Source organism: Pseudomonas sp. S04 (genome assembly GCF_009834545.1).
GTDB lineage: Bacteria > Pseudomonadota > Gammaproteobacteria > Pseudomonadales > Pseudomonadaceae > Aquipseudomonas.
Genome location: NZ_CP019427.1, coordinates 1,284,045 through 1,338,902 on the forward strand (window position 1 = coordinate 1,284,045; position 54,858 = coordinate 1,338,902).

The 54,858-nt window shown below is 60.7% G+C and carries 55 protein-coding genes, 2 tRNA genes and 1 pseudogene (2 of these 58 running past the window's edge); 26 read left to right on the forward strand and 32 right to left on the reverse strand.

Annotated elements, in window-relative coordinates:
• On the forward strand, positions 1-32 hold the 3' end of the coding sequence (locus PspS04_RS05515) for a hypothetical protein (protein ID WP_095166855.1). Its footprint begins 163 nt before the window's first position; only the last 32 of its 195 coding nucleotides appear in the window; the start codon falls outside the window, past its left edge; its stop codon occupies positions 30-32.
• Here PspS04_RS05515 and PspS04_RS05520 read toward each other — a convergent pair whose 3' ends face one another.
• Complete coding sequence (locus PspS04_RS05520; protein ID WP_095166869.1) at positions 33-458, reverse strand: PA3611 family quorum-sensing-regulated virulence factor; 426 nt, start codon at positions 456-458, stop codon at positions 33-35.
• 190 nt (positions 459-648) lie between these two features.
• Here PspS04_RS05520 and PspS04_RS05525 point away from each other — a divergent pair, with 190 nt between their 5' ends.
• Entirely contained in the window at positions 649-1,359 is a 711-nt protein-coding gene (locus PspS04_RS05525) for a tRNA-uridine aminocarboxypropyltransferase (RefSeq protein ID WP_095166871.1), read from the forward strand.
• On the opposite strand, the gene PspS04_RS05530 is transcribed toward PspS04_RS05525, so the two are convergent.
• Positions 1,356-2,255, reverse strand: a complete 900-nt coding sequence (locus PspS04_RS05530) for a DMT family transporter (RefSeq protein WP_159994065.1) — start codon at positions 2,253-2,255, stop codon at positions 1,356-1,358. The genes PspS04_RS05525 and PspS04_RS05530 overlap by 4 nt on opposite strands.
• A gap of 237 nt (positions 2,256-2,492) precedes the next feature.
• On the opposite strand from PspS04_RS05530, the gene erdR reads away from it, so the two are divergent.
• Together erdR and PspS04_RS05540 are read left to right on the forward strand one after the other, a co-directional pair.
• Positions 2,493-3,143, forward strand: a complete 651-nt coding sequence (gene erdR / locus PspS04_RS05535) for a response regulator transcription factor ErdR (protein WP_159994067.1) — start codon at positions 2,493-2,495, stop codon at positions 3,141-3,143.
• 73 nt (positions 3,144-3,216) lie between these two features.
• Entirely contained in the window at positions 3,217-3,579 is a 363-nt protein-coding gene (locus PspS04_RS05540) for a diacylglycerol kinase (protein WP_095166877.1), read from the forward strand.
• A 4-nt stretch (positions 3,580-3,583) separates the two neighbouring features.
• Here PspS04_RS05540 and PspS04_RS05545 read toward each other — a convergent pair whose 3' ends face one another.
• Entirely contained in the window at positions 3,584-4,510 is a 927-nt protein-coding gene (locus PspS04_RS05545) for a LysR family transcriptional regulator (protein WP_095166878.1), read from the reverse strand.
• Between the two features lie 119 nt (positions 4,511-4,629).
• Between PspS04_RS05545 and fpr the strand changes: the two genes are divergently transcribed.
• The gene (fpr, locus tag PspS04_RS05550; RefSeq protein ID WP_003443014.1) at positions 4,630-5,409 is read left to right on the forward strand and encodes a ferredoxin-NADP reductase; all 780 of its coding nucleotides are present in this window, start codon (positions 4,630-4,632) and stop codon (positions 5,407-5,409) included.
• A gap of 165 nt (positions 5,410-5,574) precedes the next feature.
• On the opposite strand, the gene tsaA is transcribed toward fpr, so the two are convergent.
• From tsaA to rimO, 6 genes and pseudogenes are all read right to left on the reverse strand, one after another.
• Entirely contained in the window at positions 5,575-6,273 is a 699-nt protein-coding gene (tsaA, locus tag PspS04_RS05555) for a tRNA (N6-threonylcarbamoyladenosine(37)-N6)-methyltransferase TrmO (RefSeq protein ID WP_159998742.1), read from the reverse strand.
• 165 nt (positions 6,274-6,438) lie between these two features.
• Positions 6,439-7,209, reverse strand: coding sequence for an SDR family oxidoreductase (locus PspS04_RS05560; protein WP_159994069.1), 771 nt, complete (start codon positions 7,207-7,209; stop codon positions 6,439-6,441).
• 150 nt (positions 7,210-7,359) lie between these two features.
• Complete coding sequence (locus PspS04_RS05565) at positions 7,360-7,824, reverse strand: DUF1456 family protein (RefSeq protein WP_095166883.1); 465 nt, start codon at positions 7,822-7,824, stop codon at positions 7,360-7,362.
• A gap of 67 nt (positions 7,825-7,891) precedes the next feature.
• A complete protein-coding gene (locus PspS04_RS05570) occupies positions 7,892-8,602 on the reverse strand; it encodes an rRNA pseudouridine synthase (RefSeq protein WP_159994071.1) in 711 nt (236 codons plus the stop codon).
• A gap of 82 nt (positions 8,603-8,684) precedes the next feature.
• Positions 8,685-9,158: pseudogene (locus tag PspS04_RS05575) on the reverse strand (GNAT family N-acetyltransferase).
• A gap of 115 nt (positions 9,159-9,273) precedes the next feature.
• Entirely contained in the window at positions 9,274-10,611 is a 1,338-nt protein-coding gene (rimO, locus tag PspS04_RS05580) for a 30S ribosomal protein S12 methylthiotransferase RimO (RefSeq protein ID WP_095166890.1), read from the reverse strand.
• 288 nt (positions 10,612-10,899) lie between these two features.
• On the opposite strand from rimO, the gene PspS04_RS05585 reads away from it, so the two are divergent.
• The 4 genes from PspS04_RS05585 (at position 10,900) to PspS04_RS05600 (ending at position 15,186) form a co-directional block, all read left to right on the forward strand.
• The gene (locus PspS04_RS05585; RefSeq protein ID WP_095166894.1) at positions 10,900-12,801 is read left to right on the forward strand and encodes a potassium transporter Kup; all 1,902 of its coding nucleotides are present in this window, start codon (positions 10,900-10,902) and stop codon (positions 12,799-12,801) included.
• Between the two features lie 249 nt (positions 12,802-13,050).
• Positions 13,051-13,818 carry a MarR family transcriptional regulator gene (locus PspS04_RS05590; protein ID WP_159994073.1) on the forward strand — a complete coding sequence of 256 codons (768 nt, stop codon included), beginning with the start codon at positions 13,051-13,053 and terminating at the stop codon, positions 13,816-13,818.
• Position 13,819: 1 nt separating this feature from the next.
• Complete coding sequence (locus PspS04_RS05595; RefSeq protein WP_159994075.1) at positions 13,820-14,518, forward strand: hypothetical protein; 699 nt, start codon at positions 13,820-13,822, stop codon at positions 14,516-14,518.
• Positions 14,515-15,186 (forward strand): PP2C family protein-serine/threonine phosphatase, encoded by a 672-nt coding sequence (locus PspS04_RS05600; RefSeq protein WP_159994077.1) that lies wholly within the window; start codon positions 14,515-14,517, stop codon positions 15,184-15,186. Before PspS04_RS05595 ends, PspS04_RS05600 begins: the two co-directional genes overlap by 4 nt.
• Before the next feature lie 119 nt (positions 15,187-15,305).
• Here PspS04_RS05600 and PspS04_RS05605 read toward each other — a convergent pair whose 3' ends face one another.
• From PspS04_RS05605 to PspS04_RS05620, 4 genes are all read right to left on the reverse strand, one after another.
• Positions 15,306-16,601 (reverse strand): virulence factor family protein, encoded by a 1,296-nt coding sequence (locus tag PspS04_RS05605; RefSeq protein ID WP_095166896.1) that lies wholly within the window; start codon positions 16,599-16,601, stop codon positions 15,306-15,308.
• On the reverse strand, positions 16,601-19,243 hold the full coding sequence (gene mprF, locus PspS04_RS05610) for a bifunctional lysylphosphatidylglycerol flippase/synthetase MprF (protein WP_095166898.1): 2,643 nt from the start codon (positions 19,241-19,243) through the stop codon (positions 16,601-16,603). The genes PspS04_RS05605 and mprF overlap by 1 nt, the downstream gene beginning before the upstream one ends.
• Positions 19,244-19,517: 274 nt before the next feature.
• A tRNA-Met gene (locus tag PspS04_RS05615) sits at positions 19,518-19,594 on the reverse strand.
• Positions 19,595-19,814: 220 nt separating this feature from the next.
• A tRNA-Met gene (locus PspS04_RS05620) sits at positions 19,815-19,891 on the reverse strand.
• Positions 19,892-20,189: 298 nt separating this feature from the next.
• Here PspS04_RS05620 and dinB point away from each other — a divergent pair.
• The gene (gene dinB, locus PspS04_RS05625) at positions 20,190-21,251 is read left to right on the forward strand and encodes a DNA polymerase IV (protein ID WP_095166900.1); all 1,062 of its coding nucleotides are present in this window, start codon (positions 20,190-20,192) and stop codon (positions 21,249-21,251) included.
• A gap of 42 nt (positions 21,252-21,293) precedes the next feature.
• Here dinB and PspS04_RS05630 read toward each other — a convergent pair whose 3' ends face one another.
• From PspS04_RS05630 to PspS04_RS05645, 4 genes are all read right to left on the reverse strand, one after another.
• Entirely contained in the window at positions 21,294-22,247 is a 954-nt protein-coding gene (locus PspS04_RS05630) for a hypothetical protein (protein WP_095166902.1), read from the reverse strand.
• A gap of 17 nt (positions 22,248-22,264) precedes the next feature.
• Positions 22,265-23,980: a proline--tRNA ligase gene (locus tag PspS04_RS05635; protein ID WP_095166915.1), complete on the reverse strand. Its 1,716-nt coding sequence runs from the start codon at positions 23,978-23,980 to the stop codon at positions 22,265-22,267.
• A gap of 129 nt (positions 23,981-24,109) precedes the next feature.
• Positions 24,110-25,672 (reverse strand): AmpG family muropeptide MFS transporter, encoded by a 1,563-nt coding sequence (locus PspS04_RS05640; protein WP_095166917.1) that lies wholly within the window; start codon positions 25,670-25,672, stop codon positions 24,110-24,112.
• 43 nt (positions 25,673-25,715) lie between these two features.
• A complete protein-coding gene (locus tag PspS04_RS05645; RefSeq protein WP_095166919.1) occupies positions 25,716-26,069 on the reverse strand; it encodes an MGMT family protein in 354 nt (117 codons plus the stop codon).
• A 166-nt stretch (positions 26,070-26,235) separates the two neighbouring features.
• Here PspS04_RS05645 and PspS04_RS05650 point away from each other — a divergent pair, with 166 nt between their 5' ends.
• Positions 26,236-27,243 (forward strand): DUF481 domain-containing protein, encoded by a 1,008-nt coding sequence (locus PspS04_RS05650; RefSeq protein ID WP_159994079.1) that lies wholly within the window; start codon positions 26,236-26,238, stop codon positions 27,241-27,243.
• 182 nt (positions 27,244-27,425) lie between these two features.
• Here PspS04_RS05650 and PspS04_RS05655 read toward each other — a convergent pair whose 3' ends face one another.
• Positions 27,426-27,635 carry a cold-shock protein gene (locus PspS04_RS05655; RefSeq protein ID WP_002554837.1) on the reverse strand — a complete coding sequence of 70 codons (210 nt, stop codon included), beginning with the start codon at positions 27,633-27,635 and terminating at the stop codon, positions 27,426-27,428.
• A 354-nt stretch (positions 27,636-27,989) separates the two neighbouring features.
• Between PspS04_RS05655 and dcd the strand changes: the two genes are divergently transcribed.
• The 3 genes from dcd (at position 27,990) to PspS04_RS05670 (ending at position 29,451) form a co-directional block, all read left to right on the forward strand.
• A complete protein-coding gene (gene dcd, locus PspS04_RS05660) occupies positions 27,990-28,556 on the forward strand; it encodes a dCTP deaminase (protein WP_003219273.1) in 567 nt (188 codons plus the stop codon).
• Between the two features lie 108 nt (positions 28,557-28,664).
• Positions 28,665-28,874 (forward strand): hypothetical protein, encoded by a 210-nt coding sequence (locus PspS04_RS05665; protein WP_095166923.1) that lies wholly within the window; start codon positions 28,665-28,667, stop codon positions 28,872-28,874.
• 205 nt (positions 28,875-29,079) lie between these two features.
• Positions 29,080-29,451, forward strand: a complete 372-nt coding sequence (locus PspS04_RS05670) for a hypothetical protein (RefSeq protein WP_159994081.1) — start codon at positions 29,080-29,082, stop codon at positions 29,449-29,451.
• Between the two features lie 45 nt (positions 29,452-29,496).
• Here the strand turns inward: PspS04_RS05670 and PspS04_RS05675 are convergent, their stop codons facing one another.
• From PspS04_RS05675 to PspS04_RS05700, 6 genes are all read right to left on the reverse strand, one after another.
• A complete protein-coding gene (locus PspS04_RS05675; protein WP_159994083.1) occupies positions 29,497-30,261 on the reverse strand; it encodes an ABC transporter ATP-binding protein in 765 nt (254 codons plus the stop codon).
• A 13-nt stretch (positions 30,262-30,274) separates the two neighbouring features.
• Positions 30,275-31,393, reverse strand: coding sequence for a succinylglutamate desuccinylase/aspartoacylase family protein (locus tag PspS04_RS05680; RefSeq protein ID WP_095166929.1), 1,119 nt, complete (start codon positions 31,391-31,393; stop codon positions 30,275-30,277).
• 27 nt (positions 31,394-31,420) lie between these two features.
• Complete coding sequence (locus PspS04_RS05685; RefSeq protein ID WP_159994085.1) at positions 31,421-32,131, reverse strand: ABC transporter permease; 711 nt, start codon at positions 32,129-32,131, stop codon at positions 31,421-31,423.
• Entirely contained in the window at positions 32,128-32,856 is a 729-nt protein-coding gene (locus tag PspS04_RS05690) for an ABC transporter permease (protein WP_159994087.1), read from the reverse strand. Before PspS04_RS05690 ends, PspS04_RS05685 begins: the two co-directional genes overlap by 4 nt.
• Positions 32,857-32,914: 58 nt before the next feature.
• Positions 32,915-33,697 (reverse strand): transporter substrate-binding domain-containing protein, encoded by a 783-nt coding sequence (locus PspS04_RS05695; RefSeq protein ID WP_095166935.1) that lies wholly within the window; start codon positions 33,695-33,697, stop codon positions 32,915-32,917.
• Positions 33,698-33,937: 240 nt separating this feature from the next.
• Positions 33,938-36,388, reverse strand: coding sequence for a penicillin acylase family protein (locus tag PspS04_RS05700; RefSeq protein WP_159994089.1), 2,451 nt, complete (start codon positions 36,386-36,388; stop codon positions 33,938-33,940).
• A 185-nt stretch (positions 36,389-36,573) separates the two neighbouring features.
• Between PspS04_RS05700 and PspS04_RS05705 the strand changes: the two genes are divergently transcribed.
• Positions 36,574-37,140 carry a cysteine hydrolase family protein gene (locus tag PspS04_RS05705; RefSeq protein ID WP_095166939.1) on the forward strand — a complete coding sequence of 189 codons (567 nt, stop codon included), beginning with the start codon at positions 36,574-36,576 and terminating at the stop codon, positions 37,138-37,140.
• Between the two features lie 49 nt (positions 37,141-37,189).
• Here PspS04_RS05705 and PspS04_RS05710 read toward each other — a convergent pair whose 3' ends face one another.
• The 4 genes from PspS04_RS05710 to PspS04_RS05725 are packed head-to-tail and all read right to left on the reverse strand — an operon-like array spanning position 37,190 to position 38,904.
• A complete protein-coding gene (locus PspS04_RS05710) occupies positions 37,190-37,399 on the reverse strand; it encodes an SEC-C metal-binding domain-containing protein (protein WP_064676164.1) in 210 nt (69 codons plus the stop codon).
• 5 nt (positions 37,400-37,404) lie between these two features.
• Entirely contained in the window at positions 37,405-37,890 is a 486-nt protein-coding gene (locus PspS04_RS05715) for an LEA type 2 family protein (RefSeq protein WP_159994091.1), read from the reverse strand.
• 38 nt (positions 37,891-37,928) lie between these two features.
• On the reverse strand, positions 37,929-38,402 hold the full coding sequence (locus PspS04_RS05720; protein ID WP_159994093.1) for a YchJ family protein: 474 nt from the start codon (positions 38,400-38,402) through the stop codon (positions 37,929-37,931).
• Positions 38,403-38,406: 4 nt separating this feature from the next.
• Positions 38,407-38,904: a DUF6231 family protein gene (locus tag PspS04_RS05725; protein WP_095166945.1), complete on the reverse strand. Its 498-nt coding sequence runs from the start codon at positions 38,902-38,904 to the stop codon at positions 38,407-38,409.
• A 190-nt stretch (positions 38,905-39,094) separates the two neighbouring features.
• Between PspS04_RS05725 and PspS04_RS05730 the strand changes: the two genes are divergently transcribed.
• The 4 genes from PspS04_RS05730 to PspS04_RS05745 all read left to right on the forward strand — a co-directional run bounded on the left by PspS04_RS05730 (position 39,095) and on the right by PspS04_RS05745 (position 41,761).
• Entirely contained in the window at positions 39,095-39,784 is a 690-nt protein-coding gene (locus PspS04_RS05730; RefSeq protein WP_095166947.1) for an OmpA family protein, read from the forward strand.
• A gap of 90 nt (positions 39,785-39,874) precedes the next feature.
• Positions 39,875-40,591: an OmpA family protein gene (locus tag PspS04_RS05735; RefSeq protein WP_095166949.1), complete on the forward strand. Its 717-nt coding sequence runs from the start codon at positions 39,875-39,877 to the stop codon at positions 40,589-40,591.
• A gap of 140 nt (positions 40,592-40,731) precedes the next feature.
• The gene (locus PspS04_RS05740; protein WP_095166951.1) at positions 40,732-41,010 is read left to right on the forward strand and encodes a DUF1145 domain-containing protein; all 279 of its coding nucleotides are present in this window, start codon (positions 40,732-40,734) and stop codon (positions 41,008-41,010) included.
• Positions 41,003-41,761, forward strand: a complete 759-nt coding sequence (locus PspS04_RS05745) for a collagen-like protein (RefSeq protein WP_159994095.1) — start codon at positions 41,003-41,005, stop codon at positions 41,759-41,761. Before PspS04_RS05740 ends, PspS04_RS05745 begins: the two co-directional genes overlap by 8 nt.
• A gap of 252 nt (positions 41,762-42,013) precedes the next feature.
• Here PspS04_RS05745 and PspS04_RS05750 read toward each other — a convergent pair whose 3' ends face one another.
• The gene (locus PspS04_RS05750) at positions 42,014-42,478 is read right to left on the reverse strand and encodes a CopD family protein (protein ID WP_159994097.1); all 465 of its coding nucleotides are present in this window, start codon (positions 42,476-42,478) and stop codon (positions 42,014-42,016) included.
• A 99-nt stretch (positions 42,479-42,577) separates the two neighbouring features.
• On the opposite strand from PspS04_RS05750, the gene dinG reads away from it, so the two are divergent.
• The 5 genes from dinG (at position 42,578) to pdxH (ending at position 50,403) form a co-directional block, all read left to right on the forward strand.
• Positions 42,578-44,722, forward strand: a complete 2,145-nt coding sequence (gene dinG / locus PspS04_RS05755) for an ATP-dependent DNA helicase DinG (RefSeq protein WP_095166957.1) — start codon at positions 42,578-42,580, stop codon at positions 44,720-44,722.
• 82 nt (positions 44,723-44,804) lie between these two features.
• On the forward strand, positions 44,805-47,189 hold the full coding sequence (locus PspS04_RS05760) for a beta-galactosidase (RefSeq protein WP_159994099.1): 2,385 nt from the start codon (positions 44,805-44,807) through the stop codon (positions 47,187-47,189).
• Between the two features lie 114 nt (positions 47,190-47,303).
• Entirely contained in the window at positions 47,304-48,449 is a 1,146-nt protein-coding gene (locus tag PspS04_RS05765; protein WP_159994101.1) for a serine hydrolase domain-containing protein, read from the forward strand.
• Positions 48,450-48,588: 139 nt separating this feature from the next.
• Complete coding sequence (locus PspS04_RS05770) at positions 48,589-49,731, forward strand: OmpA family protein (protein ID WP_159994103.1); 1,143 nt, start codon at positions 48,589-48,591, stop codon at positions 49,729-49,731.
• A gap of 24 nt (positions 49,732-49,755) precedes the next feature.
• Positions 49,756-50,403 (forward strand): pyridoxamine 5'-phosphate oxidase, encoded by a 648-nt coding sequence (pdxH, locus tag PspS04_RS05775; RefSeq protein ID WP_095166962.1) that lies wholly within the window; start codon positions 49,756-49,758, stop codon positions 50,401-50,403.
• A gap of 5 nt (positions 50,404-50,408) precedes the next feature.
• On the opposite strand, the gene PspS04_RS05780 is transcribed toward pdxH, so the two are convergent.
• Positions 50,409-50,645: a hypothetical protein gene (locus PspS04_RS05780; protein WP_159994105.1), complete on the reverse strand. Its 237-nt coding sequence runs from the start codon at positions 50,643-50,645 to the stop codon at positions 50,409-50,411.
• A gap of 167 nt (positions 50,646-50,812) precedes the next feature.
• On the opposite strand from PspS04_RS05780, the gene PspS04_RS05785 reads away from it, so the two are divergent.
• Complete coding sequence (locus tag PspS04_RS05785) at positions 50,813-51,277, forward strand: glycine zipper 2TM domain-containing protein (RefSeq protein ID WP_095166966.1); 465 nt, start codon at positions 50,813-50,815, stop codon at positions 51,275-51,277.
• A gap of 74 nt (positions 51,278-51,351) precedes the next feature.
• Here the strand turns inward: PspS04_RS05785 and nhaA are convergent, their stop codons facing one another.
• Entirely contained in the window at positions 51,352-52,539 is a 1,188-nt protein-coding gene (gene nhaA, locus PspS04_RS05790; protein ID WP_159994107.1) for a Na+/H+ antiporter NhaA, read from the reverse strand.
• A 250-nt stretch (positions 52,540-52,789) separates the two neighbouring features.
• On the opposite strand from nhaA, the gene PspS04_RS05795 reads away from it, so the two are divergent.
• Positions 52,790-53,884 (forward strand): PLP-dependent cysteine synthase family protein, encoded by a 1,095-nt coding sequence (locus PspS04_RS05795; protein WP_159994109.1) that lies wholly within the window; start codon positions 52,790-52,792, stop codon positions 53,882-53,884.
• A gap of 45 nt (positions 53,885-53,929) precedes the next feature.
• Here the strand turns inward: PspS04_RS05795 and PspS04_RS05800 are convergent, their stop codons facing one another.
• Positions 53,930-54,858: the 3' portion of an NAD(P)/FAD-dependent oxidoreductase gene (locus PspS04_RS05800; protein WP_159994111.1), read on the reverse strand. The gene runs 685 nt beyond the window's last position; 929 of the gene's 1,614 nt are visible here — the last part of the coding sequence; its start codon lies off the right edge, out of view; the stop codon is at positions 53,930-53,932.

Here is a 54,858-nt window from a genome sequence, read left to right on the forward strand (position 1 = left end):
ATGAAGAGCAGCGACGCGCGGGTTCGGGCTAGTTACTTGTTCTTTTTCGCAGGCTCTGCCGGGCAGTCCGATTCCTGGAATCGGGCCGAGGCCACCGGGCGGTTGGTTTTGTTCTCGGTGAATTCGTAACGCAAGATCGCGCCCTGGGCCATCAACTTGCGGTAGTTGGGGTTGCGGCAAACGCTGGCACCCAGTTGCAGGTAGACGGCTTTCGGGTTGGCGCGCATTTCTTCGGCGTACACCGATTGCACGCTGAGGTGATCAACCAGCTCCTTGCCTTCGACCGTGTAGCCCTGGTCCAGAATGTTGTCACTGACTTCGCGAGGCAGGCCAACGTTACTTTCCGCGGCCACCTTCTCCAGCATCTTGCTCAGGTTCAAGTCTTTCAGGGACGCGGCCTGGGCGCAGAAAGGCAAAGCCAGCACAAGGGCGGCGGTGGGGACGATTAGGCGCAGCATGAAACTCTCCTGATTCAGTGACTGGTGCTTCGACCCGTCACAGGGCTGAGCGTTCAGTGGCGGCAAATTATAGGGTGCGGGCGGCGGGTGGTACAGGCTTGCGCGGGCTGCTCTGGTAAACTGCCGGCACTTTATTGCCCTGCCGAGCGCTTTTTGTGTCGATTCAATCCCCTTGCCATCGAAACCTGCCATGAGCCACGCCGTTTCCCGTTTGCGCGCCCAGCGCCTGGCCCGTGCCGTCCGCCCCTTTGTTGCGCGGGGTTCGCGAGCTGAGCGGTGCGCCGGCTGCCGGGTGATCCCCAGCCATTGCATGTGTGCCTGGCGGCCGACCGTTGCCGCCAAATCGGCCATGTGCCTGGTGATGCATGATGTCGAGCCGATGAAACCGAGCAATACCGGCTGGCTGATTGCCGACGTGATCGAGCAGACCAGTGCGTTTCCCTGGTCGCGTACCGAAGTCGAGCCGGGTTTGCTGGCCTTGATCGCCGATCCCCAGTGGCAGCCGTACATCGTGTTTCCGGGGGAGTTTGTCGCCCCGCAGCGGGTGGTGAGCGAGGTCCGGCTGGAACCGGGCAAGCGCCCGCTGTTCATTCTGCTGGACGCGACCTGGAGCGAGGCGCGCAAGATGTTCCGCAAGAGCCCTTATCTCGAGCATTTGCCGGTGTTGAGCCTGCAGCCCGAGCAACTGTCGCGCTACAAGTTGCGCCGTTCCAAGCGCGATGATCACTTCTGCACCGCCGAAGTGGCCGCGCTCTGCCTGGAACTGGCCGACGACCTAGCCGCCAGCGAAGTGCTGGACGCCTACCTGGACGTCTTCAGCACCCATTACCTGTCAGCCAAGTTTCAGCAGGCGATCGATCCGCTCGACGCAGTCCACGCTCGCCTCAAGCCCTACCTCTAGGTTGTGCTGCGAGTCAGCGCTGGGCTTTTTGGCCAGAGCTGGGCTGCCAGCATCCCGGCCAGCATCAACCCACAGCCGACATAGCCGCGCGGGCTCAGTTCCTCACCCAGTAACCAGGCCCCGGCAATGGCGGCAAACACCGCCTCCAGGGAAAAAATGATCGCGGCATGGGAGGCGATTGCGTCTTTCTGGGCGATCACCTGCAAGGTGTAGCCGATGCCGACCGCAATCAGGCCACCATAGAGGATGGCCGGGCCGGCGGCGATGATTGCGTTGAGCTCGAAGGTCTCCAGGCACAGGGCCAGGACCAGGCTGACCACCGCGCAGGTAGTGAACTGCAGGAATGCCAGGCGAATCGGGTCGTGGCGGCTGGCGAAAACGCCCACCAGCACCACGTGTCCACCCCAGACAAAGGCGCCGATCAATTGCAACCAGTCGCCGGACGCAACCTGGAACTGATCGCCGACGCTGAGCAGGAACATTCCGACCACCGCCAGAATCGCCCCGAACCAGGTGCCGAGCCCGGTCTTGTGGCCAATCAACAGCCCCAGCAGTGGCACGACGATGACGTAGAGCCCGGTGATGAAACCGGCGTTGGTCACGCTGGTGAACAAGAGGCCGACCTGTTGCAGGTTGATCCCCAGAGCCAGGGCGAGGCCCATCAGGCCGCCACCGATCAACAAGCCACGGGTCAGGAAGGGCTCGTGGTGGCTGTTCTGACGGGAGCCACGCAGGACCAGCGGTAGCAGACACAACGAACCAAGCGCGAAGCGCAGGCCGGAATAGAGGAAAGGACCGATGTGATCCATGCCGCAGGTTTGTGCGACAAATCCTGATCCCCAAATCATCGCGGTGATCAACATCAGGACATCGGCACGCAGGGCTTTGGTCTGCATGATGGCACTCTTATTAGTTAGCCAGCTAAGATGCCGTAAAGGATGCGGCTTGACCACCCCGGCTTCGCTGGGCATCCTTGGCGCCGATTAGGGTGCGGCCGAAGATTGAAACGCCGGTTTTATGGGCTCTTGGCGTTGAACGTACCCTGTTGGTTGCGCCTGCTGGTGCTACCTTGAGTTGTTTTGGTGAGGCTTGAATGCATCAGGCCTGCCATAAAAAACAGGATCATTTGAACAATGGCCACATACGAAATCCTGATTGCCGATGACCACCCTCTCTTTCGTAGCGCACTGCACCAGGCTGTCACCCTGGGGCTGGGCCCGGACGTGCGCCTGGTGGAAGTGGCGAGCATTGCCGAGCTGGAAATCCGTCTGACCGAGAAGGCCGACTGGGACCTGGTGCTACTGGACCTGAACATGCCGGGTGCATACGGATTCTCCGGGCTGGTGCTGTTGCGCGGCCAGTACCCGCAGATTCCGGTGGTGATGGTCTCGGCACAGGAAGAAGCGTCGATCATGGTCAAGTCCCGGGAGTTCGGGGCCAGCGGCTTCATTCCCAAATCCAGCTCGCTGGAAGTGATCCAGCAGGCGGTGCGTGCGGTGCTGGATGGCGACGTGTTCTGGCCACCGCAAGCGTTCGAGGCGGTCAGTGTCTCGCCGGAAGCCAAGGCCGCGAGCGAGGGCCTGGCGAGTTTGACCCCGCAGCAGTTCCGCGTGCTGACCATGGTCTGCGAAGGTTTGCTGAACAAGCAGATTGCCTACGAGCTGAGTGTGTCGGAAGCGACCATCAAGGCCCACGTGACGGCGATTTTCCGCAAGCTGGGGGTACGCACCCGGACTCAGGCGGCGTTGCTCCTGCAACAACTTGAGTCAATTTCGCCGCAGTGAAGCCGGCTCATTCACGCTTTTTTGACTTTTGTTGATCTAGCTTTCCCACTCCTTTTTTCAGTTGCCTACTCATATGTCACCTTTCAAAGGCCAGACCGGCCTCAAACGCATCCTCAACGCTTCGGGCTACTCCCTGGACGGCCTGCGCGCCGCTTTCACCGGCGAAGCGGCTTTTCGGCAACTGGTGTTGCTCAACGTGATTCTGATTCCGCTGACCTTCATTCTGAATGTCAGCCGCGTCGAACAGGCGGTGCTGATTGCCGTCTGTCTGCTGGCGCTGATCGTGGAGTTGCTCAACTCCGCAGTAGAAGCGGCCATTGACCGCATCTCCCTCGACCTGCACCCGCTGTCGAAAAACGCCAAGGACATGGGCAGCGCCGCGCAGTTCGTGGCTTTGAGCATGATTGCCCTGGTGTGGGCGGTGATCCTGATCTGACCCCTCAGGCGATGCTCGGCAGCACGATCTCGTCGCTGCGCTGAACCCCGGCGGTGAAGGCGCGGCACAGTTCGAGGAATTCGCGCATGGCTGAGGTCTGGTATTTCTGTTTGTGCCAGATGAAGTAGAACTGCCGCGCCAGGTCCAGATCCGGGGTTTCCACCGCCACCAGGCTGCCGCGTCGGAAGGCGTCGCGCAGGGCCAGGCGGGAAATGCAGCCAATGCCCAGGCCAGACTCGACCGCACGTTTGATCGCTTCGGTGTGTTCCAGCTCCAGGCGGATGTTCAACGCGCTGCGATGATGACGCATGGCCTGATCGAAGGTCAGGCGAGTCCCGGAACCCTGTTCGCGCAGAATCCACGCCTCATGGCTAAGCTCCTCCATGCTGGCAGTGCCGCGTTGTGCCAGCGGATGCTGGGGCGCGCAGAACACCACCAGCTCATCTTCGACCCAGCTCTGCACTTCGATGTCCGGATGGCTGCAGTCGCCTTCGATTAGACCCAGATCAATTTCATAGTGCGCGACCTGTTGCACGATATTGGCAGTGTTCTGGACGTGCAGCTTCACCTGGCTCTCGGGGTGGCGCTGCATGAAGCTACCGATCAGCAAGGTCGCCAGGTAATTGCCGATGGTCAGTGTGGCGCCGACCGCCAGGGAACCAAAACCGGACTTGCCGTTGAGCAGGTCCTCGATTTCCTTGGCCTGGTCGAGCAGGGCCACCGCTTGCGGCAACAGCTGTTTACCCAGGGCGTTGAGGCTCAGCCGTTTGCCGGCGCGATCGAACAATTGGCAGCTGCACTGGCGCTCCAGCTCGGTGATCGAGGTGCTGGCCGCCGATTGCGAGAGGTTGAGCAGACCCGCAGCACGGGATACGCTTTCCTGCTGGGCAACGGCGACGAAGACTTGAAGTTGACGTAGAGTAAATCGCATATCTATATAACCGATAACCCTTATCTTAATAATCCATTTAACAGATATTGTCGCTGCCATTAGAATGCGATGCAATTGCGCACAGCGGCGCAGGCAAAATCTCCAGGAGTCCCACGTACATGAGCAACATGAACCACGAGCGTGTCCTCAGTGTTCACCACTGGAACGACACTCTGTTCAGCTTCAAGTGCACCCGCGATCCGGGCCTGCGCTTCGAGAACGGTCAGTTCGTGATGATCGGCCTGCAACAGCCCAACGGCCGCCCGCTTATGCGTGCTTACTCGATTGCCAGCCCAAACTGGGAAGAGCATCTGGAGTTCTTCAGCATCAAGGTGCCTGATGGCCCGCTGACTTCCCAGTTGCAGCACCTCAAGGAAGGCGACGAGATCATCATCAGCAAGAAGCCTACGGGCACGCTGGTGCTGGACGACCTCAAACCTGGCAAACATCTGTACCTGCTCAGCACCGGTACCGGCCTGGCGCCTTTCATGAGCGTGATCCAGGATCCGGAAACCTACGAGCGTTTCGAAAAAGTGATCCTGTGCCACGGCGTGCGTTACGTCAACGAAGTCGCTTACCGCGAGTTCATCACCGAGCACCTGCCGCAGAACGAGTTCTTCGGCGAAGCCCTGCGTGACAAGTTGATCTACTACCCGACCGTGACCCGCGAGCCATTCGAAAACGAAGGCCGCCTGACCGACCTGATGCGCAGCGGCAAGCTGTTCAGCGACATCGGCCTGCCCCCGATCAACCCGCAGGACGACCGCGCCATGTTGTGCGGCAGCCCGAGCATGCTCGACGAGACCAGCGAAGTGCTCAACAGCTTCGGCCTGAAAGTGTCGCCGCGTATGCGTGAGCCGGGTGACTACCTGATCGAGCGTGCGTTCGTCGAGAAGTGACCGAAGGTCACCTGTAGGAGCGAGCCTGCTCGCGATGATCGTCAACGATAACGCATGTTTGCCGGGTAAACGCGGTGTCTTCGAGTTCATCGCTGGCAAGCCAGCTCCTACAAAAAAAGCCCGCGCAGCCTGAGAGGGCAGCGCGGGCTTTTTCGTTTTTGGCGTTTATACCTGCGCGGGAATGACTTCCAGCACACGGATCAGCTCCGGTGTCGGGTAATGCCATCGCACATCCAGATCCCAAAACTGCGCGCCATATTCCCGCTCGGATGTAGGAATTTGGTAGGCCGGGCGTGGGTCTTGTGCCAGACATTGCTCGATCAGCTCCACCAGCGGCTCTGCAAGGCGCTGAGCGTGCTCGTGAGCCTGTTGCAGCGCTGCGTCCGTCCACTGCACGGGAATCAGCTGCGGCGCGGCACTGGCGATGCTGTTGGAGGCTGTGTCGATGATGTCGGCGTAGGGGACGTAGGGTTTGATGTCCAGAACCGGCGTGCCATCGAGCAGGTCGATGCCCGAAATCCAAAGGCGATTCGCCTCGACCTTGTCCAGTTTCACCACTGACTGCCCGATGCCATTGGGACGGTGGGTTGCGCGCGTGGCAAACACGCCCATGGATTTGTTGCCGCCCAGGCGCGGTGGGCGCACCTTGAGCCGTGGCTTGTCTTCCAGGGCCTGGTGAAACAGGAACAGCAGCCAGACGTGACTGACCTGCTCCAGGCCCTGTACCGCATCACCCTGGTCGAACGGTGCCACCAGCTCCAGGATGCCCCGCGCGGCCGGGGCCAGTTGGGGCTGGCGGGGAATGGCGAACTTCTCCTTGAAGCAGGAGTGCACAAAACCGATGGGGGAAACGCTGTAGGTCATGGTTTGCGGTCGAGGCGGGATAGAGGCGGGCATGATACCCCGATCAGTCTGGATTCAGTTGTGCCTGTACCGGCCTCTTCGCGAGCAAGCCGCTCCCACAGGTTTTGTGTGCGCTCGAGAACCCTGTGGGAGCGTGGCTTGCCCGCGATGGCCTCACCGCCGATTTCAGAGACTGAATCCGCCATCCAGCGGAATGATGTTCCCGGTCATATACGCTCCAGCAGTGCTCGCCAGACTGATCGCCAGCGCCGCCATCTCTTCCACGCGGCCCCAGCGCTTCATCGGGATCAACGCCGTATCCTCGGCCAGTGCCAGTTCATCATTACCGATGTGCTGGGTCATCTTGCTCGGGAAGCGCCCCGGGGCAATCACGTTGACGTTGATGTGCTGGCTGACCAACTCCCTGGCGAGAATCCGCGACAGTTGGTGCAGGGCGGCCTTGCTCGGGCCGTAGGCGTAGGCCTGTTCACCGAAGGAGGAAATCCCGGCGACCGAGCCGATGTTGATGATCCGGGCCGGATTGGCGGCCGAACCGGCCTTGCGCAGCAGCGGCAGGAATTGCTGGATGCAGTTGAACACCGAGGTCACGTTCAACTGCATGACTTTTTCCCAGCCCTTGACTGGGTAGCTCTCCAGCGGCGCTCCCCAGGTGGTGCCGGCATTGTTCACCAGGATGTCCAGGTGGCTCACGCGTTCGCCGAGACGACTGGCCAATTGGGCGACGCCTTCTTCTGTGGCGAGGTTGGCCGCGATCGCGTGGCAGTGCCCCAGGGCGCCCAGTTCATCGGCTGTCTGTTGGCAGGCCTCGGCGTCGCGCGCGCAGACATACACCGTCGCTCCTGCTTCGACGAAGGCTTTGGCGATCATTTTGCCGATACCACGGGTGCCGCCGGTCACCAGAGCGGTGCGGCCTTGCAGGGAGAAGTAGGGGTGCATGGCGAATCCTGATAACTGAGGGTCACTACACCCTAGTCGTCAGCCGCGGGAAGCGGAGCCACTATTTTTACCGGGAATGTGCCGCCATACGGGCGGGTCGAGCTGCGGGCGATGGCGTTTAGAAGGGCGCCATCGCCGGCTGGCCGGCTCTTACTGCGGACGGACGCGCAGGGTCAGGCCCTTGAGGAAGTTGCGCAGCAACTGGTCGCCACACGGGCGGTAGTTGGTGTGGCCGAACTTGCGAAACAGTGCGCTCAGCTCCGGCTTGGACACCGGGAACTCGGAGGCCTTGAGGATGGCGTGCATGTCGTCTTCCTTCAGTTCGAAGGCCACGCGCAGTTTCTTCAGGATGATGTTGTTGGTCACCGGCGTTTCGATCGGCTGTGGCGGACGGCTTTCGTCCTTGCCACGCTTGAAAATCACCAGGCCATCGAGGAAATGCGCCATGACGTCGTCGGGGCAGAACACGAAACCTTCTTCCTCGTCTTTCTTGAGGTAGGTAACGAGGTCTTCCTTGGTGACGTCCATGCCGCCGAGTTTGATGATCTCGACGACCTTGTTGTCGCTGATGTCGAGCATGTAGCGCACGCTGCGCAGTACGTCGTTATGAATCATGTGTGCAGTCCTGATCATTCAGCTGTGGGCGTTGCCGGTACCGGCGACACCGAAATGAGTGGCAGCCTCAGAATTTCTCTTTGGCGGACAGATAGCGCCATTGGCCCAGCGGAACCTTGCCGATGGAAACTCCGCCGATACGGATGCGGCGGATGGCAATGACCTTGAGGCCGACCGCCTGGCAGAGCAGGGCGATGATTCCCGGTTGCGGGTTCTTCATCGCGAAGCGCAGGCGGTTTTCGTTCTGCCAGCTGGCTTTGACCGCTGGCAATTCCTTGCCCTTGTAGGTCAGGCCGTGGTTCAGGCGGTTGAGGCCGTGGGCGACCATGTCGCCTTCGACTTCGACCACATACTCTTGCTCGATCTTGCTCGCGTCGGCCGTGAGCTTGCGCAGGATCTTCCAGTCCTGGGTGAACACCAGCAGGCCGCTGGCGTTGGCCTGCAGGTCGGCACTGACGGTCAGGCGCAGGAAATGCCCCTTGAGCGGGCGCTTGCTGAAACGGTGCTCTTCGCTCAGGGTGTCGGCGCTGATCAATTGCTGGGCGCTCTCCACGTCCATGCCCGCAGGAGCATGCAGCAGGATGGTCACCGGCTCCGGCGCAGTGGCCTTGGCCTCGGGGTCGAGCGCGACTTTCTGGGTATCGACCTTGAACTGCGGCTCGTCGATGACTTCGCCGTCCACGGTGACCCAGCCGCCTTCAATGAACAGCTCAGCCTCCCGACGGGAACAGCCGACGAGTTCGATGAGGCGTTTGGAAAGACGAATCGGGTCAGTCATGACAGGGCCGTAACAAAAAGGGGGCAGGCATTGTACCTGCCTCGCGCCGGTTAATCGCGGATCCATTTGCCTTGTGTGGCTTTTAGCCGCGCAGGGCTTGCGGCCTGGACTGCTTCAAACGCATGTGCAGCAACGGATAGGGCTGGCCCATGCCGTCGACTGCCGAGCGTCCGATCACTTCAAACCCTTGCTTGTAGTAGAAGCCCAGGGCCTGTGGATTCTGCTCGTTGACGTCCAGTTCATCGGCATTCAGGTGTTGCATGGCGTACTGCAGTAACTGTTTGCCCAGGCCTTCACCACGATGCTGGGGGGCGATGAAGAGCATTTCGATCTTGCCGGCGGCAACCCCGGCGAAGCCGCTGATGTGCTGCTGTTTGTCGCGGGTGCAGATCAGCATCACCGCGTCGAGGTAGCGGGTGAGCACCAGATTGCGTAGCAACTCGATGTAGCTGTCTGGCAGAAAATCGTGGGTCGCACGCACTGATGCCTCCCAGACCTAGGTCAGTTCCTGATAATCGCTGAGTGTCGGTGTGTGGATGACCGAATGCTGACGCATGCCCGCCTGCCTCTTTTTAGTGGATAAGCAAACGATAGCCGTAAAAAAGCCCCGCATCTCATGAAAAAGAGCGGGGCTTTTTGGAGTCAGTGCAATCCGTAGGGGATGCCCTGTCTTAGATCTGTTCAGCCCACAGGTCGTACTCGTCGGCATCAGTCACCTTGCACCAGACTTTATCGCCTGGCTTGAGGTTGCTGCCGTTGTCGATAAATACGTTGCCGTCGATTTCCGGGGCATCGAAGAAGCAGCGGCCGACCGCGCCTTGCTCGTCGACTTCATCGACCAGCACTTCGATTTCCCGGCCGATACGCATTTGCAGGCGTGCCGAACTGATGGCCTGTTGGTGCGCCATGAAACGCTCCCAACGGTCCTGCTTGACGTCGTCCGGGACTACTTCCAGGTCCAGGTCGTTGGCCGGTGCGCCTTCTACCGGCGAGTACTGGAAGCAGCCCACGCGGTCGAGTTGCGCTTCGGTCAGCCAGTTCAACAGGTACTGGAAGTCTTCTTCGGTTTCGCCAGGGAAGCCGACGATGAAGGTCGAGCGGATGATCAGGTCCGGGCAGATTTCGCGCCAGTTCTTGATGCGCGCCAGGGTCTTGTCTTCGAAGGCCGGGCGTTTCATCGACTTGAGGACTTTCGGGCTGGCGTGCTGGAACGGGATGTCCAGGTACGGCAGGATCTTGCCAGCGGCCATCAGCGGGATCAACTCGTCGACGTGCGGGTACGGGTAAACGTAGTGCAGGCGCACCCAGACACCGAGGGTGCTGAGGGCTTCGCAGAGTTCGGTCATGCGGGTTTTCACCGGCGCGCCGTTCCAGAACCCGGTGCGGTACTTGACGTCAACGCCGTAGGCGCTGGTGTCCTGGGAGATAACCAGCAGTTCCTTGACGCCGGATTTGACCAGGCGCTGGGCTTCGTCCAGCACATCGCCCACCGGGCGGCTGACCAGCTTGCCGCGCATCGACGGGATGATGCAGAAGCTGCAGCTGTGGTTGCAGCCTTCGGAAATCTTCAGGTAGGCGTAGTGGCGCGGGGTCAGCTTGATGCCTTGTGGCGGCACCAGGTCGATCAGCGGGTTGTGATCCTGGCGCGGCGGCACGACCTGATGCACGGCATTGACCACTTGCTCGTACTGTTGCGGGCCGGTGACGGCCAGCACGCTTGGGTGCACGTTGCGGATATTGCCTTCTTCGACGCCCATGCAGCCGGTCACGATGACCTTGCCGTTTTCCTTGATGGCTTCGCCGATCACTTCCAGGGATTCGGCCTTGGCCGAGTCGATGAAGCCACAGGTGTTGACCACCACGACGTCCGCGTCCTGATAGGTGGACACGACGTCATAGCCTTCCATACGCAGTTGGGTAAGGATGCGCTCGGAGTCGACCAGCGCTTTTGGGCAGCCCAGGGATACGAAGCCAACCTTGGGGTTGGCCGACGCAGGAGTGGTGGACATGTCTAACCTCGGTATTTGTGACGCCTCCAGCCGGAAACGGCAAGGCGACAGACGGGCGCTTACAGCGCCTCTGATCAAAAAGTGCGCAATTCTAGCGATGGTCGGCCCTCTTGACCAGCTTTATGCAGGGAAATACGACGAGTGCTGCGCTATGCTTCGCGCCGTTGGGCTTTGCCGATTTCTTACAGTCAACAAAACGTCTGTAACGGAAAGTAAAACAGCGCATGCTGCACGATAAAGCGTCGTGCTTTTCCAAGGCAGTCCGGGTCTGGGTAGTAGGGGTGGTGGATGGGGCAGGCAAGTAGTCAGGCGGCAGGTTCCGAGCATTCGGCGGCCAAGCCGATCGGCATGCTGGTGGCGGCAGTTGGGGTGGTTTACGGCGATATCGGCACGAGCCCGCTGTACACCCTCAAGGAGGTCTTCTCCGGGAACTATGGCGTACCGGTCAACCATGACGGCGTCCTGGGGATTCTGGCACTGATCTTCTGGTCGTTGATCTGGGTGGTGTCGATCAAGTACATGATGTTTGTCCTGCGTGCCGACAACCAGGGCGAAGGCGGGATCATGGCCTTGACCGCGTTGGCGCGGCGAGCGGCGGCCGGGCATGCCCGATTGCGCACCTTGCTGGTGGTCTGTGGGCTGATCGGTGCAGCGCTGTTTTATGGCGACAGCATGATTACCCCGGCGATTTCCGTGCTCTCGGCGATTGAAGGCCTGGGACTGGCATTCGACGGCATTGACCACTGGGTGGTGCCACTGTCGCTGGTGGTGCTGGTGGCGCTATTCCTGATCCAACGCCATGGCACTGCGCGTATCGGCATTCTGTTCGGGCCGATCATGGTCACCTGGTTTCTGGTGCTGGGCGCGCTGGGTGTCTACGGCATCCTGCAACATCCGGAAGTGCTGCAGGCGATGAACCCGGTCTGGGGTGTGCGCTTCTTCATTGTCCACCCGGGCATGGGCGTGGCAATCCTCGGTGCGGTGGTGCTGGCATTGACCGGTGCCGAAGCGCTGTACGCCGACATGGGCCACTTCGGCCGCAAGCCGATTGCCCGTGCCTGGTTCATCCTGGTACTGCCGGCGCTGGTGCTGAATTACTTCGGCCAGGGCGCATTGCTGCTCGGCGATCCGAGCGCGGCCCGCAACCCCTTTTATCTGCTGGCGCCAAGCTGGGCCTTGATTCCGTTGGTCGGCCTGTCGACCCTGGCCACGGTGATTGCCTCCCAGGCGGTGATTTCCGGGGCGTTCTCCCTGACCCGCCAGGCGATCCAGCTCGGCTACATTCCGCGCATGCACATCCAGCACACCTCCAGTGCCGAACAGGGCCAGATCTACATTGGCGCGGTGAACTGGTCGCTGATGGTCGGGGTGATCCTGCTGGTGCTCGGGTTTGAATCCTCCGGGGCGTTGGCCTCGGCGTACGGAGTGGCGGTGACGGGCACCATGCTGATGACCACCATCCTGGTGTCGGCGGTCATGCTGTTGCTGTGGAAATGGCCTCCACTGCTCGCCGTCCCGGTGTTGCTGGGCTTCTTGCTGGTGGACGGTCTGTATTTCGCCGCCAACGTGCCGAAAATCGTCCAGGGCGGGGCCTTTCCGGTAATCGCCGGTCTGGCGCTGTTCGTCCTGATGACCACCTGGAAACGCGGTAAACAACTGTTGGTCGAGCGGATGGACGAGGGCGGCCTGCCTTTGCCGATCTTCATCAGCAGCATCCGTGTGCAGCCACCCCATCGGGTCCAGGGTACGGCGGTGTTCCTCACCGCACGCCCGGACGCGGTGCCCCACGCGTTGTTGCACAACCTGCTGCATAACCAGGTGCTGCACGAGCAGGTAGTGCTGCTGACCGTGGTCTACGAAGACATCCCACGGGTACCGCCAGCGCGGCGCTTTGAAGTCGAGGCCCACGGCGAAGGGTTCTTCCGGGTGATCCTGCACTTTGGTTTCGTCGACGAGCCGGACGTGCCGCAGGCGCTGAAGCTGTGTCATCTCGATGAGCTGGACTTCAGCCCGATGCGCACCACCTACTTCCTCAGCCGCGAGACGGTGATCGCCTCCAAGCTCGAAGGCATGGCCCGCTGGCGCGAAGCGTTGTTCGCCTTCATGTTGAAAAACGCCAACGGCAACCTGCGCTTCTTCAATCTGCCACTGAACCGGGTGATTGAGTTGGGGACGCAGGTGGAGATGTAAGCGTTGCTGGATGAAGAAGCCCCTGCCACCTCAAGGTTGCGGGGGCTTTTTCGTCTAAGGGGTTTTAGCGCTACGGTTCGAGGGGGTTCTAAGCTCAGTCACTGTCCCTGCTGTTTGCGAATTGGCAGACGATCTGCAGGTTTGCCCAGTGAAAACTGACAAGTATCGAAAGATCTTGACTGCTCGACATTTCCAATGAGACAAGTGTCCACGTTTTATGGAGCGTGGACACTTGGAGTTTTTAGCTTCATGAAGAGTCAAGATATTTTGCTTTTGTTCAAGATGGCCAGCTTGCATGCCCAGGAAGAAAATCTTTTTGGGAAGATGGAGTCTGAGTCGAATTCGAACACGGTTGAAGAGTTGTTGAAGCCCCAGCAGATCAATCGAATGACGGCAGGGGGGCGAGTAGGGCTGCCGCTGGACAGCTACCCCATTGATGGTGAAGAAACTGTATTCCGCCGCCAGGAGTTCGACTTGCCCTTGGGGGATGAGGATGGGTGGGAAGGGTGGTCGGAGCCTGTGCCTTCTCCACCGCTGGCGAGCTGGAGTGAGGGTTACTCGTTGCGTGCGTTATCTGCGTCTCTTGGGATAAGCAAAAGTGAAGTTTCAAATTCTATGGCTAGGTGCCGTGAGTCCGGAATTCTCACCAATGACTACGACACCGGGTTTGCGAAAGTTAATCGGCGAGAGCTGCTGAAAATTACCGAGCACGCTCTGAAATACTTTTTCCCCGTGAAACCGGGCGCGATGGTTCGCGGTATTCCAACAGGCTTCGCAGCTCCGGCCCTTTCCAAAAGCATCAAGAGCGCTGGCGGGTTGATTCCGGTTTGGCCTGATGCACTCGGAACTGAGCGTGGTCAGGCGATAGTGCCGCTCTACAAGACAGTGCCGGAAGCGGTGAAGAGGGACAGAATCCTTTATCACTATCTTGCGCTTGCTGACGCGATCCGTCTTGGTGGCCCGCGAGAGCGTGGTGTGGCGGTCAACATTCTGAAAGCAGGGATGGGGCTGAAATAACATGTCATCAAACGCGGATCACAACTACGAACTCATAGAGTTTGTGGCAGACGGCTTGGGGCAGGCGTTTCTCGCTGAAGTTGCCTTTGTCGGCGGTTGCACCACGGCCATGCTGGTCACTGATGCTGCTGTGCTGGACGACATCCGGTTCACCGATGATGTCGACTTGGTGATCGAGCTGGCAGGCATTAGCGCCTGGCAACACCTCATAGAGCGGCTGGCGACCAAGCACTTCAAGATCACCGGTGAGGATGAAGTCAACTGTCGTTTCCGTTTCAACGACGTCGTCGTTGACGTGATGCCTTCTGACCCTGAAGTTCTCGGATATGCCAACCGTTGGTTCGTGGAGGGACTGGCGAGGGCCGATAAATTTACGTTGCCCAGCGGTACCGTAATCCAGATATTTAAACCGACCTACTTTCTTGCGACGAAACTAGAGGCTTTTAGCGGTCGTGGCGAGGGTGATCCCTACCATAAAGACGTCGAAGACATAATCATCTTGATTGATGGTCGTACAGAGCTTTTGGAGGAGGTTCGCCACGCTGAGTCTGAGCTCAAAGCGTTCATCACGACTGGAATTCGAGAGCTCACGGTGCTCAGTGGTATCGACTACGTGATTGAAAGCTCGGGTTCGGTGCAGGCTAATCCGGGTAGGGGGCGAATCATTCACGAGCGTATGAAGGACCTGGGCAACGCATGAGATACGGCACCAGATCAGTAATAGGGCGGACCAGGAAAGCCAATCATGATTGTGCTGGAGCTCTCTGCGATGGCGACAGAGGGCTATTCGTCATCACGGACGGTACGGCGAAGCCAGGCAGTGGTGATCTTGCTGAAGGCTTTGTAAAAGGTGTTTTAGCGGCCTACCCGAAACATATGGATCGGGAGGGCGATCTCACTGAGGAGGGAGCAGTTGAGCGGGTACTTGCTTCAGTGCTGGCTGAGCTTCACCTTGCTTTATTTGCGGGCCAGACTGGGGCCACCTGTTACCTGATCGGTTTCGCTGCTCATGGGAGGCTCACGCTTGCGTATGAGGGGGACTGTTCGTGTGGTGTAGTGACAACGGCAGGCACGATCGAGTGGATTACACCACCCCATTGCAAGGCCAATTGGAGGCGCGACCGTTCGCACCTTGAGCTGGCGCAAGATCCGGCTCGAAACAGAATAACCCGATGCCTGAAAGTTGATCGTCCCCCGAACCCTGACTTTGTTTTTCACCCATTGGCCGTCGATGAGCGATTGGTGTTCGTAACCGACGGCTTTTGGGCGGAGTTAACGCAGGAGCAGCAACGCAGCTTGCTGGCAGCACCGGATAGTGACTTTGTCGCTGTTGAAGATGACGTGACATGGATAGATGTTCAGTTTTAGCCTTGGAAGTTCAGAGCATCCGCATGAAGTTCGGCGAGTTGGTAGCGCTTCATGCTTGTACATGTAAAAAAGCCCTCGCGGCCTAATGGCAGCGGGGGCTTTTTGTTGGGGGGGCGCACTCAGTCTTCAGCGACCTTGTCAGCGCCCTGGCGCTTCTCGATGATGTCCACCAGGCGCTGGGCCAGGGCTGGGTAATTCTCGTCGAAGTGGTGCCCGCCTGGCAGCTTCATGGCTTGGCCCACGGCGGTCTTATCGGTGCAGCCGCTCTCGTCGGCTTCTTCCTCGCCGTAGATGCACACCACTTTGGCGGCAGGCAACTTGGCCATTTCCGGGCCGGTGGCGGCTTCCTTGCCGGCGTTGCCGAGCCAGCCTTCGACTTCGATCTCGAAGCTGCCAGTGCGGGCGAAGGCCAGCAGGATGATCGCGTCGACCCGTTGCTGCTCCGATTCCGCCAGGCGGTTGTAGATGGCGGGCAGAACGTCGGCACCAAATGAGTAGCCGGTGAGGATGAAGCGCTTGGTGCCCCATTTCTGCCGGTAGTGCTGCATCAGCTCGGCGAGGTCGATGGCGCTCTGCTCGGGGCTTTTGTGCTGCCAGTAGTAGCGCAGGGTGTCGATGCCGACCACCGGGTAGCCGATCTTGGCCATTTCACCGGCCACGTCGCGGTCCAGGTCGCGCCAGCCGCCGTCGCCGGAGAGGAACAAGGTGACGGTGTCCTTGGCCTGGCCGGCAGGCACTTCGACCACCGGAATGTTCAGGCCGCCATTGCCCTTGTCGGCACCGATCAGCAGCTTGCGCAGTTCGTTGTTCAGCACCTGCGGCAGGTTGATGTCGTAGTCGCTGATGCTGGTTTGCGCATTGGCCTGGTCCCGTACGAAACCGGCACTGGTGTCGTCGGGGTTATCGTTCCACGCTACCAGCCAGTGGCCGTGGGCGGCGCTTTTTGGCAGCAGATGAGTGCAACCGGGTTTCTCCAGGGCCAGGTCGACCGAGACCGCCTGGGACTTGTCGTCCTTCTGCTCGGCCAGCCAGCGCCACGCCAGCACCGCGCCGGGGCCGATACCGCTGACCAGGGTGGCTGGGCCGTTGAGCTGCTTGAGCGCCGACTGCAGGGCACGTCCTTGCAACATGCAGTCCTTGGGCAGGATCACCTGGACGATTTCTGCCGCGCCGCCACGGCTGAGGGTGATCAACTGGGTGTCGCTGAGCTTCTGCTCTGCATTGACCGCGACGATCACCTGGGCGCGCGCCTGGGTGCCCGGAATGACCCGGGTCATGGGCGCGCCGTCAGCCGGCGTCAACAGTTCCACGGTGGGTTGTGGGGCTGGACGGTTCCAGTACCAGTAACCACCGCCAAGGATCACAGCCAGAGCCACCAGAGTGGCCAATACATACCGCCAGGAGCGTTGAATCATCAGCGTTTCACCAATCCAGTCAAGCCGCCCGCAATCAGGGCGGCGGTATCGGCCAGTGCCACCAGCGGATCGAGTCCGGCGGGCACGGCCATGTAACGAGGTTCCCAGTCAGGCTGGAACTTGTCTTTGAAGCGGCGCAGCCCCTGGAAATTGTAGAGCTGCTCGCCCCGGCGAAACACCATTGAGCCGAGGCGCTGGGTCAGTGGCGCGCCACGCCGGGGTTGCAAGCCCGACAATGGCACCATGCCCAGGCTGAAGCGTGCATAGCCGTGGTTCTTATAATGCTGAATCAGGCCGACCATCATGAATTCCATGGTCAACTTGGGGGCGTCCGGGTGCGCGCGCATCAGGTCGAGGCTGGCCAGGTCGTGGCTGTAGGTCTCGAGCAGGTTGGCAAATGCCACCGGGCGCCCCTCAAAACGAATGATCGCAATGCGAAAGTGCTTCAGGTAGTCATCGCTGAAGCGGCCCAGGGAGAAGCCTTTCTCGCGCACGTTCTTGCCGGTGAGCCAGGCATCGGAAATCACTTTCAGCTCGTCCATCGGCGCCTGGCCGGGCTCGTGGATTTCCAACGACAGGCCATCACGGGTGCCGCGGTTCCAGGTGTAGCGCAGGTCCTTCATCTCCTTGCCCTTGGCTTCGAGGTCAAAGCGCAGCAGGTCGACCCGCGCCTCTTCGCCGAGCTTGATGGCGGTCAGGCCGATGTCCATGTAGTAGGGCAGGTTTTCTGCGCGCACCTGATAAAACACCGGGCGGGCGTGATGCAGGTCGCAGAGGTCGCGGAACTGCCAGATCATCTCGGCACGCTGCTGCGGCTGGCCGATCGGGTCGTACAGGGCAACCAGGCTGCGGCCGCGCCGGGCATACATCAAGAAGGCGTCGCCGTTGGGGTGGAACAGCAACGCCTTGTCCCCGGTCAGGGCCAGGCCGCCGTCCGGTTGGGCCGAGGCCATCAGGATCTTCTGCGCTTTTGCCAGGTCAGTGGCGTCGGGCAGGTCAATGGCCGGGCGGGCAGTGCGCAGCAGCCAGGTCAGCGACACCACCACCAGCAGCACCGCGGCACCGAGCAGCGAACGCAAGCCGCGCGGTGCATCGGAATCCAGGGTGAACTGCCACCATAGTTGGTGGCTGTAGGGCACATCCTGGTAGGCGAATAGCAGCAGCCAGATCGACGCAGCCAACACGCACACGCTGGCCACCAGGTACAGCGGCGAGAAGGGCAGTTCGGTCAGGCGACTGGGGCGATAGAACGAGCGGCGGAAGATCGCCAGCAGGCTGGCCGTCAGGATCAGCAGGCTGGCTTCTTCCCAGTCAAAGCCCTTGAGCAGCGACAGCAAGGCACCGGCCAGCAGCAGCACGGTGGTGAGCATCCAGGCGGCCGACAGGCGCCGGCGCAGGCCCTGGGCCAGCAACAGGCACAGTACGCCGATCAGGCTGGCGCCGAAGTGCGAGGCGTCGATCAGGCGATGGGGGATCAGAAAGCCGATGTGTTCCAGGCGGGTGTCGATCTCCGGTGTGGCGCCGGAAAACAGCAGGACCACCCCAGACAGGAACACCAGCACCGCGAGCACCGGCGCGGCGAGGCCGGAAGCGGTGCGCAGCGCCTCACGGCTGTTGAACAGGCGTTGGGCCTCATTGATCAACAGCAGCAGGCAGGCCACCAGCATTGGCAGGATCACATAGATCAGGCGATACAGCAGCAGGGCGGCGGCCAGCGGCGCGGCGCCGAGCTTGTCGGCAAAGGCTGCCAGCAGAATGGCCTCGAACACGCCTACGCCACCGGGCACGTGGCTGAGCACGCCCGCGGCCAGGGCCAGCAGGTAGACCAGCAGGAATGCACCGAATGGCGGGGTTTCCGGCAGCAGCAGATACAACACGGTGGCAGCCGCGGCGACGTCGAGCGCGGTGATGATCAGTTGCAGGAAGGTCAGGCGCCGGCCCGGCAGGCGCAGGGTGCGGCGCCCGGCACGCACCAGCAGGTTGTCCGGGTAGGGTTGCTCGGGCAGGCGCCGCCGGTAGATGCCAATCGCCAGGACCGCACAGAGCAGCAGCACGGCAATTGCGATGCCGCCCAGCAGGGCCTCGGACAAGTGCAGGGCGGCAGAGGCGGCCGGCAGGTTGCTCAGGGTCGCCAGGGCTGCCAGCGGGGGCAGGGCGCAGCCCAGGGACAGGCTGGCAAACAGGGTCATGTGGGCGACTTCCGAAGCCCCGAGGCCGTGACGCGCGTAGAGCCGGTAACGCACCGAGCCCCCCGAGAGCAATGACAGGCCTATGGCGTTGCCAATGGCAAATGCGCTGAAGCCGCCGAACATCAGGCTGCGGGCCGGTAGGCTTACACCGGCATAGCGCGATGCCGACCACTCATAGCCGAGCAGGATGATGAAGCCGACGATCGTTGCACCCAGGGCGCCGAGCAAGGCCGGTTGTGGCACTTGCAGGATGGAGTCATGCAGGGCGTAGAGATCCAGTTCGCTTAATAGATGGCGACAGGCAATCAAGGCAATCGCGAACAGCAACAAGGTCACGGCCAGGCCGATGGGCTGGCGGTACTTGCTGAGCAGATCCAGCCAATGCAGGCGTGTGGCTTTGATCGGTTGGGTCGCAGTGACGGTGTCTTGTGAATCAGACGAGTTGGCGCGCATCAATCACCTCTTGGATTGTGCGCGACAGGATGGGGGTATCCAGCCAAGTTACCAATCCCTGTAGTAAAAAATAGTTACAAATACTGACGCCTGCCATTGAGCCTTGGCGCGTGGGCGCGATTCAACGCTGGAAGGGTCGCCTGCGATTGAGCATAGCTTGATGGATCTGGGAGGGCGGCAAAGGTTCGCAGTACCTTGCCAGGCCATTGTTGCGAAAGGGCTTTTTCTGCAGATACAAAAAAGGCCACTCTTTCGAGTAGCCTTTTTTGATGTTTGGTTGCGGGAGCCGGATTTGAACCGACGACCTTCGGGTTATGAGCCCGACGAGCTACCAGACTGCTCCATCCCGCGTCTGTGTGGCGGCATTCTACAGAGGAACGCCGGGGTGTCAACCGTTAATCGTGGATTGGGTCAAATAAACGTAAATTGCCCTGGAAAGACGCGGGGGCTGCACTTAAGTGTCAGAAGCATAACGAGAATTTGTCGCGTCTCGGTTATGTCTTCAAAGGCTGTGGGCAAAAACACCCACGCACAAAAAAGGCCACTCTTTCGAGTAGCCTTTTTTGATGTTTGGTTGCGGGAGCCGGATTTGAACCGACGACCTTCGGGTTATGAGCCCGACGAGCTACCAGACTGCTCCATCCCGCGTCTGTGTGTCGGCATTCTACAGAGGATCGCTGGGGTGTCAACCGCTAACTGAGAAAAATCTGTTCCTGTTCAAGCGCTTAGCGCTTATGCGGGAGATGCCTGGAGGGCTGCAGGGCTTGCCCCGTAAGGCTCTCAGCTCTATTGATGGTCTGATTTCGATTAATAAAATAAATCCATCCTGGCGCTATTGTCTGCTGTAACAGAAGATTAAAAGCACTGGTGCTATATACAGGTGTCAGTGAGATACTGGTGATCTGACTGATATTTGTCCTTTTTCCTTCAGCGAACACCGCCTTTTATGACTCAACGCAAAATCATTCACGTCGACTGTGACTGCTTTTATGCAGCCATCGAGATGCGTGACGACCCAACGCTGGCCAGTAAACCGCTGGCGGTGGGTGGTTCCGCGGATCGGCGGGGGGTGATTGCGACCTGCAACTATGAAGCCCGGGCCTATGGCGTACGGTCGGCAATGTCTTCGCGCCATGCGTTGAAGCTGTGTCCGGACCTGGTCATCGTCAAGCCGCGCATGGACGCTTACCGCGAGGCATCCAAGGAAATCCAGGCGATCTTTCGTGACTACACCGACCTGATCGAGCCGTTGTCGCTGGATGAGGCTTACCTGGATGTGTCCGACTGTGGGCATTTTGCCGGCAGCGCCACGCGGATTGCCCAGGACATCCGCCGGCGCGTCTCCAATCAGTTGCACATCACGGTGTCGGCCGGGGTGGCGCCAAACAAGTTTTTAGCAAAAATCGCCAGCGACTGGAAAAAGCCCAACGGACTGTTCGTGATCACGCCGGATCAGGTCGAGGATTTTGTCTCACAGTTACCAGTGAGCAAGTTGCATGGCGTCGGTAAGGTCACGGCGGACAAGCTGGCGCGCCTGGGTATCGTCGATTGCCTGCAACTGCGCGAGTGGAACAAGCTGGCGCTGGTGCGTGAATTTGGCAGTTTTGGCGAGCGCTTATGGAGTCTGGCTCGTGGGATTGATGAGCGGGCAGTGCAAAACGACAGTCGCCGGCAATCGGTGAGCGTGGAGAATACCTACGATGTCGACCTGCCCGACCTGGTCAGTTGCCTGGACAAGCTGCCCGAGCTGCTGGAAAGCCTGAATGGACGCATGGCGCGCATCGACAGCAGTTACCGTCCGGGCAAGCCGTTCGTGAAGGTCAAGTTCCATGACTTTACCCAGACCACCCTGGAACAGGCTGGGGCAGGGCGTGACCTGGGCAGTTATCAGCTGTTGCTGACTCAGGCGTTCAATCGGGGTGGCAAGCCGGTGCGGTTGTTGGGGATTGGCGTGCGATTGCAGGATTTGCGCGGTGGGTTCGAGCAGTTGGACCTGTTCGGGCGCTAGAAAGTAGTCGCGGGCAGGGCTTGCCCGCGAACATTTGCGGTACTAATTGACGCCCGGATCCGCCACCAGGCGCCCGGCATCCTTGGTCAGCGACTTGAGGAACTCACTCTGCAACTCGGGATCGTTGCGGGTCAGTTCGATCAGGCTCTGCTCCAATTCGCTGGCCTCTTCTTCCAGGCCCAGTTCCGACAGGCGCTTGACCCGGTGCACCCACTGGCTCACTTCGTCATCTTCGAGGTCGTCGTAAATCAGTTCGTGGGCTTCCAGCAGCTTGCCGCGCAAATTGCCGCTGATGGCCAGCGAGGAATCGCTGTGCACGTCATCCTGGGCGTCTGCGACAGAAATCTGCAGCTTGCTGATGCGGCTCAGGTCATGTTCGGAGAACGGACTGTCCAGCAGGTTCAAGCGCAGCACGCCATTGCGGTCGGTGGTGAGCTCGAAGGTCTGCTTGCCGGTCTTGACCTCTACCGGGCGTTCGCTCCAGGGCAGGCTTGAGTATTCCGTGCGTTTTTCCCGCTCGACTTCATCAATGCCCGCCAGGTTCTGTTGCGCCCGACCGTGGGACTGCACGTTCATGAACGGGTTGAGCCCGGCAAAACCGTAGCTGATCCAGTCCTTGGTGACGCTGTCCGGCAGGTTGCCGAGGGCAAACACGTTGACCACGTTGGCGCCGACGCCTGCCACCACTGCGACCGCGCCCAGCGGAATCTCATAGACCTCCCGCCAGGGTTGGTAAGGCGTGTAGCGGTCGTAGCGCCGCGTGACTTCGAACTCGGTGACTTCGAAGGTCTTCTGTTCATGAATCCGCACTCGGCGTTGCGGCAGCTCAAGCACCTTAGGCTCACCGACATCGATCTGCAGGCTGTGATCGAGCAGTTTGCGCTCGATACGTTCCTCGTGCTCGCTGCGCTGTGACATTTGATTGGCACAGCCGCTGAGCAGCAGGGTGCTGCACAGGGCAGCACCACCGAGGCTTAAGGTGTTTCGCTTGAACATGACTTCTCTATCTGGTGTCAGCGGCGGATGCGAGCCTGAAGGAACGACAGTACGTCAGCGACCGGCAGCGCTTGCGGCTCGGCCTCGGTACGGCTCTTGTATTCCAGGTTGCCTTCGGCGAGGCCGCGATCACTGACCACGATCCGGTGAGGAATGCCGATCAGCTCCATGTCCGCGAACTTGATGCCCGGGCTGGTTTTCTTGTCGCGATCGTCCAGCAGCACTTCGAAGCCGGCCGCAGTCAGTTCTGCGTAGAGCTTGTCGGTGGCTTCGCGTACCAGTTCGGTTTCGTAGCGCAGCGGTACCAGGGCAATCTGGAATGGCGCGAGGGTGTCGCTCCAGATGATGCCTTTTTCGTCGTTGCCCTGCTCGATGGCAGCTGCGACCACGCGGGACACGCCAATGCCGTAGCAACCCATTTCCAGGGTCACCGGCTTGCCGTTCTCGCCCAGCACTTCGCACTTCATCGCTTTGCTGTACTTGTTGCCCAGCTGGAAGATGTGCCCGACTTCGATGCCGCGCTTGATTTCCAGGGTGCCTTTGCCGTCCGGGCTTGGATCGCCGGCCACGACGTTGCGCAGGTCGGCCACGGTTGGAACCGGCAGGTCGCGCTCCCAGTTGACGCCGAAGTAGTGCTTGTCGTCGATGTTGGCACCGATACCGAAGTCGCTCATCAGCTCCACCGAGCGGTCGATGATGATCGGCAGCGGCAGGTTCAATGGGCCCAGGGAGCCAGCGCCGGCGCCGATGGCGTCACGCAGTTCGGCGTCGCCGGCCATGACCAGCGGGCTGGCAACGCCAGGCTGGTTAGCGGCCTTGATCTCGTTGAGTTCGTGGTCGCCACGGATGACCAGGGCAACCAGCTTGCCGGCTTCTTCGGCGTGCACGATCAGGGTCTTGATGGTCTTTTCAATCGGCAGATTGAATTTTTCCACCAGTGCCGCGATGGTCTTGGTCTCTGGTGTATCCACCAGGCGCAGCTCTTCGCTTGGCGCAGGACGGGAGGTTTCCCGTGGCACGGCTTCGGCTTTTTCGATATTGGCTGCGTAGTCGGAGCCGTTGCTGAAGACGATGTCGTCTTCGCCGGATTCGGCCAGAACGTGGAACTCGTGGGAACCGGCGCCACCGATCGAGCCGTTGTCCGCCTCGACTGGACGGAATTTCAGGCCCAGGCGGGTGAATACGTTGCAGTAAGCCTGGTGCATGCGGTCATAGGTGACCTGCAGCGAAGGCTGGTCGGCGTGGAAGGAGTAGGCGTCCTTCATGATGAATTCGCGGCCGCGCATCAAACCGAAGCGTGGGCGGATTTCATCGCGGAATTTGGTCTGGATCTGGAACAGGTTGATTGGCAGCTGTTTATAGCTGCTCAACTCGTTGCGCATCAGATCGGTGATCACTTCTTCGTGGGTCGGACCGGCGCAGAAATCGCGGCCATGGCGATCCTTGAAGCGCAGCAGCTCAGGGCCGTATTCTTCCCAACGCCCGGATTCCTGCCACAGCTCAGCCGGTTGAGTGCTCGGCATCAACACTTCAAGAGAGCCGGCGGCGTTCATTTCTTCGCGAACGACCGCTTCTACCTTGCGCATTACCCGCAGGCCCATGGGGAGCCAGGTGTACAGGCCCGAGGCGAGTTTGCGGATCATGCCGGCGCGCAGCATCAGCTGATGGCTGATGACGACCGCATCGGAAGGCGTTTCTTTCTGTGTGGCGAGCAAAAATTGACTGGTGCGCATGGTAGGCCGTTGTCGGTTGCTGAAGACTAGAAATGACGGAGCATTGTACGGGCGAGATGTGCTGGCGTACAGGCGTGCGGTCCGTGGTGTCGCCCTGAGGCGGGGAAAGCCCCGCACCCCGGGCGTTTGTCAGGATTCTTCGAGGGTGCTGGTGTTCGTCACGGGCCCAGGTGTCGGGGTCGGACCTTCGCGCCGGCTTTCCTGGAACCAGTGTATGGCGATCAGGATCAGCGTCGGCACGCCGAGCAGGGCGGTGATGATGAAGAAGTCGTGATAGCCGAATTTTTCCACCATGACCCCGGTATAACCGCCGATCAGGCGCGGCAGCAGGAGCATGATCGAGCTCAGCAGAGCGTATTGGGTGGCGGAGAACTTCAGGTTGGTCAGGCTCGACAGATAGGCCACGAAGGCCGACGTCGCGAGACCCGAGCTGAAGTTGTCGAGCGAAATGGTGGCAATCAGCATCTGCAGGTTGGCGCCCATGTCGGCGAGCATCACGAACAGGATATTGGTGCCGGCCGACGCCGCGCCGCCGATGAACAGTATGGGCAGGATGCCGAAGCGCACGATCAGCAGGCCGCCCATGCCGGCACCCACCAGGGTCATGATCAGGCCGAATATCTTGCTGACACCGGCGATCTGGTCCTTGGTGAAGCCCAGGTCGATGTAGAACACGTTGGCCATGACGCCCATCACCGTATCGGACATCCGATAGGTAGCAATCAGCCCCAGCAGCAGGAATGCCTGCCAGCGATAGCGCATGACGAAGTCGTTGATTGGCGTCAGCACGGGCGCCAGGCCGCGGCGGCCCATGGTCGAAAGGCACATGCCAGTGAGGGTGATGTAGAGAATGGCGCGCAGGAAGGCGCGGTCTTCGAGCAGCAAGTCGAGCAGGCTGGTGTCGCCGAACAGCACGCTGGCAAAGTCAGTGTTGTAGAGCTGGGTGCACATCGCCGGTACCGAGACCAGCAACACAATCAGCACGAACACCGACGCCAGTTGGTGGACAAAACTGTAGCGTCCGGCGGACAGTTGGGTGCGCAAGGGTACGGGCGGTTCGCGCATGAACAGGCTGGTCAGCAACGCCGGGACCATCAACAGGCCAAACAGCACGTAGGTGCCGGTCCAGGCCGAGTGCTGGTAATTGAATCCGGTGGAGCCAAAGCCTTCGGCAAAGAATAGTGCGCCGGCAGTTGCCAGCAGGGCGGCCACCCGATAGCCGGACATATAGCTGGCGGCGAGGGCAGCCTGGCGCGTGTCGTCGGCGATTTCCAGGCGGTAGGCGTCGACGGCAATATCTTGGGTGGCCGAGGCGAAAGCCACCACCACCGCGATCGCGATCAGCCAGGACAGGTGTTTTTGCGGGTCGCAGAAGCCCATGCCGATCAGGCCGAGAATCACCAAAGCTTGGGACAGCACCAACCAGGAGCGACGACGGCCGAGCTTGCCGAGCAAGGGCAGGCGCCATTGGTCGAGCAGCGGCGACCACACCCATTTGAAGGCGTAGGCCAGGCCGATCAGGCTGGCATAGCCAATGGTTTCGCGGGCCACACCGGCCTCGCGCAGCCAGACGGAAAGCGTCGAAAATACCAGCATGTAGGGCAGGCCGGCGGCGAAACCCAGCAGCAACAGCACGAGCGTCGAGGGGCTGGCATAAGCGGCGAGCGCGGCGCGCCAGGTTTTACGGGGCATGGGCTGGAGTCTGCCTCAAAATTGCGGAAACAAAGCGCGCACTCTAACCGCTGTGCTCTACCGGACGCCAGCCATGGCGCTGAATATCAACACGATTGTTCTGGATACTGATGCCCTCGGCTCGCAAGCGCGCGCGTTGTTCGTCGCCCGAGGGGGTGCCAACGGCCAGGCTGATACGTCCGCCTGCGCCGAGCACGCGGTGCCAGGGCAGTTTACTGTCGCCGGGCAATTGGCTCAGGGTGCGCCCGACCCAGCGCGCAGCCCGACCCAGGCCGGCCAGTTCGGCGAGTTGGCCGTAACTCACTACCTTGCCTTCGGGCACTTGGGCCAGGGTGAGGTAGAGTGCCGTTCGGCGGATTTGTGCCGGGTCCTGAGGTTGGTTCTCGCAGTCGCTCACGTGTTGGGTTCCTTGACGGGCAGGCGCTGTACCGCTGGTAGAGTAAAGCGCCGATCACGCAATGATAAATGAACTCATCACAAATACCCCGGTCAGTCCTTGCTCAGGCTTTCTCTATAGGGATAATGCCGCCTTTTTTTCGCGAACCTGAGGCTTGTCCTTGTTTATGCCGTCCAGAATTCTGCTCTGCCTCGCCGCTATCAGTGCCTGCGCTCCTGCACTCGGCGACACCGTCTGGTTAAAGAATGGCGATCGCCTGAGTGGCAAGATCAAGCTCTTTGACGGCGGCAAACTGCTGATCCAGACCGAATACGCTGGAGCCATCCCGATCGACTGGAAACAGGTCAAGACCCTGGAAAGTGACCAGGAGCTGCTGGTCAAGCAGGATGCCTACACTGGTGAAAAAGCCAAGTCCCTGCAGGCGGCCGATGAGGGCAAGGTCACCTTGGCCAATGGCGAAACCCCCAAGACCGTCGAATTGGCGAGTATCCAGCAGATTCTCAAGCCTAAGCCGGTGGTCGAGGATCTGGTGTGGAAGGGCAATGTCGATGTCGCCCTGGATTATCAGCGGGCGGAAAATGACACCGACGACTATGACGTGGATTTCAAGACTTCCGCCCGACATGGCAAATGGCGTCATACCGCAGAAGGTGAATACAACCGCGAGTTCCAGGATGAGGTCGTGACTACCGACAACTGGCGGGCCGAGTACTCCCTTGACCGCTTCATTACCGATCAATGGTTCTGGCAGGGGCGTTTGACCTACAAGCGCGACAAGGTCGAGGACCTCTCCCGCCAGCGCACGGTCGGTACCGGTCCGGGCTACCAGTTCTGGGATGACGAGCTGGGCGCGTTCTCCCTCGGCTCACTGCTGAACCGCACCGACTACGAATATTCGGACGGCGGCAAAGACAACTTCTATTCGCTGGCGATGAAGTGGGATTACAACCGTTACCTGATCGGCAGGTCGGTGGAATTCTTCACCAATGGTGAAGTCGGCAAGCCGCTGTCGGGCGTCGCCGACTTTGCCCTCGATGCCGAGCTGGGCTTGCGTTACAAGGTCACGGACTGGGCATCGCTCAACCTCAAGGCCGAGCGCGATATCATCAGCGGTTCCGATGATGCCGACTTCAGCAAGACCCGTTACACCGCAGGCTTTGGGGTGACCTGGTAACGCCCAGTCACCTGGCAGAAACTGTTGCCTGCTTGCGGCTCCCGCTGGCGCCGCAAGCAGGTGTCGCAAGCACGTGTCGCAAGCACGTGTCGCAAGCACGTGTCGAAAGCGAGTACAAAATCTACGGGCACAAAAAAGCCCCGCTTTTGAGGGCGGGGCTTTTTTTACTAAATCAGTACAAGTTAGATAACTTGAACTTCTTCAGCTTGCATGCCTTTCTGACCGCGGGTAGCGATGAAAGAAACCTGTTGGCCTTCTTTCAGGCTTTTGAAGCCGTCGGATTGGATAGCTTTGAAGTGAACGAACAGGTCGTCACCGGATTGTGGAGTGATGAAGCCGAAGCCTTTTTCATCGTTGAACCACTTAACGGTACCGGTTTGGCGATTAGACATGGTGTAACTCCTTGAACAAAGATAACTGCGACTCAGGAAGAACCCTGGCCGAGACTGAGTGCAAAGAGCAGGAAAAATTCTTGTAGATGGTTGGATCGAAATTCAACATATCGTGTAGAGATTCTCAGTGACACAAGCAGCACAGTGGCGCCACCTTAACCCTTTTTCCGGAACGTGCCAATGGTCTTTGCGAAGGTTTATCTGTTTTCGTGACTGACGGTGCGCGTGATCGACGCGCGGTATCCGATATTAAAGGCGATCGGCGATTAATGCGTACCGGACTTTGAACCCGGCGGCGCGCCCCGGTAAGATGCCGGACAGAATTTTTCCACCTCGCTATTCAGGACACCCGCCATGAGCATCAAATCGGACAAGTGGATTCGCCGCATGGCGCAAGAGCACGGCATGATCGAGCCCTTCGTCGAGCGCCAGATGCGTGGCGAAGGCGCCGAACGACTGATTTCCTTCGGGGTGTCGAGCTATGGCTACGATGTGCGCTGCGCCGATGAGTTCAAGGTGTTCACCAACATCAACTCGGCCACCGTCGATCCGAAAAACTTTGATGAGAAGAGCTTCGTCGACGTCAAGAGCGATGTCTGCATCATCCCGCCGAACTCCTTCGCCCTGGCCCGTACCGTTGAGTTCTTCCGCATTCCGCGCAATGTCCTGACCATCTGCCTGGGCAAGAGCACCTACGCGCGCTGCGGCATCATCGTCAACGTCACGCCGCTGGAACCGGAGTGGGAAGGCCACGTGACCCTGGAATTCTCCAACACCACCACGCTGCCGGCGAAGATCTACGCCAACGAAGGCGTGGCGCAGATGTTGTTCTTCGAATCCGACGAAGAGTGCGAAGTCTCCTACAAAGACCGTGGTGGCAAGTATCAGGGCCAACGTGGCGTGACCCTGCCGCGCACCTGAGTCAGTCGTCCGGACAGACCGTGGGAATTCCTCGGCGAGCGTAGACTCTATGGAGTGTACTGCCCGGATCCGCGCAAGGCGGATCGGGCCATCGCCCAGGAGTGCCCAATGAAGATCGATCCACGCGTAAGTGCCGAACTGGCAAGGCTTGAGCCCAATCAGGTGGGTGTACTGGCCTGGTCGTTGTTAGCCCATCCGTCCGTCGCCCAGGCTGGCGGCATCCCCGGTCAGCCCGACCCGGACACCCCCAACGAACAACCCACCGAGCCCGGCGAACCGACCCTGCCGGACGAGCCACCTCCCGCACCAGTGGCCTGATTGGTCCGGCTCTTGGTGCATCGCCAGTGAACTGTGGTGAGGGTTGACCGCTGTTCACTGGACGTTCATGCCTCGAAACACCTGTGTTCACCTTTGAAACCTATGGTCAGGTCTGCCGTGTTTTTATCGCGGCGGTGCTCCCCTGCGTGGCTTGAACAACGCTTGAGGCGAGCGGTTAGCCATAGTCGTGAAAAAGGAATTTCCAATGAGTTCAGTTCGATCGGGTCATTTCAGCGCTGACATCCATACCGCCAGCGGCCTGAAGGCGCTTCGGGTAACCGAGGGCTTGCGGTACTACCTGCGCCAAGGCGTGCACAACCTCGAGGCGGTCAACGCTGCGGGGGAAGGCTTCTACCTGTATCTGCCAGACGACATCCAGGCCGGCACGTACCAGCTCCAGGTCGGGTTACCCTCGGTCATCCATGTGACGGGCATCAGCGAAGCGGAGTTGTACCCGCTGGGCAGCCTGACGTTGACGGTCGTTGGGGATACGCAGTTTACCGGTACCTTCAGCGGCACGGATGCCGATGGCATCCGCATCGAAAATGGCAGCTTCAGGCTGGAGTACCAGGCTTAAGCCGGGGCAAAGGAGCGCAGTGGGAGCCAGCGCTCCCACTGACCGCTACTTCAGGTTGCCACTGAGGAACTGCTTGAGCCGTTCACTTCGGGGATTGCCCAGTACATCCTCGGGCGTGCCTTGTTCTTCCACCAGGCCCTGGTGCAGGAACAACACCTGGTTGGACACCTTGCGCGCAAAGCTCATTTCATGGGTGACCATGATCATGGTCCGGCCTTCTTCGGCCAGCCCCTGGATCACCCTGAGCACTTCACCCACCAACTCCGGGTCCAGGGCGGAGGTCGGCTCATCGAACAGCATGACTTCCGGCTCCATCGCCAGTGCACGGGCAATGGCCACCCGCTGCTGCTGGCCGCCGGAGAGGAATGCCGGGTACTGGTCCGCCACACGGGTAGCCAGGCCGACCTTGTCGAGGTAGCGGCGCGCGCGGTCCTCAGCGTCTTTTTTACTCACCCCCAGCACCCGGCGCGGAGCCATGCTGATGTTTTCCAGCACAGTCATGTGGCTCCACAGGTTGAAGTGCTGGAAAACCATGGCCAGGCGGGTACGGATGCGTTGCAGCTCGGCTTCGTCGGCGACCCGCATGCCGTGGTGGTCCTTGATCATGCGGATTGCCTGGCCATCGAGACTCATGGCGCCGTCGTTGGGGGTTTCGAGAAAGTTGATGCAGCGCAAAAAGGTACTCTTGCCCGAGCCGCTGGCGCCGATCAAGCTGATCACGTCGCCCGTCCTGGCCTTGAGCGACACCCCCTTGAGGACTTCATGGCTGCCGTAGCTTTTGTGCAGGCCTTCGATGGTCAATTTGTACATGGAGTGAACATCCTCAAGGCGAAAGTAGGTAGCCGGTTCGATAGGCCTCAAGGCCCGCCACGTGGGCGATCACCATGCCAGCGGTGGCCATGCGGCGGGTCGAGCGGGCATACAGCAGGCCCTCGTTGGTGCAATGGACCGGCGTGACCCGGTCGCTGATCGGATCGATGATCTCGGCGATCAATTGCCCGGCCTGCAGGTACTCTCCCGGTAGCACGCAGTACACCAGCAAGCCGCCGACCGGAGTCGCGACCGGCTCCACCGCCGCCAGTGGCGTGGCCGGGTAGGGCAGGTCCGGCAGGGGTTGGATTCGGCCGTCGATGGCACCAAAGTGCGTCAGGTAGTCGATCAAGGCCTGGCAATCGAGGCTGGCCAGTGGGTGGTTGACGTCGCCCTGGCCACGCAACTCCAGGGTCACCGAGAAGCTGCCAGAGGGTATCGGGAAGTGTTCGCCGAAGCGCTCTTGCAACTGCCACCACACCAGGGTGAAGCACTCATCGAATGACTGGCCGCCGGAGTCAGTGGCCAGCAGGCTGGCCTCGGCGCCGATGTAGCGCGCCAGCGGTTCGACCTGGGGCCAGGCCTGGGGCGTGGTGTACAGGTGGGTGACGGCTTCGAAGTCACAGTGCAGGTCCAGCACCATGTCGGCATCGCAGGCCAGGGTCTGCAGCACCAGGCGCTGGGACTGCAGTTGCGTGGCGGCACTTTGGCGCAGCAATGCCTGACGCAAAGTCCGGCGCACCAGTGCCAGGTTGTGCTGCGGATCCTGGTTGAGCTGGCCTTCGATTTCATGACCGATCGTTTCGCCGAGGTCGACAAACCAACGGTTGAAATTCTGCCCGCTTTCCAGCTCGTAGCGACCCAGGGGCACGTCCATCAACACCTGTTCGAGGCCAATCGGGTTGGCCACCGGTACCAGCACGATCTCGCTGAGCAGGCGGCCCTCGGCTTCGAGTTGGGCCAGGCGTTGCTTGAGGTGCCAGGCCACCAGCATGCCCGGCAGTTCGTCGGCATGTAGTGAGGACTGGATGTAGACCTTGCCCTGGGCCTGTGTCGGGCCAAAGTGGAAGCTGTGGATCTGGCGTGCGGTGCCCGGCAGCGGGGCAAGCAAGTCATGAATCTGGTGGCGCATGTGCGTGAGTGTCCTGCAACGTGAGAGCTAGTGAGTTGGACCGAGAAATGCCAGCCAGCGGCGTTCGGCAACCCGGAACAGACCGACCAGGGCAAAGGTTACGGCCAGGTAGATCAACGCGGCGATGCCGAACGACTGGAACGTCAGGAAGGTTGCCGAGTTGGCGTCCCGCGCGACTTTCAGGATGTCCGGGATGGTCGCGGTGAAGGCCACGGTGGTGGAGTGCAGCATCAGGATCACTTCGTTGCTGTAGTAGGGCAACGAACGGCGCAGGGCCGAAGGCATGATTACGTAGGCATACAGCTTCCAGCCCGTCAGGCCATAGGCCTTGGCAGCCTCGACTTCGCCGTGGTTCATGCTGCGAATCGCCCCGGCGAAAATCTCCGTGGTGTAGGCACAGGTGTTCAGGGCGAAGGCCAGGATCGTGCAGTTCATCGCGTCGCGAAAGAACCCATCGAGCACCGGTTGCGCGCGGATCGCGGCGAGGCTGTAGATCCCCGTGTAGCAGATCAGCAACTGGATATACAGCGGCGTGCCACGGAACAGGTAGGTGTAGAACTGCACCGGCCAGCGGATGTAGAAATGCGGTGAAACCCGGGCAATCGACAGCGGGATCGACACCAGGAAGCCGATGCAGATCGAGGCGCTGAGCAGCCACATCGTCATCGCCAGGCCGGTGATGTGGTAGCCGTCGCTGTACAGGAACGGGCGCCAGTACTCTTGCAGAAGTTCGATCATCGTATGGCCTCCCGGGCACCGGCGGCATAACGCCGTTCCAGCCAGCGCAGGACAACGTTCGACGCGCTGGTGATCAGCAGGTAGATCAGCGCTGCCAGCACCAGGAAGTAAAACAGCTGGTAGGTACTTTTACCGGCATCCTGGGCGGCCTTGACCAGGTCGGCCAGGCCGATGATCGACACCAGTGCAGTCGCCTTGAGCATCACCATCCAGTTGTTACCGATACCCGGCAAGGCGAAGCGCATCATCTGCGGGAAGACCACGTAGTGAAAACGCTGGCCGCGCTTGAGGCCGTAAGCGGTGGCGGCTTCAACCTGGCCGCGGGGCACGGCGAGGATCGCGCCACGGAAGGTTTCGGTGAAATAGGCACCGTAGATAAAGCCCAGGGTGATGACCCCGGCGCTGAACGGGTTGATCTCGATGTATTCCCATTCCAACAGGTCGGTCAGGGACGTCAGCCAGGTTTGCAGGCTGTAGAAAATCAGCAGCATCAGCACCAGGTCCGGCACCCCACGAATCAACGTGGTGTAGCACTGCGCGGGTATGCGCAGCAGTCTGGAAGCTGAAAGTTTGGCGCTGGCGCCCAGGAGGCCGAGTAACACGGCCACCAGCAGCGACAGTACCGATAATTGGATGGTCATCCAGGTGCCTTGCATCAGCAGGGGGCCGAAGCCTTTCAAGCTGAAGGCTGAGAGCCCCAGGTTTTGTAGGAGTTGTTCAAACATGAAGTCAGCAACCTGATAGCGAAAAAAAGGCGCCCATCACGAGGATGGGCGCCGGGCATTATTTGCCGCTGTACAGATTCAGATCACCAAAGTGTTTCTTTTGAATGGTGGCGTAGGTGCCATCATCGTGTAACGCTTTGATACCTTTATCGAGAAGGGCCTTCAGCTCTTTGTTACCTTTCGAGATACCGACAGCGGTCTTGGCTGGCAACAGTGGGCTGTCAACGGGTTTGCTGACTTCATAGTCGGCGCCTTGTGGCGACTTCAAGAAGCCCAGTTCGGCTTGCAGCATGTCCTGGATCGACGCGTCGAGACGCCCGGAAATCAGGTCGGCGTAGACCTGGTCCTGGTTGGCGTAAGCCTTGGTCTTGACCCCGGCCTTGTCCAGCACGGCCTTGGCATACGCTTCCTGGATGGTGCCTTGCTCGTAGCCGACAGCCTTGTCCTTGAGCGATGCGGTATCGGCGGTCAGCCCAGAACCTTTTTTGAACACGAATGAAGTGGGGCCGGAGAACAGCTCGCTGGAGAAGTCGATAACCTTCTCGCGGGCCTCGGTAACGGTCATCGAAGAGATTACACCGTCGAATTTATTGGCCTTGAGGCCAGGGATCATGCCGTCGAAATCGCTTTCGACCCATTTGCATTTGACCTTCAGCTCGGCGCAGATCGCATTGCCCAGATCGATATCGAAGCCCACCAGGCTGCCGTCCGCTGCTTTGGATTCGAACGGCGCGTAGGAGGGGTCAACACCAAATCGCAACTCTTTGTATTCTTTGGCCAGCGCGGAACCCGCGGCCATGCACAACGCCAGTGCAGAAAGGGTCAGCAATGCTTTTTTCATTATTCAATCCCTAAGAACCAATATGAGCGCTTGTGGCGCAGAATTATTGTTACTGGAAAGCGTAAGACCTTATGAAAGTAGCAATTTCCGAACCAGAGTCCCGAACAAGCGTTTTAAAAGATGATTCAACAAAAGTCCTGGGCAGATTCGCGCCCAAAAATGGGCGCGAAGGATTGACTGCACCAGCATGGAGCCTGGGCTGACTGAGCCGGTGTGCCCCAGGCACCGGTCCCCGCGAGTTTACTTTCCGGGCACCAGGGTCAGGCGCGTCTTGCCATAGACCTTGTCGAAGTTCTGCGGCTGCATCGGCAGGCTCTGGTATTGGCCCTTGAGCCACGGTTCGATACCGTTCAGGTAGCTGGGACTGGCCGGATTACCGGACTGACCACTGCCGTTCTGCGCCTGCAACGGTTCTGCCTGAGCGAAGTCGACGATAAAGCGCATCGCCGGAGCCAGGGTGACGTTGAAGTCCTGGCCCCAGGTGTAGGCGGACATGTTCAGGGTGGTGTGATCGCCACCGGCGGACATAGGCGCGCGCACAGTCTGGCCGCGCACGTCCTTCCATTCGTAGTGGTGCAGTTTTCCCCATTGCCAGGCTTTGCGGTCACCGCCCATCTGGCTTTCGCCAGCAGAAATGGCGGCGGCCAGGCTACGGGCAAGGATCGCCGGCTTGTCTTCCTTTTGCGGGGTGCGGGCGTCATCCCAGAACGGGCTGTCTTCGCGGCCGAGCAAATGGTCAGCCTGCGCCGAGTAGGACAACTTGCCGCTGGCAACAAAAGCTTTCCAGGCCGGGCTGTTCTGCGGCCCCAATTCGTCGAGGAAGATCTGCTGCATGCTGGCCTGCAGGAACAACTCGTAGATCGCCGCGTCAGTCGAGGTCGCACTGAGCTTGCCGTCAAAGGCCATCAGGCGGCTGTAGGCCTCGCGTGCCTTGCCAGCCTCGGCGGCGGGCAGGGCGGCGATGGCTGTTTTGAGCGGTGCCGACATGCCGGGCGACTCGAACATTTTTTTCAGTTTGCTGGCAAACAGGCTGGTCTGGTCGTATTGCATGGCGATCATGCTGCGATTGTCGTGCTTACCGCTCCCTGCCAGTTCGGCGATGCGCTCGCCGCGCTCGGGTGCGGCCCATGAATTGGACAGCTGCATGCCGTAACCGTGAGGAATCACCCGCTGGTTGGCGGTGCCGAGCCAGCCTTGCACCGGGTCCTGATCATACGGATGGAGCATCGGGTCGGCGTAGCCGTCCCAGTCGTAGCGGCCTTCCCAGCCGGGGGATGGCAGCAAGCCTTCGCCTTCGCGACGGTTGGGGAAGCGGCCGGTAACCTGCCAGCCGATGTTGCGAGCGTCGGCAAACACCATGTTCAGGGCAATCGCGCGGATTTCGCGGCTGGCGTCCGAGGCTTTTTCCACATTCTGCGCGCGGGTCAGGTCGAAGAACGCGTCCAGGCTCTTGTCGTCGGTCAAATTGGGTTGCTGCAAGGCCAGGCCGAAGCCATTACCCAGCGCAGTGCCTTGGGCGCTGTTGAGCAAGGCGCCGTGGCGGGTTTCGTACACGGCTTCGCGAATCGGTCGCTGGCCTTTGATGAAGTAGGTTTCGTTGCGCACCATCACTGGTTGCCATTTACCCGCAACTTCGTAGCTCAGGCCGTTGCCCTGGTGCTTGAGTTTTTCCAGGAACAGGTCCTGGTTGTCGCCCAGCACCGCCGTCATGCTCCAAGCCACTTGGCCGTTGAAACCGGCCAGGACCATTGGCAAGCCGGCGATGGAAACGCCGGCAGCCTGGTATTTCGGGGCGCGAATCTGCACGAAGCTCCACAGCGACGGCACGCCGAGCGGCAATTGGCTGTCGCTGGCCAGCAGGCTTTTACCGCTGCGGCTGCGTTGTGGGGCGATCGCCCAGTTGTTCGATGCCGTGCCGCCGAGCATGTTCAACGTGCCCAGTTGCTCGCCAGCGTTAGCCACCTCGGCAAGGCCTGGGATCGTACCGTTGAGCTTGATGCCCTGGAGTTTGTCGGTTTCCGCCAACGGCAGTTTTTCGTCCGGATAGGACGGCGACAGCCATGCCAGCTTGTCCTGGGTGACGGTTTGCGCCATGACCAGCGCGGAAATTTCCTGCGGCAGGTTGGCTGACTGACTGAAGTTCAGCAGGCAGAAAATCAGCGCCGAGTCTTCCGGTTTCCAGTATTCCGGTTGGTAACCGGTGGCAGCCAGGTCTGCTGGCAGCTTGTCGCGATAGCGGAACAGGTAAGCGTTGACCCCGCGCGCATAGACTTCAAAGAAGCGCTTGAGGCGAGGCGAGGAGGCTTTATAGAGTTCGTCGGCGCTTTTCTTCAGGTTCACGGCGCGCATGTAACGGTCGGCGTCGAGCATCTGTGGGCCCGACATTTGCGCCAGGCGGCCCTGGGCCAGCAACCGCATGCTGACCATCTGGTAAATGCGATCAGTGGCGTGCACATAACCGAGGGTGAACAAGGCATCGTGGAAGGTGCTGCTTTCGATCAGCGGCATACCCATGGCATTGCGTCGCACGGAGACGTTTTGCGCCAGCCCTTTGAGCGGCTGCACACCGGAGGTCGGCGGTAGCGTGTCCTGGGCATTCCAGGTCTGGCATCCGCCAAGACTGAGCACACTGGTGACTGCTGCGGCAACGCCGAACCGGGGAAGAAAAGATGTAAAGGCTGGCGAGGCCATGGCAAAGCTCCGTACCAAGAAAGGCGCTACGTTAGTGAGCGACCGAGGGCCGCGCAAGCAGGGGCCGAGCTTATTTGAGGGTTTGTCGGATAAATCACGGATTTTTCGACCATAGGCCTGTTTGGCTGCCGTAAATGACGGTATTGAAGGGGGGTATTGGGTAATTGGCAGAGGGAAATAGCGCCATGCAACTGCAGATAAATGCCACCTTGATCCTGATCGATCAGCAAAAAGGAATCCATCAGCCCCGGCTCGGACCGCGCAACAACCCTCAGGCCGAGGAACGCATTGCCGAGTTGCTCGAGCAGTGGCGCGCCAGGTCGTGGCCAGTGATCCACGTGCAGCACCTGTCCCGCTCGCCGGAATCGGTGTTCTGGCCGCAACAGTCGGGCGTGGAATTTCAGCAGCGGTTCATGCCCTTGGCGGGTGAACCGGTGATCCAGAAGCAGGTGCCAGATGCGTTCTGCGCAACCGGGCTGGCAGAGGATTTACAGCGAGGGGGAGTCAGCCAGTTGATTATCGTTGGCGTGGCGACGAATAACTCGGTGGAGGCCACTGCACGAACTGCCGGCAACCTGGGGTATGAAACCTGGGTGGTGGAGGACGCCTGCTACACCTTCGACAAGCAGGACTATTTTGGCCAGTGGCATTGCGCGCAGCAGGTGCATGCCATGTCGCTGGGTAATTTGCAGGGCGAGTACGCAACGGTGGTGACTGCCCGCGACATCCTGATGGCGAGCCGCATCGGGTAATTGTGGGAGCGCCGTCCGGCTTGCTCCCACACGCCTTGGGGCTAGCGCATCAGGCGCCGTGGCACTTCTTGAATTTCTTGCCGTTGCCGCATGGGCAAGGGTCGTTGCGGCCAACATCTTTCAAGGCGTTACGCACCGGTTCCTGGTGAGCGTGGCCGCAGTTTGGGCCGTGCACATGGCCATGGTCGTGATCATGGTGTTCGTGATGGTCATGATCGTGGTTGCAGTCAGGGCCATGGACGTGGGGTTGCTGGGTCATCAGGGTTACTCCGGAATAAAATCGCCGGGAATTATCTCGCCATAACGCGAAAGGTGCACGTCTTTGCCGAACAATAATCCGGTTTGCAGGGTTCCCTCCAGGCGGTACGGGATGGGCTGCTCGGGTTTTTTCAGCAACTTGACCACTTCCCGCAGGTGCTGCCACAGGTTCGTGCGGATCGGCACTTGGAAATACCCACTGCTCTTGGGGTCGACGCTGAACCACTGATCACTCTCGCCCTCGGTCAGCAGGAACTGGCTCAAGTGAATGCGGTATTCCAGGCCGCGGACCGTCAGGTTGGAGTCATTGGGATTGTCGACGCGAAAGTACAGCATGAACTTCTGGTCAAGCAGCCGGGCCCGGACCACCTCGACCTTGAGCAGGTGGACCTGAGGCTCAAGCTCATCGTCGCTGAACCAGGACACGCAACCACTGAGACTCAGCAGCAAAAGCAGGCTGATGCAGTGCAGGGCGCGGCGCTGGTTGAGCATGGTCTGGCTCCCTTTACCCGCTGTACAGGTTCAGTCCCCTAGGCGAAGTACCCGGCACAGCACTTCTTGAACTTCTGCCCGCTGGCACACGGGCAGGCGTCATTGCGTCCGGCCTTGAGCGGTACGGTCGGGTCAATGAAGTACCAGTGCCCGGCGTTCTGTACGAAAGAAGAACGTTCACGGTGACTGTGTTCGCCGTCGCTGTCATGCCAGCGCGCAGTAAAGGTGACGAAGGCGTGTTCAGGTTGGCCGCCGAACACCTCCGAGCTTTCCACTTCCAGGCCTAGCCAGGTGCTCTGGGCGCTCCAGGCGCTGATCGACTGGCGGTCCAGGCCTGATTGCTGGGCGGGCAGGGTGGTTGCCACCAGGTAGTCGATCAGGCCTAGCACATAGGCGCTGTAGCGCGAGCGCATCAAGGCTTCGGCGCATGGTGCGGGGTGCCCGGCATGGTAATGCCCGCAACAGGCATCGAGTGGCGTGCCGCTGCCGCAAGGGCAGGTGGATGTACTCATTGTGTTACCACCAGTATTTTCCGAAATTCTCTGGATTGGCCCAGAACCGTGAGTTGAGCCAGTCAGGTACTTGTTTGTAGTCAAGCAGATCATAGGTGAACAGGGTCAATACTTGTTCGTCGCGCTGGAAGCGTTCGCTGGCTTGCAGGGCCAGGGAGAAGAAGTCGGTGTCCTGCCAGCCGCAGGCACCCAGGTCGGCGAGGACCACGATGCGACTGGCGTTGAGGTTGCGGATCCCGCCGAGCAGGTTCAGGCCGTCGCGCTTGGGCAAATGCTCCAGGCAGTCGAGGGCCAGGGCCAGGTCGAAGCGCTGCGCAGCCAGGTCCGGCGGCAGTGGGCCAGGTGCGACCTGGGCAACGATGGTGTCGGGGTGCGCCAGCTTGAACGCCTGCAGTGCCGGAAAGTCACTGGCACCGATCAGCAGCAGCCGCTTGGGCGCATAACGATCGAGCAAGGCGGCGAGCGCCTGCTGGGGAGTACGCAAAGAAATAGCGGCGGTCATCAAGGATCCTCAATCAGAACTGCCAAGACTAGCCTGCCCGAACGCTCGGGCCTAGAGCGGGTTTGCACTGGATGTTGCGATCGCCCGTAAATACGCGATGAAGCCAGGATGGCCTATTGCTGGCGGATATTAAAACTCGGGTCTTTACTGCTTGAATCGGTCGTACGCCGATCCCTCAGGAGAAAACTCGATGAGCATAGTTCGGACAGCATTACCCTTGGTTCTGCTAACCAGTGTGTTGACTGGTTGCGCAGGTTTGCAGAAAACCGACTGGCCGACCTGTGCGGCGGTGGGCGGCGTGGTCGGTGCGGGTCTCGGCGCGACGAAAAGTTCGGCATGGGCCGGCGGTGGCGCGCTGTTCGTAGGTGGATTGGCAGCCGCTTATTGCTGGGTGCATGGCGACGGTGATGAAGATGGCGACGGCGTGCTGGACAGTCGTGACAAGTGCCCGGGCACACCAAAAGGCGTGCAGGTCGATGCCAATGGCTGCCCACCACCTGAGCCGGTGGTTGAAGAAGTGGTGGTGGTCAAAGAGGAAACCATCGTCATTCGTGATGTGCACTTCCAGTTCGACTCAGCGAAGTTGACCGAAGCCGACAAAACCAAGCTGGAAACCATTGCCTCCCGACTGAAACAGGAAGCCGCTACAGCGCAACTGACCGTCACCGGGCATACCGACAGCGTGGGCAGCGATGCCTATAACGAGAAGCTCTCGGATAAACGTGCGCATTCGGTGGTCGAGTACCTGATTGAAGAAGGCGTGCCACGCGCCAGCTTCGTGTCGGTACAAGGTGCCGGTGAAAGCCAACCAGTGGCCGACAACAAAACCGCTGACGGGCGTGCCATGAACCGTCGTACCGAAATCAAAATCAACCGCTAGTCCCTCTCGCATCCGCGGCTTGTGCAGTCGCGGATGCGGGTCTTTACTCCTGAATGACCGGTATGGGCCGGTAACACAGGAGCAATCACCATGAGTCTTCGTGCGCGGACCGTGATACCGGTACTACTGTTCGGCAGCCTGTTGACAGGTTGCGCCACCCACAGCGACGGCACTGCCCCCCTCAATCAACGTACCTGGCCGATCTGCAGCCTTATCGGCGGCCTGGTGGGCGGTGGCCTGGGCGCGATTGAAAGTGGTGGTTGGGCGGCAGGTGGCGCGGCACTCGGTTTGTTGACGGGAGGCTTGATCTGTTACGCGCAGGATGGCGATGAGGACGAAGACGGGGTCTTCGATCGTCGCGATCATTGCCCGGATACCCCGGCCAATACCCCGGTCGACAACAGGGGGTGTCCGATTCCCCAGTACCCGGCCACCGTCAAGCCGGTCGAACCGCAAAGTGAAGTGATCACCCTGAGTGACCAGGGAGAGGTGTTGTTCGCCTTCGATTCCGCGCAATTGACTCCAGCGGCCCAGGAACAATTGGTGGGGTTGATGGATAAACTGAAAAACGCCGACGTACTGAGTATCAAGGTGGTCGGGCATACCGATAGCCAGGGAACAGACGCCTACAACCAGGCGCTCTCCGAACGGCGCGCCAGCAGTGTCGCCGCCTTCCTGCTGGAGCAGGGGCTGACGCCGGACAAACTCACCAGCCAGGGCATGGGCGAAAGCCAGCCTGTGGCCGACAACGCCAGCGAAGAAGGGCGGGCGAAAAATCGTCGGGTTGAACTGGTGATCGGTCGCTGATCGACGGCTGCCGGATGGTCGATTCTCGTCGATCCGGCAGCTAAACAGCCCGGCGCGCAAGAATTTTCACGGACCTCTGGCGCATCCCTCGTGGAAGTCGTTACTGTGCGCGCAAAGAATAATGAAGCACGGGGGAGCGTATGAAAGTGTTTTGGGGGCTGGGCAAGTGTTTGACCCTGATGTTCTGGCTGGTGGTGCTGGTCAATCTTGTAGAACCGCTAATCAACCCGATTGATCTGCTGGTCAATCTGGCGGCCAGCCTGTTGCTGCTGACCCACCTGTTGGAAGTGCTGCTGGTGCACCGCAACCTCAAGGGCCGCCCTCACCCGTGGCGTGATCGCCTGCAAATCCTCCTGTTTGGCATTTTTCACCTGCGGACCCTGTCTGCCCCTACGTCTGGGGAGCATCGCCATGCGTAAACTCTGTTTGCTTGCCGCACTGGTAAGCCCACTGGCCACGGCGCAGGTGGTCAGTGTTGAAAGTCATTCGCTGATGCGTCTGCCCAATACCACCAGCACCTTGCAGCTGGAGCGTCTGGACGTTGCGGACTATGGCACCTTGCTGATCCCCTCGAACGTCACTGAGTTGGACGTGGGTCAGTTACGCCTGGGGCGCGAGGCGCGGATTGCGATTGTTCCCAGTGAGCAGGTCATGCAGTTGAAGGTCGGGCATGCCCAGCTTGCCAGTGGTAGCCAGATTACTTCCCGTGGCGCTCCGGGTACTTACCTCAAGGCCGCTCGCGGCGGGCGTAACCTGAATTTGCGGATTGCGTCGTTGAACGCGCCCGAGTTGTCGGTGGATGCGCGCGGTGGCGCTGGCGCCCCGGGTTATGTGGGGCTCGATGGGGCCAACGGTCAGGAACCCGGTTGCACCTGGGGCGAGGCTGGCCGTGGTGCCGATGGGGATAACGGGGGGGATGGTCGTGCTGGTGCGCCAGGGGCTTTGGTGCGTCTGGAGTTGCCACGTGATTATCCAGAGCAGCAGATCAAGGTGCAGGTTGAGGGTGGCGCCGGAGGAGTGCCGGGGGCTGGAGGTAAACCTGGTGCGGGGGGCAAGGCCAAGGGGTGTCTGGTTTATCGTGCCGATGGTGGTAAGAGCGGGCGGCCTGGGGTGGCCGGGCAGCCAGGGGTAGAGGGAGCGGCTGGGGCTGTCAGTTTGCAGCGGCTGTAGAGAGTGATTGGGGTTTTGTCGGGGGATGCGGGATCTGCAAGTACCGCAAATTACTGTAGGAGCGGGCTTGCCCGCGATGACGACCTGCGCCACATCATCAATCTCGGCAATCCCCTGTAGCAGCTGCCGAGCCCGCGAGGCTGCGTTCGAGGACGCAGTCCCCGCCCCGGCGACCTCAAGATAAAAAGCTTCGGACGAGCTAACGCTCGGCCGGTTGCGCGGTGGTCGCTGGGGGCGTCGGGCTCTGAGTCTTTAAAATGTCGGGCGCGCCGCCGCAATTGCGACCAGCACCAATCCTACAATCAAATTGATTCCCACCAGGCGCCGTATCCCACCCAAGGTGGCGGCGCCGGTCGGCCAGTCTTCGGCCAGGACGGCCTTGCGTAGCTCGGGCAGTTGCAGTGCTTGAATACGAATGAACAATGCAGTCATCACCAGATACAGGCCCATCATGATCTGCACGTAGCGTGGTGCGGTTTCGAAGCCGTTGAAGCGCAGGTGGATCAGGCCGACGCCGCTGATCGGCAGGATCAGCACGGCAATCCAGACCCAGAGAAAAAAGCGCGGGAACACTTCCAGCCACAATTTAAGGCGGGCCGGGCCCTCGAGGGCCTTTCCGGCGGCGGGGCGCAGGACCATCCAGGCGAAAAACATGCCGCCGACCCACACCAGGGCTGCCAGTGTGTGCAGGCTATAAATGAAGGCGAAAAGTGTCATTGGGGTACTCCGTTCTGCGCGGGATTAATTAGCGGGGTATGATAGCGGCCGATCCGAACCACTGAAAATTTATCCAGCGTTTTTTGCGCCCGACAATCCATGATCAGCACTGAACTCAAAACCACGATCCAGGGCGCTTATTCGCGTTTTCTCGAAGCCAAGAGCCTTAAGCCGCGCTACGGCCAGCGCCTGATGATCGCCGAAATTGCCAAAGTCCTGGGTGACATCGACACCGACGACGAAGGCCGGCGCAGTGGCGACCCCGCGATTGTCGCGGTGGAAGCCGGTACCGGTACCGGCAAGACCGTGGCCTACAGCCTGGCGGCGATTCCCACTGCCAAGGCCGCCGGCAAGCGCCTGGTGATTGCCACCGCCACCGTCGCCCTGCAAGAGCAGATCGTCTACAAGGACCTGCCGGACCTGATGCGCAACAGCGGGCTGAATTTCAGCTTTGCCCTGGCCAAGGGCCGGGGTCGCTACATGTGCCTGTCCAAGCTCGACATGCTGCTGCAAGAAGGCCACGCGCAAACCGCCACGGCCCAGCTGTTCGAGGAAGAAGGCTTCAAGATCGAGGTCGATGAGGCCAGTCAGAAGCTGTTCACCAGCATGATCGAGAAACTCGCCGGCAATAAGTGGGACGGCGACCGCGACAGTTGGTCCACCGCCCTGGAAGATGCCGACTGGGCGCGCCTGACCACCGACCACAGCCAGTGCACCAACCGCCATTGCCCCAATTTTGGTCAGTGCGCCTTTTACAAGGCGCGCGAAGGCATGGGCAAGGTCGATGTGATTGTCACTAACCACGACATGGTCCTCGCCGACCTGGCCCTGGGTGGCGGTGCCGTGCTGCCGGACCCGCGTGACACCATCTATGTGTTTGACGAAGGCCACCACCTGCCGGACAAGGCCATCGGCCACTTCGCCCATTACACGCGCCTGCGCTCCACCGCCGACTGGCTGGAAACCACCGCCAAGAATCTCACCAAGTTGCTCGCCCAGCACCCGTTGCCCGGCGACTTGGGCAAGCTGATCGAGCAAGTGCCGGAGCTGGCGCGTGAGATCAAGACCCAGCAGCAGTTCATGTTCAGTGCCTGCGAGCAAGTAGCCGACTTCAAGCCCGGCGAAGACGTCGAAGGCCGTGAGCGCCCGCGTCATCGGTTTGTCGGTGGGGTGATTCCCGAGCACATGCGCGAGATGGGCATCGAACTGAAGAAGGGCTTTGCCCGCCTGACCGATGTCTTCACCCGGCTCACGGAGCTGCTCAAGGAAGGTATGGACGGCGAGGTCAACATTGGTATCGCCAGCAACCAGGCGGAAGAATGGTACCCGCTGTTTGGCAGCCTGCTGTCTCGCTCCCAGGGCAACTGGGAATTGTGGACCGCCTTTACCGCCGAAGACCCGGAAGACAACCCGCCCATGGCGCGCTGGCTGACCTTGGCCGAAAGCGGTTCGCTGTTCGATATCGAGGTCAATGCCAGCCCGATCCTGGCTGCGGAAATGCTCCGGCGCAACCTCTGGAATATCGCCTACGGTGCCTTGGTGACCTCGGCCACCCTGACCGCCCTCGGCACCTTCGATCGCTTCCGCATGCGTGCCGGCCTGCCGAAAAAAGCCGTGACGGCGGTCGTGCCGAGCCCGTTTCACCATGCCGATGCCGGTGTGCTGCGGGTTCCCGACCTGCGTGCCGACCCGCGTGACGCCCCGGCGCACACTGCGGCGATCATCCGCGACCTGCCGGAACTGGTGGAAGGCTCGCGTGGCACCCTGGTGCTGTTTTCCTCGCGCAAACAGATGCAGGACGTGTTCGACGGCCTCGACCGCGACTGGCGCAAGCAAGTGTTCATTCAAGGCAACCTGTCGAAGCAGGAAACCCTGAACAAGCACAAGGCGCGGGTCGATGGTGGCGACTCCAGCGTGCTGTTCGGCCTGGCCAGTTTTGCCGAAGGTGTCGACTTGCCGGGGGCCTATTGCGAGCACGTGGTGATCGCCAAGATCCCGTTCTCGGTTCCCGATGACCCGGTGGAAGCCGCACTGGCCGAATGGATCGAAGCGCGGGGCGGCAACCCGTTCATGGAAATCTCTGTGCCGGACGCCTCGCTCAAGCTGGTCCAGGCTTGCGGTCGCCTGCTGCGCACCGAAGAAGACCGCGGCACCATCACCTTGCTTGACCGGCGCCTGGTCACGCAGCGTTACGGAAAGGCGATCCTCAACGCCTTGCCACCGTTCCGTCGCGAAATATCTTGAGACAGGGTGGGCGGAAACGCCCACTTCGTTGTCTATCTCCTATCACCGATTTCACACTGGCCCTAGGGAGAACCTGGTTCATATGATTCGCCGCTCGTTACCCGCTGTTTTTGCCTTGATGTTCGCTGCGCCTCTGCTGGCGGCACCCGCCGGGCAGCAGACGCTGTTCAACTTTGTCCGGCCTGCCGATGTGGTCCAGGTGACGACACAGGATGCCAGTCTGCCGCAATCCAACGCGGAGCAAACGGCCGAGGGCGAAGTGCTGCGGCGTGTGACGTTCAACCCGACGGCGCAACCAAGCCTGCGCCTGACCCCGCAAACCGGGGCCTGGGACTGGTCGCAATCGGGGGTCATGAGCCTGCGCCTGCAGAGCGCGATGAACTGGGCTGTGACGCTTTACGTCAAGATCCAGAGCAACGACGGTAAAACCCTGGTCAGCCGCGTCGACCTGCCTGCCGGACCGGCGCAAACCCTGTTGGTGCCGCTCAAGCCCAGCTCGCCCCTGAGCCAAGGCATGAAGGCCGGCCCGCCGATGCCAATGACCGTCGATGGTCAGCGGATCCTGCTGGCCAGCAGCGAGGGTGAGCTGGACCCGGCCCAGGTAGTGTCGGTCACTCTGTCGATGGATCAGCCGAAAGTGGCCCAGAGCATCCTGATCGAGCGCTTTGGCGTGCAGGACGGCGCGGCGGTCACCCAGGCGGTCTACGGTTCCCTGGTGGATGCCTATGGACAGTCGAGCCGGGCGAAATGGCCGGAAAAGATCGCCACCGACGAGCAGCTCAAGGCGGCCGCCGCCAAGGAACAGCAGCAATTGAGTGGCTGGCTGGCCCAGCGCGAGCGCTCGGCCCTGGACACCTTCGGTGGCTTGAACAAGGGCCCGGCCTTCAAGGCCAGCGGCTTTTTTCGCACCGAGAAACGCGGCGGGCGCTGGTACCTGGTGACACCACAAGGTCACCCGTTCTACTCCCTGGGGGTCAACACGGTCACTGCAGACGCCAGCCAGACTTACGTCGCCGGTCGCGAGGGCATGTTCGAAGTATTGCCGGGCAACGACCAGCCGCTGGCCGTGCATTACGGTGAGGGCGATAACCGCGGCGGCAATGGCGTCGATCGCGGGCGTGCCTTCAATGGTGGTCGCTGGTATGACTTTTATGGCGCCAACCTGCAACGCACCTACGGTCAGCCTTGTGTCGCCGGCACCCCGGCGAAGGTTGCCGAGACCGGCGCCGAAGCGCCCGTCGCGCCGTGCGCACCTTATGCCTTCGATGAAAAACGCTGGGCCGGGCACACCCTGGATCGCCTGCAGGCGTGGGGCTTCAACACCCTGGGCAACTGGAGCGAGCCGGCTCTGGGCCACAGCGCACGAATGCCCTACACCTTGCCGTTGTCGATCGTCGGCGATTACACCAGCATCAGTACCGGGAACGACTGGTGGGGCGGCATGCCCGACCCGTTCGACCCGCGTTTTGCCATGGCCACCGAACGTGCAGTGGCCATTGCCGCACGCGATCATCGGGATGATCCCTGGTTGATCGGCTACTTTGCGGACAACGAGCTGGCCTGGGCCGGTCCCGGTGACGATCCCAAGGCGCGTTATGCCCTGGCGTATGGCACGTTGAAAATGACCACCGACGTGCCGGCCAAACGCGCCTTCCTCAAGCAGTTGCGCGACAAGTACCGCAATCAGGCCGGCCTGTCGAAGGCCTGGGGCATCGACCTGCCAGCCTGGGAATTGATGGAAGACCCGGGGTTTGTGCCGCCGGTACCCAATCCCGAGCATCCGGAAATCGAAGCTGACTTCAAATACTTCCAGAAGGTCTTTGCCGACACCTACTTCAAGACCATTTCCGATTCGTTGAAATGGCATGCGCCGAACCACCTGCTGCTCGGCGGCCGGTTTGCCGTCAGTACGCCCGAAGCGGTGGCGTCCTGTGCACAGTATTGCGATGTGCTGAGCTTCAACCTGTACACGCTCAAGCCCCAGGACGGCTATGACTTCAGCCAGTTGCAGGCGCTGGACAAGCCGGTGCTGATCACTGAGTTCAACTTCGGTTCACGGGATCGCGGCCCATTCTGGGGTGGGGTAACGGAGCTGGCGAGGGAGGAGGAGCGGGGACCGGCGTATGCCAACTTCGTCAAACAGGCGCTCAGCGAGCCGTCGATTGTCGGGGTGCACTGGTTCCAGTACCTCGATCAACCGGTGACCGGGCGTTTGCTGGATGGCGAAAACGGACATTTTGGTCTGGTGGGGATCACCGATATTCCGTTTCAAGGTTTTGTCGACAGTGTGCGCAAGGCCAATCTGCAGGCCGTCGATCAGCTCGCCAAGGCGGGCGAACAAGCCCGACTGGCCGCCGAGAAAGCCGGCAATGCGGGTGACAAACCCGAGGGCGAAAAGCCTGCTCACGAGCCGCAGGGCGCGGGGCAGGGCGGCCACACCGGTGGGCATTCGGGTAATGGCCATTAATCGCTGAAACAACCCCTTTAAACCAGCGACCGCCCAGCCCGAGCGGGTTCCCAAAACCCTCAAGGGCTGGAACAATGCGCTAACGATTCGAGATGTTTCTCCGGGGAGTGGTGGGTGCAGATTCAGGGTCATTACGAGCTTCAATTCGAAGCAGTACGCGAAGCCTTCGCGGCACTGTTCGATAACTCCCAGGAACGCGGCGCGGCATTGTGCATCCAGATCGGTGGCGAAACCGTCCTCGACCTGTGGGCGGGCACGGCCGACAAGGACGGCAGTCAGGCATGGCACAGTGATACCATCGCCAATCTGTTTTCCTGCACCAAGACCTTTACCGCCGTGACCGCCCTGCAACTGGTTGCCGAGGGCAAGCTGCAACTCGATGCGCCGGTGGCACGCTACTGGCCCGAGTTCGCCGCCGCCGGCAAGGAAGCGGTGACCTTGCGCCAGTTGTTGTGTCATCAGGCAGGCCTGCCGGCTCTGCGTGAGTTGCTGGCACCCGAAGCGCTCTACGACTGGCAGACCATGGTGGAGGCCCTGGCGGCCGAAGCTCCTTGGTGGACGCCGGGTGAAGGCCATGGTTATGCGGCAATCACCTATGGCTGGCTGGTGGGTGAACTGTTGCGTCGGGCCGATGGCCGCGGTCCGGGCGAATCGATCGTCGCGCGGGTGGCACGCCCCTTGGGGCTGGATTTCCATGTCGGCCTGGCCGATGCAGAGTTCCATCGGGTGGCGCACATCGCACGGGGCAAAGGCAACGTCGGCGATGCGGTCGCCCAGCGCCTGTTGCAGGTCACTTTGCGCGAGCCAACAGCCATGAGCACCCGGGCGTTTACCAATCCGCCCTCGATCATGACCAGCACCAACAAGCCAGAGTGGCGACGAATGCAACAGCCGGCGGCCAATGGCCACGGCAATGCCCGCAGCCTGGCCGGCTTCTACAGTGGACTGCTGGATGGCAGCCTGCTGGAAAGTGACATGCTCCAGGAACTGACGCGCGAGCACAGCCTGGGCGAGGACAAGACACTACTGACCCGGACGCGTTTTGGCCTGGGTTGTATGCTGGATCAGCCGGACGTACCCAACGCCACCTTCGGCCTCGGCCCTCGGGCTTTTGGTCATCCTGGGGCGGGGGGATCCGTCGGGTTTGCTGATCCCGAGCACGATGTGGCCTTCGGTTTTGTCACCAATACCCTGGGCCCTTACGTGTTGATGGACCCGCGTGCGCAGAAGCTGGTGCGGGTTCTCGGCGATTGTCTGTAAAAAGGTGGTTGCCAGGCATTTTTCTGATAAAAGATGCCACCAAGTCATGGAATGGAACCCTGTGGCTTTTCATGTTGCACAGCGTCTGTTTATACGGGTCGCAGACCCACAGCTTTTTATCTCATTTTGTGGATATCCCATGTCACCGAACAAATTTTTAGCCTTGGCCCTGTGTCTCAGCATCACCGGTTGTGCACAAACCCCACAAAGTGACGCAGACGGTGGCCCTTGGTGGTCATTCGGTTCCGGTTCCGACAAGGTCGCGGACAAGGGCACCGCCAAGCCGGACGCCAAGGTCGATGCCAAAGCGGCGCCAGCAGCACCTGCCGACAAGACTGTCGCTGCCGCCCCGGCAACCCCGGCTCCCGTGGCCAAGGCCCAGGACAGTGGCAGTAGCTGGTGGCCGTTCTCCTCCAAGGAGAGCACCACCAAAGCCGCCGTCGATAGCAAAACCGCCGCACCTGTGGTGCCGCTCACGGCGACCAGCGCTGCCGCCGCAGCGGCCAAGGCCGACTCCGAGAGCAAATGGTGGTGGCCGTTCAGCGACCAGACCAAGGCTGTGACCAAGGCGGACATCAAGGATGTACCGATGCCTGACCCGAAAATCACCCAGGCCTGGCTGGACGACTACGAGCCGCGCCTGCGCAGTGCTATTCAGGACAAGCGCCTGCAGGTAGAGCGTCGCGAGAACATCTTGGTAGTGATCGTTCCGGTGGATGAAGCATTCAACCCGAAACGCCCGGCCATGCTGTTGCCTTCGACCCTCGGCCCGTTCACTCGGATTGCCAAGCTGGTGGAATCCGACACCAAGACTTCGGTCCTGGTGCTCGGCCACGGCGACTCTTCGGGCGCAGCCCCGGCGACCCAGACCCTGAGCAAGGAGCGTGCGACTTCGGTGGCCTCGATCTTCAGCCTCGGTGGCATGAAGCGTGATCGCCTGATGTTGCGTGGCATGGGTGACCTGATGCCGCGTGCAGCGAATGACAGTATCCAGGGACGCGCCTTGAACCGACGTGTCGAGATCGTGCTGACCCAGCGCACCACCATGCTGGCCCTGCTGAGCAAGTACAGCTCGCCGACCCCGCCGGTGGCCGAGATGGTCGCGATCCAGGACGCCAAACCTGCCAGCGTTGCCCTGGCCGATAAAAAAGCTACGGCAGCGAAAAAAGCTGTACCGGCGAAAAAGACCACCGCCAAGAAAGCCGCACCGGCTAAAAAGCAGCCAGCCAAGACCCCGACCCCGGCGAAAAAACCGGTGCCGGCCAAAGCTGCTGCAAACTGATCGACCCAGCACAAGGAAAACGCCGTGACCCAGGCTCTGGCTGATATGCGCCGCGACTACACCCGCGATGGTTTGACCGAGGCCCAGGCCCCGGCCGAACCCTTCGCCCTGTTTCATCAGTGGTTTGCCGAGGCGGTGAAAACCGAACAGCCTCCGGTCGAGGCCAATGCCATGACCGTGGCCACTGTTGATGCGCAGGGTCGTCCGCATTGCCGGATCCTGTTGCTCAAGGGCCTGGATGAGCAAGGCTTTACCTTCTTCACCAACTACCAGAGTGCCAAGGGCCAGCAGTTGGCGGCCAACCCCTATGCCGCCATGACCTTCTTCTGGCCGGCCCTGGAGCGCCAGGTGCGCATCGAGGGGCGGGTGGTCAAGGTCACGCCGCAGGAGTCCGATGCCTATTACCAGGTGCGGCCATTGGGCAGTCGCCTGGGGGCGTGGGCTTCCCCGCAGAGTCGAGTGATCGCCGATCGTGCTGAGCTTGAAGGATTGCTCAAGGCTACCGAGCAGCGCTTTCGCGATAGCCAGCCCGATTGCCCGGAGCATTGGGGCGGCTATCGCCTGTTGCCCGAGCGCATCGAGTTCTGGCAGGGGCGTGCCAGTCGTCTTCACGATCGCTTGAACTACCGTCTGCAAGACGGTAGTTGGAGTCGTGAACGTCTAGCGCCCTGAGCAGTCTACCGGGCAGGATAGGTGGCTGCGGCCGCCTCCAGCCACTGCGCCAGGTCGCGGCGTTTGATGCGTTGCTGCCGGGCACGGTCCAGTTGCTGCAGCATGAACTGCTTTTTCTGTTCGTCATTACCCGCCAATGACAGCGCCAGGTCGCGGTCCATCCAGCGCTTGATTCGCACGTACAGCCACCAGTGGAAGTACAGGCCGGCGACCGTGGTGACGACAATGATGAAGTAATCCATGGAAATCCTTTAGGGATGACGCAATTTTTCAGAATGGCCGCTACTGTGTGATGACCTCGCAGACGCCGCTGTACCGCGCCTGAATGAAACCAATTTTATCCGGGCGGCGCCGTGACAGGCGTCAAGCTGCGGAGTTTAATGAATACCTGTCCTTTGGAGTTGATGTTATGCGTAAGTCTGTTCTGCTGGTTGCTACCTTTTCCACGATGGCGATGTTGCTCACGGGTTGCCAGTCCAGCCTGACCGGTGACTCCTACTCCCGTGACGAAGCGCGTCGCGTGCAGACCGTGCGCATGGGCACCATCGAGTCCCTGCGTCCGGTGAAAATCGAAGGCACCAAGACCCCTATCGGCGGCCTGGCTGGCGCGGCGGTGGGTGGTGTCGGTGGCAGTGCGATTGGTGGTGGCAAAGGCAGTATCGTTGCCGCGGTCATTGGTGCGGTAGCGGGTGGCTTGATCGGTTCGGCCACTGAAGAAGGCCTGACCCGTACCCAGGGTGTGGAAATCACCGTGCGTGAAGACGACGGCAGCATGCGTGCCTATGTGCAGCAGGTTCAGGAAAACGAAGTGTTCCGTGTGGGTGAGCGTGTACGCATCTCCACCGTCGACGGCACCAGCCGCGTATCGCACTAAGTTCCAACCGTTAAAACTAAACCCCGATCAGGCAACTGATCGGGGTTTTGTTTTTCTGGCTTTTAATCGGCTGGCTAGGCAGCCTGTGCCGGGTTCTTGCGGCTCGCTACCACCATCACGGCATAGCCGATCAGGGCGGCGAACAGCGAACCGGTGAGGATACCCATGCGGTCCATGCCGGCGTACGCGCTGCTGCCCGCCTCAAAGGCCAGGGAGCCGACGAACAGGCTCATGGTGAAGCCGATCCCGCAGAGAATCGCCACACCCAGGACCTGGCCCCAGTTGGCGCCGGCGGGTAGGGCAGCAATACCGGATTTAACCGCCAGCCAGGTCAGGCCGAACACACCGACGGTTTTCCCCAGCAGCAGGCCGATGGCGATGCCCATCGGCACCATGTGGGTGAAGCTCTCGACGGTGACGCCGCTCAGCGACAGGCCGGCGTTGGCAAACGCGAACAGCGGCAGGATGCCGTAGGCGACCCACGGATGCAGTGCATGTTCCAGGCTCAGAGAGGGCGAGGGCTCGGCATTTTTGGTGCGCAACGGGATGCAGAACGCCAGTGTCACCCCGGCCAGCGTGGCGTGGACACCACTCTTGAGCACGCAGACCCAGAGGATCAGGCCGATGATCATGTACGGGCCCAGCTTGACCACCCCCAGGCGATTCATCGCCACCAGCGCGGCAATACATGCGCCCGCCAGCATCAACGACAGGGTCGAGAGCGCGCCCGAGTAGAAGATCGCAATGATGATGATCGCGCCCAGGTCATCGATGATGGCCAGGGTCATCAGGAACAGCTTCAGCGACACCGGTACACGCTTACCCAGCAAGGCCAGTACGCCCAGGGCGAAGGCAATGTCGGTGGCGGTCGGAATCGCCCAACCATTCAGGGCCGGCGGGTTGTCGCGGTTGAGGAACCAGTAGATCAGCGCTGGCACCAGCATGCCACCGACGGCGGCGGCACCTGGGAGGACGATCTGCGAAGGTTTGGACAGGTGACCATCGAGGACTTCACGCTTGACCTCAAGGCCTATCAGCAGGAAGAACAGGGCCATCAGGCCGTCGTTGATCCACAGCAACAGCGGCTTGGCGATTTTCAAGGCGCCGATCTGGGCCACCACGGGGGTGTCCAGCAAGCCGGTGTAGAGCCAGGACAGCGGTGAGTTGTTGATGATCAGGGCCAGGACTGCAGCGGCAATCAATAACAGACCGCTGGCAGCTTCCAACTGAAAGAAACGAGTGAAAGTGCTACGCAGAGGCAAGGTCGCTCTCCATCTATAGATTCAAAAGGTGGCACACCCTAACCTGTGCGGTTAGTTGTTAAAACAAAAGTTATATTCTTTTTTGTTATATGCCGTTACAACCCAAGCTGCACACAGCCTAGCAGTTGGCTGGCGTATTGAACCCCAGCTGTACCTGTGCGTTATGTAGGTTTTTTCCTAAGCTTAAGAATTGGCCTGTTGTCACCCTCAGGTTTCCTTCCGCCGTCATTGATTCCACGAGTAACCCACCATGAGCGACAGCCGCCAATGGGCCCGCGAAGCCATCCGCATCATCGAAGCCGACTTCCAGCGCAGTGCCGATACCCACCTGATCCCGTTGCCGTTGGCGGGGTTGCCGGGCATCGAACTGTACTTCAAGGATGAATCCAGCCATCCCACCGGCAGCCTCAAGCATCGGCTGGCCCGCTCGCTGTTCCTATATGCGCTGTGTAATGGCTGGCTCAAGCCGGGCGCCCCGGTGATCGAGGCGTCCAGCGGTTCGACGGCGATCTCCGAGGCCTACTTCGCTCGACTGCTGGGACTGCCGTTCATTGCGGTGATGCCGGCCAGCACTTCCCGGGAAAAGATCGCGCAAATCGAGTTCTACGGCGGCAAGAGCCACCTGGTGCAGGACCCGACGCAGATCTATGCCGAGTCCGAGCGCCTGGCCCGTGAGCACGATGGGCACTTCATCGATCAGTTCACCTACGCCGAGCGCGCCACCGATTGGCGGGCCAACAACAACATCGCCGAGTCGATCTTTCAGCAGATGCGTTTCGAGCGGCATCCGGAACCCAGTTGGCTGATTTCCAGCCCCGGCACCGGCGGCACCACCGCGACCCTGGGGCGCTACGTGCGTTACCGGCAGCACGCCACCCGGGTGCTCTGTGCCGATGCCGAGCGTTCGGTGTTCTTTGACTATTACCTGAGTGGCGATGCGAGCCTGCGCCTGGAGTGTGGTTCGCGTATCGAAGGCATCGGTCGGCCGCGGGTCGAGGCGTCGTTCCTGCCGAAGGTGATCGATGCGATGGTCAAGGTGCCGGACGCCTTGTCACTGGCGGCCATGCATTACCTGGCGCAACGCTTGGGTCGCAACGTCGGCGGTTCCAGTGGGACTAACCTGATTGGCGCGTTGATGGCGGCCCAGCAGATGGTCGCGGCGGGGGAGAGTGGGTCGATCGTGGCCATTCTGTGTGACGGCGGCGAGCGTTATGCAACCACCTACTACGATCAGGACTGGCTGAAGGCCCAGGGTTACGAGTTGAGTGGCTTGATCGCGGCCGTTGCGGCCAGCGTCGAGCGGGGTGAGGCACTGCCGGCCAGTGTGTTGCGCGCAAACATCTGACACAACGACTTGGTGGGAGCGAGTAATCCCGCTCCCACCAGGTGTTTAAGCTTCGATGCCCAGGATATCCCGAGCCACGGCTTCAGCAATGCGAATCCCATCGACGCCGGCCGAGAGAATCCCACCCGCGTAGCCAGCGCCTTCACCGGCCGGGAACAGGCCCTTGACGTTCAGGCTCTGCATCGACTCGTTACGGGTGATGCGCAGGGGCGACGAGGTGCGGGTTTCGATCCCGGTCAGCACCGCGTCATGCAACGAGTAGCCGCGAATCTGCTTCTCGAATGCCGGCAGGGCTTCGCGGATGGCTTCGATGGCAAAGGCCGGCAATGCCAGCGCCAGGTCACCCAGGGCCACCCCAGGTTTGTAGGAAGGTTCGACGCTGCCCAGCGCGGTCGACGGCTTGCCGGCAATGAAGTCGCCGACCAGTTGCGCCGGTGCCTCGTAGTTGCTGCCGCCGAGCACAAAGGCGTGGGACTCCAGTTGCTCCTGCAACTCGATACCAGCCAGCGGGCCACCCGGGTAGTCCACTTCCGGGGTAATACCCACGACAATCCCGGAGTTGGCGTTGCGCTCGTTACGCGAGTACTGGCTCATGCCGTTGGTGACTACACGATTGGGCTCGGAGGTAGCTGCTACCACCGTACCGCCTGGGCACATGCAGAAGCTGTAGACCGAGCGACCGTTCTTGGCGTGGTGCACCAGTTTGTAGTCGGCGGCGCCGAGTTTCGGGTGACCGGCGTACTTGCCCAGGCGCGCACTGTCGATCAGCGATTGCGGGTGCTCGATGCGGAAGCCCACGGAGAACGGCTTGGCCTCCATGTACACGCCGCGGCCGTGGAGCATACGGAAGGTGTCGCGGGCACTGTGGCCCAGCGCCAGGATCACGTGGCGGGAGTTGATCTGCTCGCCGCTGGCCAGTTCGACGCCGGTCAGTTGGCCGTCTTCGATCAGCACGTCGGTGACCCGTTGCTGGA

Bases quoted from the DNA above. Each gene is read 5' to 3' on its own strand.
- PspS04_RS05770 (WP_159994103.1), top strand. From the start codon at position 48,589: ATGTCACCGAACAAATTTTTAGCCTTGGCCCTGTGTCTCAGCATCACC.
- PspS04_RS05640 (WP_095166917.1), bottom strand. From the start codon at position 25,672: ATGCCCCGTAAAACCTGGCGCGCCGCGCTCGCCGCTTATGCCAGCCCC.
- PspS04_RS05655 (WP_002554837.1), bottom strand. From the start codon at position 27,635: ATGTCTAATCGCCAAACCGGTACCGTTAAGTGGTTCAACGATGAAAAA.
- PspS04_RS05530 (WP_159994065.1), bottom strand. From the start codon at position 2,255: ATGCAGACCAAAGCCCTGCGTGCCGATGTCCTGATGTTGATCACCGCG.
- PspS04_RS05595 (WP_159994075.1), top strand. From the start codon at position 13,820: ATGTCATCAAACGCGGATCACAACTACGAACTCATAGAGTTTGTGGCA.
- PspS04_RS05545 (WP_095166878.1), bottom strand. From the start codon at position 4,510: ATGCGATTTACTCTACGTCAACTTCAAGTCTTCGTCGCCGTTGCCCAG.
- PspS04_RS05740 (WP_095166951.1), top strand. From the start codon at position 40,732: ATGAAAGTGTTTTGGGGGCTGGGCAAGTGTTTGACCCTGATGTTCTGG.
- PspS04_RS05565 (WP_095166883.1), bottom strand. From the start codon at position 7,824: ATGATTCATAACGACGTACTGCGCAGCGTGCGCTACATGCTCGACATC.
- PspS04_RS05695 (WP_095166935.1), bottom strand. From the start codon at position 33,697: ATGAAAAAAGCATTGCTGACCCTTTCTGCACTGGCGTTGTGCATGGCC.
- PspS04_RS05735 (WP_095166949.1), top strand. From the start codon at position 39,875: ATGAGTCTTCGTGCGCGGACCGTGATACCGGTACTACTGTTCGGCAGC.
- PspS04_RS05540 (WP_095166877.1), top strand. From the start codon at position 3,217: ATGTCACCTTTCAAAGGCCAGACCGGCCTCAAACGCATCCTCAACGCT.
- PspS04_RS05560 (WP_159994069.1), bottom strand. From the start codon at position 7,209: ATGCACCCCTACTTCTCCCTGCAAGGCCGCACCGCTCTGGTGACCGGC.
- erdR (WP_159994067.1), top strand. From the start codon at position 2,493: ATGGCCACATACGAAATCCTGATTGCCGATGACCACCCTCTCTTTCGT.
- PspS04_RS05710 (WP_064676164.1), bottom strand. From the start codon at position 37,399: ATGACCCAGCAACCCCACGTCCATGGCCCTGACTGCAACCACGATCAT.
- PspS04_RS05760 (WP_159994099.1), top strand. From the start codon at position 44,805: ATGATTCGCCGCTCGTTACCCGCTGTTTTTGCCTTGATGTTCGCTGCG.
- PspS04_RS05780 (WP_159994105.1), bottom strand. From the start codon at position 50,645: ATGGATTACTTCATCATTGTCGTCACCACGGTCGCCGGCCTGTACTTC.
- PspS04_RS05685 (WP_159994085.1), bottom strand. From the start codon at position 32,131: ATGATCGAACTTCTGCAAGAGTACTGGCGCCCGTTCCTGTACAGCGAC.
- mprF (WP_095166898.1), bottom strand. From the start codon at position 19,243: ATGCGCGCCAACTCGTCTGATTCACAAGACACCGTCACTGCGACCCAA.
- PspS04_RS05585 (WP_095166894.1), top strand. From the start codon at position 10,900: ATGGGGCAGGCAAGTAGTCAGGCGGCAGGTTCCGAGCATTCGGCGGCC.
- PspS04_RS05700 (WP_159994089.1), bottom strand. From the start codon at position 36,388: ATGGCCTCGCCAGCCTTTACATCTTTTCTTCCCCGGTTCGGCGTTGCC.
- PspS04_RS05590 (WP_159994073.1), top strand. From the start codon at position 13,051: ATGAAGAGTCAAGATATTTTGCTTTTGTTCAAGATGGCCAGCTTGCAT.
- PspS04_RS05635 (WP_095166915.1), bottom strand. From the start codon at position 23,980: ATGCGCACCAGTCAATTTTTGCTCGCCACACAGAAAGAAACGCCTTCC.
- fpr (WP_003443014.1), top strand. From the start codon at position 4,630: ATGAGCAACATGAACCACGAGCGTGTCCTCAGTGTTCACCACTGGAAC.
- PspS04_RS05670 (WP_159994081.1), top strand. From the start codon at position 29,080: ATGAGTTCAGTTCGATCGGGTCATTTCAGCGCTGACATCCATACCGCC.
- PspS04_RS05750 (WP_159994097.1), bottom strand. From the start codon at position 42,478: ATGACACTTTTCGCCTTCATTTATAGCCTGCACACACTGGCAGCCCTG.
- PspS04_RS05525 (WP_095166871.1), top strand. From the start codon at position 649: ATGAGCCACGCCGTTTCCCGTTTGCGCGCCCAGCGCCTGGCCCGTGCC.
- dcd (WP_003219273.1), top strand. From the start codon at position 27,990: ATGAGCATCAAATCGGACAAGTGGATTCGCCGCATGGCGCAAGAGCAC.
- PspS04_RS05665 (WP_095166923.1), top strand. From the start codon at position 28,665: ATGAAGATCGATCCACGCGTAAGTGCCGAACTGGCAAGGCTTGAGCCC.
- dinB (WP_095166900.1), top strand. From the start codon at position 20,190: ATGACTCAACGCAAAATCATTCACGTCGACTGTGACTGCTTTTATGCA.
- PspS04_RS05720 (WP_159994093.1), bottom strand. From the start codon at position 38,402: ATGAGTACATCCACCTGCCCTTGCGGCAGCGGCACGCCACTCGATGCC.
- PspS04_RS05715 (WP_159994091.1), bottom strand. From the start codon at position 37,890: ATGCTCAACCAGCGCCGCGCCCTGCACTGCATCAGCCTGCTTTTGCTG.
- PspS04_RS05795 (WP_159994109.1), top strand. From the start codon at position 52,790: ATGAGCGACAGCCGCCAATGGGCCCGCGAAGCCATCCGCATCATCGAA.
- PspS04_RS05600 (WP_159994077.1), top strand. From the start codon at position 14,515: ATGAGATACGGCACCAGATCAGTAATAGGGCGGACCAGGAAAGCCAAT.
- PspS04_RS05680 (WP_095166929.1), bottom strand. From the start codon at position 31,393: ATGCGCCACCAGATTCATGACTTGCTTGCCCCGCTGCCGGGCACCGCA.
- PspS04_RS05730 (WP_095166947.1), top strand. From the start codon at position 39,095: ATGAGCATAGTTCGGACAGCATTACCCTTGGTTCTGCTAACCAGTGTG.
- PspS04_RS05605 (WP_095166896.1), bottom strand. From the start codon at position 16,601: ATGATTCAACGCTCCTGGCGGTATGTATTGGCCACTCTGGTGGCTCTG.
- PspS04_RS05675 (WP_159994083.1), bottom strand. From the start codon at position 30,261: ATGTACAAATTGACCATCGAAGGCCTGCACAAAAGCTACGGCAGCCAT.
- PspS04_RS05690 (WP_159994087.1), bottom strand. From the start codon at position 32,856: ATGTTTGAACAACTCCTACAAAACCTGGGGCTCTCAGCCTTCAGCTTG.
- PspS04_RS05520 (WP_095166869.1), bottom strand. From the start codon at position 458: ATGCTGCGCCTAATCGTCCCCACCGCCGCCCTTGTGCTGGCTTTGCCT.
- rimO (WP_095166890.1), bottom strand. From the start codon at position 10,611: ATGTCCACCACTCCTGCGTCGGCCAACCCCAAGGTTGGCTTCGTATCC.
- PspS04_RS05570 (WP_159994071.1), bottom strand. From the start codon at position 8,602: ATGACTGACCCGATTCGTCTTTCCAAACGCCTCATCGAACTCGTCGGC.
- tsaA (WP_159998742.1), bottom strand. From the start codon at position 6,273: ATGACCTACAGCGTTTCCCCCATCGGTTTTGTGCACTCCTGCTTCAAG.
- PspS04_RS05650 (WP_159994079.1), top strand. From the start codon at position 26,236: ATGCCGTCCAGAATTCTGCTCTGCCTCGCCGCTATCAGTGCCTGCGCT.
- PspS04_RS05630 (WP_095166902.1), bottom strand. From the start codon at position 22,247: ATGTTCAAGCGAAACACCTTAAGCCTCGGTGGTGCTGCCCTGTGCAGC.
- PspS04_RS05745 (WP_159994095.1), top strand. From the start codon at position 41,003: ATGCGTAAACTCTGTTTGCTTGCCGCACTGGTAAGCCCACTGGCCACG.
- PspS04_RS05705 (WP_095166939.1), top strand. From the start codon at position 36,574: ATGCAACTGCAGATAAATGCCACCTTGATCCTGATCGATCAGCAAAAA.
- PspS04_RS05725 (WP_095166945.1), bottom strand. From the start codon at position 38,904: ATGACCGCCGCTATTTCTTTGCGTACTCCCCAGCAGGCGCTCGCCGCC.
- PspS04_RS05785 (WP_095166966.1), top strand. From the start codon at position 50,813: ATGCGTAAGTCTGTTCTGCTGGTTGCTACCTTTTCCACGATGGCGATG.
- dinG (WP_095166957.1), top strand. From the start codon at position 42,578: ATGATCAGCACTGAACTCAAAACCACGATCCAGGGCGCTTATTCGCGT.